The sequence below is a fragment of the uncultured Cedecea sp. genome (genome assembly GCF_947498825.1).
Classification (GTDB): domain Bacteria; phylum Pseudomonadota; class Gammaproteobacteria; order Enterobacterales; family Enterobacteriaceae; genus JGM124.
Window position 1 is genome coordinate 57672 of the sequence record NZ_CANMLV010000017.1, and the last position, 47573, is coordinate 105244.

Annotated in this window: 45 protein-coding genes and 1 pseudogene (1 of these 46 only partly in view); 18 read left to right on the top strand and 28 right to left on the bottom strand. The window is 48.5% G+C overall.

Annotated features, from left to right (window positions below; genetic code table 11):
- From Q1A40_RS16515 to clcA, 4 genes are all read right to left on the bottom strand, one after another.
- A protein-coding gene (locus Q1A40_RS16515; RefSeq protein WP_300002112.1) for a molecular chaperone crosses the window boundary here: on the bottom strand, window positions 1-206 show its 5' end (the start). 502 nt of this gene lie to the left of the window's left edge; the window shows 206 of its 708 coding nt (coding positions 1-206); the start codon lies at window positions 204-206; the stop codon falls past the left edge of the window.
- A 79-nt stretch (window positions 207-285) separates the two neighbouring features.
- The gene (locus Q1A40_RS16520) at window positions 286-882 is read right to left on the bottom strand and encodes a fimbrial protein (protein WP_300002114.1); all 597 of its coding nucleotides are present in this window, start codon (window positions 880-882) and stop codon (window positions 286-288) included.
- A gap of 2851 nt (window positions 883-3733) precedes the next feature.
- Window positions 3734-4078: an iron-sulfur cluster insertion protein ErpA gene (erpA, locus tag Q1A40_RS16525; RefSeq protein ID WP_300002117.1), complete on the bottom strand. Its 345-nt coding sequence runs from the start codon at window positions 4076-4078 to the stop codon at window positions 3734-3736.
- Window positions 4079-4159: 81 nt separating this feature from the next.
- Window positions 4160-5596: a H(+)/Cl(-) exchange transporter ClcA gene (gene clcA / locus Q1A40_RS16530; RefSeq protein WP_300002119.1), complete on the bottom strand. Its 1437-nt coding sequence runs from the start codon at window positions 5594-5596 to the stop codon at window positions 4160-4162.
- A gap of 162 nt (window positions 5597-5758) precedes the next feature.
- Between clcA and hemL the strand changes: the two genes are divergently transcribed.
- Complete coding sequence (gene hemL, locus Q1A40_RS16535; RefSeq protein ID WP_300002121.1) at window positions 5759-7039, top strand: glutamate-1-semialdehyde 2,1-aminomutase; 1281 nt, start codon at window positions 5759-5761, stop codon at window positions 7037-7039.
- 43 nt (window positions 7040-7082) lie between these two features.
- On the opposite strand, the gene fhuB is transcribed toward hemL, so the two are convergent.
- The 6 genes and pseudogenes from fhuB to hrpB form a co-directional block, all read right to left on the bottom strand.
- Window positions 7083-9062, bottom strand: coding sequence for a Fe(3+)-hydroxamate ABC transporter permease FhuB (gene fhuB, locus Q1A40_RS16540; RefSeq protein WP_300002124.1), 1980 nt, complete (start codon window positions 9060-9062; stop codon window positions 7083-7085).
- Window positions 9059-9958: a Fe(3+)-hydroxamate ABC transporter substrate-binding protein FhuD gene (gene fhuD, locus Q1A40_RS16545; protein WP_300002127.1), complete on the bottom strand. Its 900-nt coding sequence runs from the start codon at window positions 9956-9958 to the stop codon at window positions 9059-9061. Before fhuD ends, fhuB begins: the two co-directional genes overlap by 4 nt.
- On the bottom strand, window positions 9958-10755 hold the full coding sequence (fhuC, locus tag Q1A40_RS16550) for a Fe3+-hydroxamate ABC transporter ATP-binding protein FhuC (protein WP_300002130.1): 798 nt from the start codon (window positions 10753-10755) through the stop codon (window positions 9958-9960). The genes fhuD and fhuC overlap by 1 nt, the downstream gene beginning before the upstream one ends.
- 44 nt (window positions 10756-10799) lie before the next feature.
- Window positions 10800-10991, bottom strand: a pseudogene (locus Q1A40_RS16555) (hypothetical protein); the annotation flags it as partial.
- Between the two features lie 297 nt (window positions 10992-11288).
- On the bottom strand, window positions 11289-13817 hold the full coding sequence (gene mrcB, locus Q1A40_RS16560; RefSeq protein ID WP_300002133.1) for a bifunctional glycosyl transferase/transpeptidase: 2529 nt from the start codon (window positions 13815-13817) through the stop codon (window positions 11289-11291).
- Window positions 13818-13899: 82 nt separating this feature from the next.
- Window positions 13900-16335, bottom strand: a complete 2436-nt coding sequence (gene hrpB / locus Q1A40_RS16565) for an ATP-dependent helicase HrpB (RefSeq protein ID WP_300002135.1) — start codon at window positions 16333-16335, stop codon at window positions 13900-13902.
- A gap of 70 nt (window positions 16336-16405) precedes the next feature.
- Between hrpB and thpR the strand changes: the two genes are divergently transcribed.
- The 9 genes from thpR (at window position 16406) to panD (ending at window position 23545) form a co-directional block, all read left to right on the top strand.
- Window positions 16406-16939, top strand: coding sequence for an RNA 2',3'-cyclic phosphodiesterase (thpR, locus tag Q1A40_RS16570; RefSeq protein ID WP_300002137.1), 534 nt, complete (start codon window positions 16406-16408; stop codon window positions 16937-16939).
- A 101-nt stretch (window positions 16940-17040) separates the two neighbouring features.
- On the top strand, window positions 17041-17748 hold the full coding sequence (sfsA, locus tag Q1A40_RS16575) for a DNA/RNA nuclease SfsA (RefSeq protein WP_300002140.1): 708 nt from the start codon (window positions 17041-17043) through the stop codon (window positions 17746-17748).
- A gap of 183 nt (window positions 17749-17931) precedes the next feature.
- Complete coding sequence (gene dksA / locus Q1A40_RS16580; RefSeq protein ID WP_259051505.1) at window positions 17932-18387, top strand: RNA polymerase-binding protein DksA; 456 nt, start codon at window positions 17932-17934, stop codon at window positions 18385-18387.
- A 129-nt stretch (window positions 18388-18516) separates the two neighbouring features.
- Window positions 18517-19380, top strand: coding sequence for a tRNA glutamyl-Q(34) synthetase GluQRS (gluQRS, locus tag Q1A40_RS16585; RefSeq protein WP_300002145.1), 864 nt, complete (start codon window positions 18517-18519; stop codon window positions 19378-19380).
- A 77-nt stretch (window positions 19381-19457) separates the two neighbouring features.
- Window positions 19458-20858 (top strand): polynucleotide adenylyltransferase PcnB, encoded by a 1401-nt coding sequence (gene pcnB, locus Q1A40_RS16590; protein WP_300002226.1) that lies wholly within the window; start codon window positions 19458-19460, stop codon window positions 20856-20858.
- Window positions 20855-21334, top strand: a complete 480-nt coding sequence (gene folK, locus Q1A40_RS16595; protein WP_300002148.1) for a 2-amino-4-hydroxy-6-hydroxymethyldihydropteridine diphosphokinase — start codon at window positions 20855-20857, stop codon at window positions 21332-21334. Before pcnB ends, folK begins: the two co-directional genes overlap by 4 nt.
- 45 nt (window positions 21335-21379) lie before the next feature.
- Entirely contained in the window at window positions 21380-22174 is a 795-nt protein-coding gene (gene panB, locus Q1A40_RS16600; RefSeq protein ID WP_300002229.1) for a 3-methyl-2-oxobutanoate hydroxymethyltransferase, read from the top strand.
- 12 nt (window positions 22175-22186) lie between these two features.
- Window positions 22187-23041: a pantoate--beta-alanine ligase gene (gene panC, locus Q1A40_RS16605; RefSeq protein ID WP_300002151.1), complete on the top strand. Its 855-nt coding sequence runs from the start codon at window positions 22187-22189 to the stop codon at window positions 23039-23041.
- A 123-nt stretch (window positions 23042-23164) separates the two neighbouring features.
- Window positions 23165-23545: an aspartate 1-decarboxylase gene (panD, locus tag Q1A40_RS16610; RefSeq protein ID WP_300002232.1), complete on the top strand. Its 381-nt coding sequence runs from the start codon at window positions 23165-23167 to the stop codon at window positions 23543-23545.
- Window positions 23546-23591: 46 nt separating this feature from the next.
- Here panD and Q1A40_RS16615 read toward each other — a convergent pair whose 3' ends face one another.
- The 3 genes from Q1A40_RS16615 to Q1A40_RS16625 are packed head-to-tail and all read right to left on the bottom strand — an operon-like array spanning window position 23592 to window position 25767.
- On the bottom strand, window positions 23592-24029 hold the full coding sequence (locus Q1A40_RS16615) for a PTS sugar transporter subunit IIA (protein ID WP_300002154.1): 438 nt from the start codon (window positions 24027-24029) through the stop codon (window positions 23592-23594).
- A 53-nt stretch (window positions 24030-24082) separates the two neighbouring features.
- On the bottom strand, window positions 24083-24853 hold the full coding sequence (locus Q1A40_RS16620) for an ABC transporter permease (protein ID WP_300002157.1): 771 nt from the start codon (window positions 24851-24853) through the stop codon (window positions 24083-24085).
- A complete protein-coding gene (locus Q1A40_RS16625; RefSeq protein WP_300002160.1) occupies window positions 24850-25767 on the bottom strand; it encodes an ABC transporter ATP-binding protein in 918 nt (305 codons plus the stop codon). The genes Q1A40_RS16620 and Q1A40_RS16625 overlap by 4 nt, the downstream gene beginning before the upstream one ends.
- A 186-nt stretch (window positions 25768-25953) precedes the next feature.
- Here Q1A40_RS16625 and can point away from each other — a divergent pair, with 186 nt between their 5' ends.
- Window positions 25954-26634 (top strand): carbonate dehydratase, encoded by a 681-nt coding sequence (gene can / locus Q1A40_RS16630; RefSeq protein WP_300002163.1) that lies wholly within the window; start codon window positions 25954-25956, stop codon window positions 26632-26634.
- Between the two features lie 106 nt (window positions 26635-26740).
- Here the strand turns inward: can and hpt are convergent, their stop codons facing one another.
- Complete coding sequence (gene hpt, locus Q1A40_RS16635; protein ID WP_300002166.1) at window positions 26741-27277, bottom strand: hypoxanthine phosphoribosyltransferase; 537 nt, start codon at window positions 27275-27277, stop codon at window positions 26741-26743.
- A gap of 298 nt (window positions 27278-27575) precedes the next feature.
- Between hpt and Q1A40_RS16640 the strand changes: the two genes are divergently transcribed.
- On the top strand, window positions 27576-27785 hold the full coding sequence (locus Q1A40_RS16640) for a YdgH/BhsA/McbA-like domain containing protein (RefSeq protein ID WP_300002169.1): 210 nt from the start codon (window positions 27576-27578) through the stop codon (window positions 27783-27785).
- A 103-nt stretch (window positions 27786-27888) separates the two neighbouring features.
- On the opposite strand, the gene Q1A40_RS16645 is transcribed toward Q1A40_RS16640, so the two are convergent.
- Complete coding sequence (locus Q1A40_RS16645) at window positions 27889-28779, bottom strand: LysR family transcriptional regulator (RefSeq protein ID WP_300002172.1); 891 nt, start codon at window positions 28777-28779, stop codon at window positions 27889-27891.
- A 138-nt stretch (window positions 28780-28917) separates the two neighbouring features.
- Here Q1A40_RS16645 and Q1A40_RS16650 point away from each other — a divergent pair, with 138 nt between their 5' ends.
- Window positions 28918-30120 (top strand): MFS transporter, encoded by a 1203-nt coding sequence (locus Q1A40_RS16650; RefSeq protein ID WP_300002175.1) that lies wholly within the window; start codon window positions 28918-28920, stop codon window positions 30118-30120.
- Window positions 30121-30206: 86 nt separating this feature from the next.
- Here the strand turns inward: Q1A40_RS16650 and cueO are convergent, their stop codons facing one another.
- Window positions 30207-31847: a multicopper oxidase CueO gene (gene cueO, locus Q1A40_RS16655; RefSeq protein WP_300002177.1), complete on the bottom strand. Its 1641-nt coding sequence runs from the start codon at window positions 31845-31847 to the stop codon at window positions 30207-30209.
- Window positions 31848-31961: 114 nt separating this feature from the next.
- Here cueO and Q1A40_RS16660 point away from each other — a divergent pair, with 114 nt between their 5' ends.
- The 3 genes from Q1A40_RS16660 to speD all read left to right on the top strand — a co-directional run bounded on the left by Q1A40_RS16660 (window position 31962) and on the right by speD (window position 34096).
- Window positions 31962-32309: a YacC family pilotin-like protein gene (locus Q1A40_RS16660; protein WP_300002179.1), complete on the top strand. Its 348-nt coding sequence runs from the start codon at window positions 31962-31964 to the stop codon at window positions 32307-32309.
- A gap of 110 nt (window positions 32310-32419) precedes the next feature.
- Window positions 32420-33286 carry a polyamine aminopropyltransferase gene (gene speE, locus Q1A40_RS16665; protein ID WP_300002181.1) on the top strand — a complete coding sequence of 289 codons (867 nt, stop codon included), beginning with the start codon at window positions 32420-32422 and terminating at the stop codon, window positions 33284-33286.
- 15 nt (window positions 33287-33301) lie between these two features.
- Window positions 33302-34096 (top strand): adenosylmethionine decarboxylase, encoded by a 795-nt coding sequence (speD, locus tag Q1A40_RS16670; RefSeq protein ID WP_300002184.1) that lies wholly within the window; start codon window positions 33302-33304, stop codon window positions 34094-34096.
- 33 nt (window positions 34097-34129) lie between these two features.
- On the opposite strand, the gene yacL is transcribed toward speD, so the two are convergent.
- Window positions 34130-34492, bottom strand: a complete 363-nt coding sequence (yacL, locus tag Q1A40_RS16675) for a protein YacL (RefSeq protein WP_300002187.1) — start codon at window positions 34490-34492, stop codon at window positions 34130-34132.
- A 252-nt stretch (window positions 34493-34744) separates the two neighbouring features.
- Window positions 34745-35467, bottom strand: coding sequence for a hypothetical protein (locus Q1A40_RS16680; RefSeq protein WP_300002189.1), 723 nt, complete (start codon window positions 35465-35467; stop codon window positions 34745-34747).
- 1050 nt (window positions 35468-36517) lie between these two features.
- Between Q1A40_RS16680 and Q1A40_RS16685 the strand changes: the two genes are divergently transcribed.
- Entirely contained in the window at window positions 36518-36904 is a 387-nt protein-coding gene (locus Q1A40_RS16685) for a hypothetical protein (protein ID WP_300002192.1), read from the top strand.
- A 73-nt stretch (window positions 36905-36977) separates the two neighbouring features.
- Here the strand turns inward: Q1A40_RS16685 and Q1A40_RS16690 are convergent, their stop codons facing one another.
- The 10 genes from Q1A40_RS16690 to ltnD form a co-directional block, all read right to left on the bottom strand.
- Window positions 36978-37271 (bottom strand): hypothetical protein, encoded by a 294-nt coding sequence (locus Q1A40_RS16690; protein WP_300002195.1) that lies wholly within the window; start codon window positions 37269-37271, stop codon window positions 36978-36980.
- 54 nt (window positions 37272-37325) lie between these two features.
- Complete coding sequence (locus tag Q1A40_RS16695; RefSeq protein WP_300002198.1) at window positions 37326-37979, bottom strand: DUF2931 family protein; 654 nt, start codon at window positions 37977-37979, stop codon at window positions 37326-37328.
- Window positions 37970-38263 (bottom strand): hypothetical protein, encoded by a 294-nt coding sequence (locus tag Q1A40_RS16700; RefSeq protein WP_300002200.1) that lies wholly within the window; start codon window positions 38261-38263, stop codon window positions 37970-37972. The genes Q1A40_RS16695 and Q1A40_RS16700 overlap by 10 nt, the downstream gene beginning before the upstream one ends.
- A 54-nt stretch (window positions 38264-38317) precedes the next feature.
- Window positions 38318-38974 carry a DUF2931 family protein gene (locus Q1A40_RS16705; protein ID WP_300002203.1) on the bottom strand — a complete coding sequence of 219 codons (657 nt, stop codon included), beginning with the start codon at window positions 38972-38974 and terminating at the stop codon, window positions 38318-38320.
- The gene (locus Q1A40_RS16710) at window positions 38965-40839 is read right to left on the bottom strand and encodes a DUF2235 domain-containing protein (protein WP_300002206.1); all 1875 of its coding nucleotides are present in this window, start codon (window positions 40837-40839) and stop codon (window positions 38965-38967) included. Before Q1A40_RS16710 ends, Q1A40_RS16705 begins: the two co-directional genes overlap by 10 nt.
- Window positions 40840-41249: 410 nt before the next feature.
- Window positions 41250-42608, bottom strand: a complete 1359-nt coding sequence (locus tag Q1A40_RS16715) for a GntP family transporter (protein WP_300002209.1) — start codon at window positions 42606-42608, stop codon at window positions 41250-41252.
- 154 nt (window positions 42609-42762) lie between these two features.
- Window positions 42763-43539: a 2-oxo-tetronate isomerase gene (gene otnI, locus Q1A40_RS16720; protein WP_300002212.1), complete on the bottom strand. Its 777-nt coding sequence runs from the start codon at window positions 43537-43539 to the stop codon at window positions 42763-42765.
- A 16-nt stretch (window positions 43540-43555) separates the two neighbouring features.
- Window positions 43556-44212: a 3-oxo-tetronate 4-phosphate decarboxylase gene (gene otnC, locus Q1A40_RS16725; protein ID WP_300002235.1), complete on the bottom strand. Its 657-nt coding sequence runs from the start codon at window positions 44210-44212 to the stop codon at window positions 43556-43558.
- Window positions 44205-45482, bottom strand: coding sequence for a 3-oxo-tetronate kinase (otnK, locus tag Q1A40_RS16730; protein ID WP_300002237.1), 1278 nt, complete (start codon window positions 45480-45482; stop codon window positions 44205-44207). Before otnK ends, otnC begins: the two co-directional genes overlap by 8 nt.
- Window positions 45482-46393 carry an L-threonate dehydrogenase gene (gene ltnD / locus Q1A40_RS16735; RefSeq protein ID WP_300002214.1) on the bottom strand — a complete coding sequence of 304 codons (912 nt, stop codon included), beginning with the start codon at window positions 46391-46393 and terminating at the stop codon, window positions 45482-45484. The genes otnK and ltnD overlap by 1 nt, the downstream gene beginning before the upstream one ends.
- Before the next feature lie 319 nt (window positions 46394-46712).
- Here ltnD and ygbI point away from each other — a divergent pair, with 319 nt between their 5' ends.
- The gene (ygbI, locus tag Q1A40_RS16740; protein ID WP_300002217.1) at window positions 46713-47498 is read left to right on the top strand and encodes a DNA-binding transcriptional repressor YgbI; all 786 of its coding nucleotides are present in this window, start codon (window positions 46713-46715) and stop codon (window positions 47496-47498) included.
- The last annotated feature ends 75 nt before the right edge of the window (window positions 47499-47573 follow it).

Consider the following 47573-nt stretch of genomic DNA (forward strand, 5'->3'; position numbering starts at 1 on the left):
ATAAATCCTGTATTTTTAATTCTCTCATTAGAGTCATCTTGAGATAGCCAAACCTGTACTAATGCAGCTTTTTTTCCAACGTTGTTGACTTCAACTGTTTGTTCATTTTCTAATTCATCAAAAATAACTCTTGTAGTATTAACTTGTATTGCTCCTGAGACAGACAAAGGTATTAATAAAAACAAAACAGCGATTATCTTTTTCATTTTTTTCAGTTTAAAATATGAGGTGGAATGATTAATTATTGAAAGGACTTCACGATGTATAACATGAAGCCCTTATTTTTTAAGGGTAAACTACGCTATAGTAGATATTACCCTCGACTTCTCCAGGAGTGACACTGGCATCCGTAGAGACATATTGCACACCAAAATTAAACACTGTTTCGTCATCCGCTGTTTCACGGTTTTTAGTTGGTGATGTATCTTTACTGGTAGTGAAATCAAAATCATTTTTGTTTTCATCACTAATCACTAACTGGATATTTTTAGCACCATTTGGATTCATGTTTTTAAGATATCCGGTCTTAGGATCAATAAAATCACTGCTACTGATTTTCTCAAACTTAATGGCATAACCATCACCAGCGACACAGTTAGCACCTTTTAATTTAATAAAAAAGTCGGTGTCCCCTGCTCTGTCTCCCTGGGCTTTAAATGCCGTCGTAGATACAACAGGTAACCTTACAGAAAAATTGGGGTTCGTCGTTTCCGTGCCGTTAGTGTTGCCTCCGCTGATATCGCAGGTGGCGCTGTTTATTTTTCCGAGAAAGGTTATTTTTCCATCATATGCGTTTGCCATACTGAGGTTTGATAACATCCCTCCGCTAAGAACGAGCATTGATGCCAATATGTTTTTCTTCAGTTTAGAAAATTTGTTCATTTTGTCCTTCTGATAATCATGGATTAATAGTAAATTTAAAATCATTTGAAATGACAATAAGATGCCTTATTCATTATTGGTAATGAATGAATAAGGAATAATGCTCTTTTTTATTGTGATTTCAAAATACGCTATATTTATATATCTACAAATATATTTTTTGACAACCACTCTGGTTAAAATTACCTGATGTATTCTATAGTGAATTAAACCTCTCTAATAAATAGCATTTCATCCAAAAGAAGAATAGTCTGTTAATTTTTATGAATGCTGAATTGATATTTTAGAAAACATTAATTATTGCATTCTTTTAATAAATACCACTTTAACCTTATGATATTTATAGTTTTAAGATAAATAATTTTAGCTGGTTTATGTGTGTTTCTTTCTTTTTAAGTTCCGAAATAACTGATATTATTTCCGGTAATTCCTCCTTGAATAGATAAATATTGCTCTGTTAACCATCAATATACTGTGGTTTTATTTTTATATTCCGTCTCTTATTCTTCTTCAGGCTCTATGCATATGCGTACTATCCATACTCCATGGACAAATTTGTACTCAATGCTCCGGTCCACACATTTTATCAAATACTTCAAAACGTTTATTTGCTATTCGACTGACGTCAGAAAACCAAACTCGGGCAAATGAGATCCATGCATGATGTCAGGGTTCATTATCGCGGTTCCTGACATAGCGCCCGCTCTCTATTCAACCGTATTTTAACAGTTTTAATAGTTTTGCTGGCTAGCTTCAGATATTCCTTCTCTTTGAGGTATATCATCGGCAGTCATATGGTAGGGAAATAACAGTTCAGCCAGAATCCTGGCTTTCATTCGAGGAAATGCGCTGACTTATCACTCCATGCCCTCTGGTGAGGTTCAGAAGAGTGAAAATGCTTATTGTACTGAGGAATATGAACCAGCTTCGCTCTATGGCAGTTACTGCGAGAGTCGTGAAGTGATACTTATATCTACAGCTTTGGCTTTCCCTGCACATCTAAATAGAATTCCGTCATCCCTTACCTGCCGATGAAAAACATTTTGTTCATCGGCTGACAGCCTGGATTATACCGAAGTTCCACTGCGTGGCGCTTCATCCTTGGTATCCAGTCACTGCCCGTCTCTATTTATGCTGTTCCCTGATACCGTTAGTCATTGTGTATCTGAGTATCAGGTGACTTCTGTTGGTTGTAGCAAAAGTGTTACTTATTGCATGGATAAATGATTACACTTCCACCGGTATGTGTCAACACAGCTGCCAAACCGGTTATTTACAATCGCCTGCTTATTCTATTCCCGATCAAGGCTAATATTCAAACTCAAGATAAATGAGGTACAGACTGCCAAGTTATCGTATTATCTGTCCTGAATTTCGGACACTTCCCCTTATATTTACATGCTCAGGAATAATCAATTTACCATTATGCAATTTGTGCCTGATACTATTTATCGGGCACAGAAAGATAAATATCACGCAGGCAGGAATGGAACATTACAATAATAAGAAAGAACATTTGAATTTATTAATTTTATATCTGTTCTAAAAAACATTTAGCCATTCAATTCTTACGGCGTTTGTCTATTATATTATCAGAAATGCTATTTAAAATATTTTTGGCACCCAGAGATTTTCTCCGTTCAAAATCCTTTATTTATTAACATTGTTAATTATTTTATTTTTTCTCTGGACGGGTCTCTCTGAATCATTCTTAGGAAAACAGATAGTCACTTTTACTACAAAAATATTTCTAAGCTGCCCTCTGTGAAATATCGTCACCCCTTACTTTTTTTGATTAAAAATCAACAAGATAAAATAGTTATATGTAAAATTGACTTCATTTTCTTTTACCCTGTTTCGATGACAAGGGTACAAATTAGGTCAAAATTAAAGACATACGGATATGATAGTTAATTTCATCGTAGCGTCTGTTTCTGTCTTAATAATTTCACGTGATTTTAGTGCTAATCTTATCTCTCCCTCTCTCTCAAAATCACTGGCATCTTTCAAATCACCCGGAGGAACATAACCAAAATCACTTTCATTTTCATCTCCCACAGTGACCAGGAGATCAACTTATCAAATTTCAACCTGTTTATATTATTTCGTGGTCAATGAGTCAAAATCACTACTCGATCCATTTTTATTGGATGTACATTTTTCATACAAGAACAAAGCGCTTATTTTTCGATTAATATATTGAACATGATATTTTTACCCTCACTGATAAATCTGTCTGAACGCTCTAAAGGCAATAATATATTATTCACATGGCCTTTTTCTTCCTCTATTCCTGCGATAAGCGGCGGTCATTTCTACCCGTTTTCCTGGCATTCCCTGAGCCTGGCTCGCAGTAATCCTCTCACCTCAACTTCTGGCACAGATTACAATTGTCCAGACAATGAGAGGCCGCCATATCCCCCAGAGCAGAGTACTATGTGCGTTATATTTCAAATCGCGGAGAGTCTTTCTTCCAGTTTTAAATCATAAGGTTACATGATTGAGTATCAGAAATTCACCACATCGCCGTCCCACAGTAAACGCCACAATTTAGGCCATACACAAGGTCTGCCATTCCAGAATGCCATTGCATATCTCTTACATACAAAAATAAAAAATTTACCGGATATTACATATCTCTAAAATATTGGGGAAGGCTAAAAAGGGGCTGTATTGATTCTTAAGCAGGAGATAAAACGTTACTTATCAATAAAATATATCGATGGTTTGATGGAAAGCTCGGGCAGAGTTAAAGAGGGAGGGAGAGGACAGCCGTCGACTGTTTTTAATCGTTTTCCTGAGAAATCTCATAGAAAACGCGTATGTCCCCTCTCCCCTGACTGGACTCAGATTAGATACTGAATGAAGAACCACATCCGCAGGTGCTGGTCGCATTTGGGTTGGTGACAACGAAACGCGAGCCTTCAAGGCCTTCGCTATAGTCTACTGCACCGCCAACCAGATATTGCAGGCTCATAGGATCAACGACCAAGGCAACACCTTGTTTTTCAATGGTCATATCACCATCGTTGATCTGATCATCAAAGGTAAAGCCATACTGAAAGCCACTACATCCCCCACCGGTGATATAGACGCGCAATTTCAGATTCGGATTCTCTTCGTCTGAGATCAGGCTTTTTACTTTATTTGCCGCTGCTTCAGTAAACTGAAGGGGCAATACTACGTCATCACTCATGTTTTGCTCCAAACAATGAACAAGTCGGGCAGAACATCACCCGCACTCTGTTTAATATTATCCGACACCCTGGTAAATCGTTCAAGTATTCCGCTCTGCGGATGTCTGCTCCCCGGACATAGGGGATACAGCATTCGCTTTATCAGCTTCTTGTTTGGCCAGCGTTCTTGCCAGGATCTGTGAGTATAACGGTTTTCCTCCAAGGAGATTCGCTAATAATGTCGCACCAACACTGGTAACCAGCATGGGTAAAATAAGCTGATAATTACCAGTCATTTCCAATACTAACGCAATCGCGGTCAGAGGGGCACGCAAGGTTGCAGACAGCAGAGCCCCCATTCCCACCAAAGCAAAAACTCCCATCGGTAAATCATATTCTGGCAACCACAATGCACTGAACATACCGAATGACATTCCAAGCAAGGTGCCTAAGGCCAGGATCGGGGCAAAAATACCGCCGGGTGCACCAGAGGAAAAACACAGTAGGCTGATAGCAAGGCGCGCCAGGAACAGGTAGAGCAACATGCTTAAGCTATAATTCCCGGCAGTTGCGATAGGGATCATATTGAACCCACCGCCGACCAGCGAACTCTGCACCAGAGCCAGCACCCCACAGCCACCGCCAATCAGGCCACCGATCAAGACCCATTTGGTCGTATTACCGCCATGGATACGCTGAAACATATCCTGAACAGCCAACACCAGACGATTAAATATTACGCCAATAACACCGATAACCATACCCATAATCAGATAAAGCCACAGAGTATTCAGCGTAACATCGCCGACCATACCGAGATCAATCAAAATTAAACCGGGGTTAAAATATCGATAGACCACTGTCGACATAATGACACCAATAAATACCGCTTTGATTGAGATAAAATTATGATGAAACTGCTTACGCAGCTCTTCAATGACAAAAAAGATCCCCGCCAGCGGAGCGTTAAAGGCCGCCGCCAGTCCGGCACCTGCTCCGGTTGCCACAAGCGAATGACGGGTTTCTGGATTACGCAGACGAAAGATATCAAAAACCATCTGACCGAAACTTCCACCCAGTTGCACTGTCGGACCTTCGCGGCCCAAGACCATACCGGCGCCAAGGGTGCCCATACCACCGACGAATTTCACTGGAATAACACGCCACCAGCGTACTGGCCTGAGCCCTTCCAGAGCGCCTTCGATTTCAGGTATACCAGAACCACCGGCTTCGGGTGCAAAACGCCGCACTAAGAAATAACCAACCATCGCCAGTAAAGCGGAAGCCAGAAAAGCCATCGGCCAGACAACCCACGCATCATCAGCAACTTCAGCGAGCATACCAAGACGATATTGTTGTACCAGGTTCACCGCTTTGTCGAAACCAACGCCAGCGAGACCGGCAAGTATTCCAACCAGCGCTGCCAGCAGAAGCGTTGCGAGAGGCGTTTTATCTGCATCATATAAACGACGCAGAATCTTTTTTCTGCGCTTCGATACGTCAGACTGCTCTTGGGGGCTAGTGTTTCCTGAATTCATAGCTCTCAGTCATGTATAATGGCAAGGAATATATCTATATTACCTGCGGATTAACCCGACGTCCTGTGAATATCGTAGTTTATCTCGCAGGTTCATTTCATCCCGCCCATTGTTTCGCATAGACTATGCGTTAATATCTATTTCCGAGTCAGGAGCCGATTCATGAGTCAGTCTGAAAGTTTATATACCGCCGCCCGTCAGGTCATCCCTGGGGGCGTTAACTCACCGGTACGCGCCTTTACTGGTGTTGGCGGTGTGCCGCTATTTATTGAACGCGCAGATGGCGCTTACCTCTTTGACGTTGAAGGAAAGGCTTATATTGATTATGTCGGCTCCTGGGGTCCGATGATTCTGGGTCATAACCACCCGGCTATTCGTAATGCGGTGATTGAGGCTGTCAGCCGGGGATTAAGTTTCGGCGCGCCAACCGAAATGGAAGTCAAAATGGCCGCTCTGGTCACTGAACTGGTCCCCACCATGGATATGGTACGTATGGTTAACTCCGGTACTGAAGCGACCATGAGTGCTATTCGTCTGGCGCGTGGTTTTACCGGTCGCGATAAAATTATTAAATTTGAAGGCTGCTATCATGGCCATGCAGACTGTTTGCTGGTTAAAGCCGGTTCTGGCGCACTGACTCTGGGCCAGCCGAACTCGCCAGGTGTACCTGCTGACTTTGCAAAACATACCCTGACCTGTACCTATAATGATCTGGCCTCGGTGCGTGAAGCCTTTACCAGCTACCCGCAAGAGATAGCCTGTATTATCGTTGAACCGGTTGCCGGTAATATGAACTGTATTCCACCGAATGATGATTTCCTGCCAGGGCTACGTGCTCTGTGTGATGAATTCGGTGCTTTATTGATTATCGATGAAGTGATGACCGGTTTTCGTGTCGCCTTGGCGGGTGCACAGGACTATTACGGCGTGGAACCTGACCTGACCTGTCTGGGTAAAATTATCGGCGGCGGTATGCCAGTCGGTGCCTTTGGTGGCCGTCGTGAAATCATGGAAGCCCTTGCCCCCGTAGGTCCGGTCTATCAGGCAGGAACCCTTTCCGGCAACCCGATAGCTATGGCGGCAGGTTATGCTTGTCTGACTGAAATCACCCAGCCTGGAATTTATGAGACACTGACCGAACTGACCGAGATGCTGGCGGAAGGGTTACTGCATGCCGCCCAGGAAGAAGGCATTCCTCTGGTGATTAACAAAGTTGGCGGGATGTTTGGTCTGTTCTTTACCGATGCCCCGAGCGTCACCTGCTATAGCGATGTGATGGCCTGCGATGTGGAACGTTTCAAACGCTTCTTCCACTTAATGCTGGAACAAGGCGTTTATCTGGCACCTTCCGCCTTTGAAGCTGGCTTTATGTCCGTTGCCCACTCCCCGGAAGATATCCAAAAAACCATTGATGCCGCGCGTATAGCCTTCGCTGAGCTCTGAGTTATCACGCCCTCCCACTAAAACGTGAGAGGGCGAATATCACTTATCGGCTCTGCTTTCTCAGTAAGTAGATAAAGTAAGGTGCACCGATAAAGGTTGCCAACAGTCCAGCCGGAACCTGGTTAGGGAACAGAATCATACGGCCAAACCAGTCAGCGAGGATCATCAGTATCCCGCCCAGTATACCGGAGATAATCATCTGCGGCATTGCCCGACGGAATCCCAGCATACTGGTGATATGCGGTGCCATCAGACCGACAAAACTCAGAGGCCCAATAATCAGGGTGGCAGAGGCCGTCAAGGTTGCTGCAAGCAATAGCACCAGTAATTGTGCAGGGGTCACAGCCATCCCTACCGCGCGTGCCGTCGCCCGTCCAAGTGGCAAAATGACCAGCCAGCGCCGACAAAATGGCATAATCGCCAGTAATACCACCATAATGCCGAAACTTTGCAGCGCCTGGATGCCCGTCACATTATAGGTCGAACCTGAAATCCAGGTGAGTATGGAAGACATACGCGGATCGCCGCTGGCCATCATCAGCATCAGTAACATCATAAATGCAGTACTTAATGCCACCCCGGCCAGCAACATGCGCGGTGGCGAAAATCCGCCCCGTCCCGCTGAAATGATGATGATAAGCAAAGTGACTGCCGCCCCAAGACTGCCAGCAGGTAACATCCAGCCAAACGCATCCCCCGGGACGAAGAACAGCATCAGCACCACGCCAAAGGCAGCACCGGAGCTTATCCCCAATACCTCTGGACTCGCCATCGCATTCCCTGTCAGACGCTGAATCAGACACCCGGCTACCGCCAGCATCACCCCGGCAGTCATCGCAGCCAGCACCCGTGGCCAGCGCCAGGGAAGAACCTCATCAAACAGTGCACCACTTAACCAGCTTAAGCCCTGTTCGTTGCGTCCCAGCGATAAAGCAATGACCCCGGTGATAACCAACAGCAGTAACCCGACTGAGATCCACAGATAACGAGCCTGACGTTCGGCCGGAACGTTATCGCCGATACTCATGGAAGGCATACTGTAGGTACGCAGGCGTGGCAACAGCCATAATAAAATAGGCGCGCCAATTAAGGCGGTGATGGTTCCGGTGGAGATTTCACGCCAGAAGCTCGCCAGCCAGATAACAAGCTGGTCGGAAAGCCATAGGATCAGCGCGCCAATCAGTGGTGCAAGGAATAGCCGTGGTAACAAACGACGGGCACCGAGCATTTTTGCCAGCAATGGAGCAAACAGCCCGATAAAACCGACTATCCCCACCGCACTGACCAGCTGGGCACTGAGAATAATAGCCAGACTCAGAATAGCCAGTCGCGTCACCGAAAGCGCTAATCCTAAATTGCGGGCGACGCCATCATCCAGTCCCATTAAGGTCAGTGGACGCAATAGCAGCAGGGTTAATACCAGCCCACCTGACAGACGCGGCCATAGCGTCTGAACACTGCTCCAGTCTTGCTGATTAAGCGAGCCAGTACTCCACAGAAACATATTCTGTAGCTGGTCATAGTTAAAAATGGCCAGCAGTTGATTCACGGCACCGCAATACAGGCTGAGTACCAGTCCGGCAAGGATCAGTGTAACCGGTGACAAACGCCGTCCCCAGGCAACCCCGAAGACCACTAATCCCACCACTGCGGCACCGATTAAGGCCACATAAGGCTGAACGGCCACCGGCAGAGCCCAGAGAGTGGCAACGGTGATACCCAGTTGCGCCCCACTGGCCACTCCCAAGGTTGTGGGTTCAGCCAGTGGATTACGTAAAACTTGCTGGAATAATACGCCAACCAAGCCAAGTCCCGCCCCGACCAGCAACGCAATCATCACCCTGGGCAGTAAGCTGTAGTGAAACAGCATCTGATTAATGGCATCCGGGTCAGGCAAACTGAACGCATTCATCCACTGGTCTGAGGGTAGCAAAGCCTGCATATTGTGGAGCGTTAACCCGAAAGCCGCGATAAACAGCACCAGCAATAAGCTAACGGGCAGCAAAGAGCGATGTCGCATCATGCTTTGCCTCCGAGTGCATTATCCAGTACTCGGGTAAAATGCATTGACGACAATGTCGCGCCATAAAGCCAGACTGCGGGAACACGCTGGAAACGCCCCTCACGGATAAAAGGCATCGCACGCCATAACGGTGTCGAGGTAGCTTGTTCAATAGTGGCATTATCATTGTGTTCAAGACACAGTACATCAGCCCCTTTGATCTCTGCCAGTCGCTCAATACCGACAATCGCTGTTCCCCAAAAATTGGTTTCACCCAGCCATGCGTTTTCCAGTCCGAGCAAGTCCATTATCTGCTGAAACAGACTGTGTTTTCCCACCACCAGCACATGGCGATTATCAAGGAAAGACATCAGCAGCAGCGGACGGCTGCCGCGGTTAGCAAAGCGCGGTTTCATGCTCTCAATATAAGCATCAAACTCACTAAGATGCCGTCGGGCTTCGTGTTGCATTCCCAGTGCATCCCCCAACTCAGTAAGCGAGCGGCGAGCAACATCCAAGGGTTTACCCGAAGCATCATTGAAGGGAAATCCCATACCGGGGGCGATACGCTTAATTTTCTCTTCTGACGGACCATAACCGGCAGAATAGACAATCAGGGAGGGTTTTAGCTGTGCCATAAACTCCAGATTGGGTTCGGTGCGTAGCCCGATATCAATCACGGAATCCGGTAATTTGGGCTCGTTAACCCAAATCTGATAATTCGGTCTGTCAGCCACGGCCATCGGCGTGATACCCAGCGCCATAAGCAGCTCTATGGGTAACCACTCCAGGGCGATAATACGGCGACTGTCTGGCAGAGCGGCCAGAGCGGGGGGTAAATTAAACAAAACAGGTGATAAAGCTAACGCCGCCAGCAAGCGCCGGCGGGTTAAAAAGAGATCGGATGGATTATGCATTAGTAAACAAAACTCACCGGTGCGGCACCTGCCGGATGGGGCAGAATACCCATAGGGATGCCATAGATTTTTGCCAGCGTATCGCTTTGCATTATCTCGGCGGGCGTTCCTGAAGCGATCATTTCTCCACCGCGCAGAGCGACCAGATTATCGCAATAGCGGGCTGCCATATTGATATCGTGCAACACGGCAATCACTGTCAGACCGCGCTGCTGGCTCAGACGGTGAATCAAGGCCAACACATCAACCTGGTGGGCTATATCCAGTGCCGAAGTCGGTTCATCAAGTAACAGGCAACGGCTATTTTGTGCTACCAGCATGGCTATCCAGGCCCGCTGACGCTCTCCCCCAGACAAACTGTCCACCAGACGGTTTGCAAAAGGGCTTAATCCGACCAAGTGAATCGCCTCTTCCACCCGCTCGCGGTCATCTGCCCCAAAGCGTCCCAGAGCACCGTGCCAAGGATAACGGCCAATAGCGACCAGTTCGCGCACCGTCATCCCCTCGGCTGCAGGTAACTGTTGCGGCAAATACGCCACCTGGCGGGCAAATTCTTTACTGTTCCAGCTATCAAGAGCCTGGGCATTGAGCTGAATGTTCCCTTCTGACGCTTTCTGATGACGTCCGAGCATTTTTAACAGTGTCGACTTTCCGGAACCATTATGACCAATCAGGCCAGTGACTTTCCCCGCCGGGAAAGTCATCGACAGCGGAGCCAGTAAGGTACGACCCGGCACCCGAAAAGTCACATCAGTCAGGCTGAATGTTGTCTCAGGGTGAGCCTTTATGTCCTGCATAGTAACCATCCGATGAAAGGGCAGGAAACCTGCCCGAAAAGTATTCAGAAACGAAAAGTTGCGGTAGCGACGGCCTGACGTTCAGCCCCCCAGGAACAGCCGTAGGCCTGAAAGCAGCTGGCAACGTATTCACGGTTCAGTAACTTATTAATATTTAATGCAATACTGATATCATTGAGACCAAAACGGCCTGAGTCATATTTCACCACTTCATTCATCACCGCGGCACTGCCGACTATGGCTATCTTTCGCAAGGAAAGGTGGCCAAGTGAATCAGGGGTAAAACGAGCCATGGCAGTGTTCCTAATGAAGAGGTAAATGATAATGCAAAAGAGAATCATTCTTGCGAGGAGAAGATAATAGACGATACAAAACGTTTATAGCAAGCGCTTAGCCGAACCAGTTACGCCAAGCTATACCCCTGTTTTTCCAGGGTTATGTAACTGTAGGGTTTAGGATAAATAATGGTAATAGAATCATTAAAAAGGGCGAGTCGATACGCAGACTCGCCCTGAATGCTATATTTTTAACCGTTAATTGTTACCAAACATATCTTTAATCCAGCCTGCAACACCATCAGATTCAGGTTGTTCTGCCGGTGCCTGAGTAGGGGCTGCCTGCTGTGGTTGCGACTGACCCTGACTGAATGGATTGTTGTCAACTTGCTGACTTTGCTGGCATAAACCTTCCGGATTTTTTGTCCAGACTGGTAACACGCGATAGCCTACGGTACTGCACTGGAAGTTACCTATGCTGTCAACGCCCAGATCCACGATATTCTCAGGAACGGTTAAGTTCAGTGGGATCGGCGTCTGGTTAGCCAGGTAGCGCTGGTACAGTGACATTGCTCCGCTGGCACCATACAGCTTAGTCGGTTGGTTGTTATCACGACCGACCCAGGTAATTGCGACCTCTTTACCATCAATGCCGGCAAACCAAGTATCGACATTATTGTTGGTGGTACCGGTCTTACCTGCCAGATGCAGATTAGGGTATTTCCCCCCCAACGCACGGCCTGTTCCTTTGGCAATGACCTGCTGCATGGTATACAGCGTCAAATAGGCCGCTTGCGGCGCAACGGCCTGTTCAGCTTGCGGGAAGCTCTGGTATAACACTTTTCCGTCTTCAGCAATCACCGAGCGTAATGCCGACAAGGTGGCGCGATTACCGCCGCTGCCGATAGTCTGGAACGCCTGAGCGACTTCGATCGGCGTCAAGTTCAAGGCTCCTAATAGCATCGCAGGAACCGGATGAAGCTGATCTTTTGGTACTCCCAGTTTAGTCCAAGTCTCAGTCACTGCAGGCAAGCCAAGCGCCATTCCCAGATTAACGGTAGGCACGTTCATTGAACGCGTTAAGGCGTCTACCAGCATAACCTGACCGGTGAACTGTCGGTTATCGTTCTGTGGGGACCAAGTCTGCCCATTTGACATGGGGATCGACAGTGGCGCATCGGAAATCCAGGTATTCAAACGATATCGGTCAGGCTGACCTAACGCAGTCAGGTAGGTTGCAGGCTTCGCCAAAGAACCAATAGAGCGACGTGCCTGAAGCGCACGGTTAAAGCCCGCATACTGCGGCTCGGAGCCACCGACTAAAGCGCGAACTTCGCCGCTGACACGGTCAACAATCACCATTGCCGCTTCGAGATCGTTAAGCTTACGCGATTCACGTAGGGCCGGGATCCCCTCTGTCACCGCTTTTTCTGCTGCATCCTGTGAAACCGAATCGAAGGTGGTAAAAATTTTCACCCCGGACAAGTCCTTCACCTGATCGCCGAGTTTCGCCTGCAGCTCCTGGCGCACCATCTGCATAAAGGCAGGCTGAGGCGAAATAACACCGCCTCTAGGCTGAACGCCTAGCGGGCGCGCACTCAGCATCTGATAAAGTTCCTGATCGATAATCTTCTGTTCTTGCAGCAGGCGTAACACAATATTACGGCGCTCCAGAGCCAGTTTCGGATTACGCCATGGGTTATAAAGTGAAGCCCCTTTCACCATTCCAACCAGCAGCGCTTGTTGATCCAGACTCAGTTCATCAACCGGGCGACCAAAATAGTACAAACTGGCCAGAGGGAAACCGCGGATCTGCTCATCACCACTTTGCCCCAGATAGACTTCATTCAGATACAGCTCAAGAATTCGGTCCTTGCTATAACGGGCATCCATAATGATGGCCATATAGGCTTCGTTTGCTTTACGCCACAGCGTTCTCTGGTTGGTTAAAAACAGGTTTTTTACCAGTTGCTGTGTCAGGGTACTGCCGCCCTGCACTGCGCGTCCGGCAGTGAGGTTCGCCACTACAGCACGCCCAATGGAATACAGACTGATACCGTCATGTTGATAGAAATGACGATCTTCTGTCGCTATCAGAGTGTCGACCAGTAAGTCCGGGAAGTTTGCGCGCGGGACAAACAGCCGCTGCTCACCATTGGTTGAAGAGAGCATGGTTATCAGGCGAGGGTCCAACCGGAACAGACCGAAGTTGCGGTTGTTATCCATATTCTGGATAGATTCCAGGTGCCCGTCTTCAAATTTTAATCTGGCACGAATTTGCCCCTCTTTTCCGTCCGGGAAATCGAACGGACGGCGGATCATTTCAATAGAATTAGCCTGTACAGTAAACTCCCCCGGACGCGTCATACGCGTCACCTGGCGATACTGTGTCGCTTCCAGAAGCTTAACCATTTCTGCTTTGCTGTAAGGCATATCAGGCTCAAGGTTGACCATACGACCATAGACTGCCGCAGGTAACTGCCAGACTTCTCCGTCAATACGGCTACGAATTTTCTGATCGAGATAAATGCCGTAAATAGCCATGCCCACTAAAAACAGGACAAATAGCTTTAACAGAAACTTCAGCAGACGATGCTTTTTAGGTGAGCGCCCGCCCTTGCCTCTTTTTTTCTTTACCGGTGGCATAGGTTCTTCGTCTTCATAGTCATCATTATAATCATCATCTTTGTAATCATCGTCCGAGAGCCGTGAGTTTTTGCCCTTCGTTTTCGCAAAATGCGTAGATTTTCCTTTGCGACCAATTGGCTCGCGGTCATTCCCCGCCATTTTTTATCTCCACAAAATTTCAGGCGAAACGGCCTGATTTTCCACTCTTCCGCCCTGAGCGGAAGAAGAAATTTCTCAAAATTTACTGGTACTTTTTCGTTCGTCGCGTAGGTAATGCCGATGCCGGGTCGTCAGGCCAAACATGTTTGGGGTAACGCCCTTTCATCTCTTTTTGAACTTCGCGATACGACCCCTGCCAGAAAGCAGTGAGATCTTGCGTAACCTGGAGCGGACGCTGCGCCGGAGATAATAGCTCAAGCAGCAAGGGAATACGTCCTTCTGCAATACAAGGTGTCCGGGACTCGCCAAACATTTCCTGCATACGTACCGCCAGTATCGGTGGATTATCATCACTATAACGAATAACAATCTGGCTACCGGTAGGTACAGTGTAGTGAGTTGGTAACGCACTATCCAGCCGTTGACGCAGAGACCAGTCGAGCAAATGGGTGAGTGCTTTACTTAAATCTATTTTTTTCAAATCCTTAAGAGAATAGATACCGTTCATTTCCGGCAACAGCCAGTGCTCAAGATTTTCCAGTAACGCCGCATCATCTACCGTCGGCCATTCCCATTCAGGCAGCCAGCGTGCAGCACAGCTCAGGCGTAAACGTAATTGCTCAGCAGCCGATGACCAAGTCAGGCAGTTCAGTCCATTTGTGCGGATACCATTCAGAATGGCCTGCTGCATCTCTGCTTCCGAAGGTTTCTCCTGCGGCTGAACGCTGATAACCAGTTTATCAATTTTACGCCGACGCAATGCTTTTAATACGCCATGCTCGTCGTTCCACTCAACGGAATTATCGGTTTCGATAAGCCCAGGACACTTCGCCGTTAACGCTGCCAGTTCAATCGGCAAGGCAAGTAAAATACGGGCATCCGGTGAGGCATTACCTTGCAGCAATAAAGGGGTAATAAGCCATTCATAACGAGTCAGGGCATCATCATCATCAAGCATAGCGCCCATACCATTCGCTAACTGATAGCGTCCTCCACTTCCCCGACGCCGGGCAATCCTGTCGGGAAAGGCCTGGGCCAGCAGAGGCATAATCAGCGCGAGATCTGCTTTACCTCCGCGGCTATTCAGCCGCTGAAGTAGCTGACCGGCTCGCTGACGCACGGTACTTGACGCGTTATCAAAAGCTACGCGTAAATCCCCTGCGGAGGTAAAACGCGGAGGATCTTCAAGCAGTGCCACAAGTAAAGCAGCACTGGCTTGTTCATCTGCGGTTTTCGCAGCCACCAGCATACTGGCTGAACGGGGATCGCAACCAATCTGAGCCATCTTCTGACCGGAAGTCGTCAGAGACAGTTTGTCATCGATAGCGCCTATCCGCCGCAATATTTTCTGGGCCTGGGCAAGGTTTACTGCCGGGGGCATATCCAGCCAGGTAAGCTGGGTGATGTCATTGCATCCCCACTGCAGAATATCCAGTTGCAGGCTGGATAAATCACTGTTGAGAATTTCCGGGCTGCTTTGTGCGCTGGCTCTCTCGGCTTGTTCAGCACTGATGAGATGCAGGCAAATTCCCGGTTCCAGACGTCCGGCACGCCCTGCGCGCTGGCCCATTGAAGCCTGGCTAATACGCTGGGTCACCAGTCGCGTCAGCCCGGTCATTGGATCAAAACGCACCGCACGTTCCAGAGCGCTGTCAATCACCAGACGGATACCTTCAATAGTCAGGCTGGTTTCTGCAATATTGGTTGCCAGCACCACTTTACGTTGCCCCGCAGGCGCAGGAAGAATCGCCTGACGTTGCTCATTCAAGGAGAGTGCGCCATAAAGAGGACATAACAGAACGTCTTCAGCAACACGTTCGGTTAACAGTTCAAGTACGCGTTTAATTTCGCTGACACCGGGTAGAAATAACAGTAAAGAGCCTGGTTCATGCCGTAGTAAACCGGCAACTTCACTGGCAACCGCCTCATGAAAACGCTGATGTGTTGATAGCGAGCTATAGCGCCGCTCAACCGGAAAAGTACGCCCTTGTGAAGTGACCACGGGGGCGGCCGGAAGACGTTGCTGCAAGCGTGTATCATCCAGGGTCGCGGACATTATGAGTATTCTTAAATCATCTCGTAGCCCTTCCTGTACATCAAGGAGCAGAGCCAGAGCCAGATCGGCCTGTAAACTACGTTCATGGAACTCGTCGAGGATAACCAAATCGACACCATTCAGCTCCGGATCTTGCTGGATCTGACGGGTAAGTATCCCTTCAGTCACCACTTCGAGCCGTGTCTTGGCGCTGACACAGCTATCTGCCCTCATCCGATAGCCGACGGTTTGTCCAGGCTTCTCACCCAGTAGTTCTGCCATACGCTGTGCAACATTACGCGCCGCCAGACGGCGTGGTTCCAGCAATAATATACGACCGTTTCCGGTGCTTTGAGCAAGAATTTGCAGTGGCAGCCAGGTGGACTTTCCCGCACCTGTAGGCGCAATTAATAATACTTGCGGGGCAGAAGCGAGTGCAGCAAGCAGCTCAGGCAAAACGGTCGCAACCGGTAATGACGACACAAACAGCTCCAGGGGTTAACATCACAGGGCCGGTATTGTAGCATCAGTCCCCCATAACCGAGAGATACCCATGACCGAAACTCGCCGTCTGTTTTTTGCACTCGCGCTTCCCGACGAGATACAGTCCGGGCTTATCTCCTGGCGGGCAAGCCATTTTCCCTACTCGGCAGGCAAGCCGGTGGTTCAGGCTAATTTGCATCTGACACTCGCTTTTTTGGGTGATATCTCAGCCGAAAAGCAACGCGCGCTGTCTCAGTTAGCCGGGCGTATTCGACAACCGGCATTTAATGTATGTCTTAATAATGCCGGGCAATGGCTTCGTTCCGGCGTTATTTGGGTCGGGCCGCGGCAAGCCCCGAGAGGGTTGTTACAACTGGCTGACATGCTGCGCGCTCAGGCGGCGCGCAGTGGTTGTCATCAGCCCGCAATGCCATTTCATCCTCATATCACGCTGTATCGTCAGGCCACGCAAGCCGTCGCCCTGCCACCGCCGGGCTTTAGCTGGTCATTTCGTCCCACCGAGTTTGCACTCTACTCCTCAAACTTCAAACGGGGGCGGACACAATACCAGGTACTGGAAAAATGGCCGTTATCAGAGCAGTAAACTGACGCCTTCAGGGAAATCGGTCAGGCTGATTTCCGATTATTTATTACAACACGTCAACCAACCTTCTGGAACGTGTTGTCAGCAATCTGGAACCGAAGATGGAATTTACGCCCCCCCTACAATCGGCAACGCTGATTAAGCGCTATAAGCGGTTTCTGGCCGATGTCGTCACCCAGGAAGGTGAAGTTATCACACTGCATTGTCCCAATACGGGTGCCATGACCGGTTGTGCTACACCCGGCGATACGGTCTGGTATTCAACCTCAGATAATCTGAAACGTAAGTATCCCAATAGCTGGGAGCTAACCCAAACCCAGCATCAGGAAATGATTTGCGTAAATACGCTACGTGCCAATCAGCTGGTCAAGGAACGGCTGCTTAGCGATCCCCCTGCATTTTTAGCAGGTTACAGCCGCTGCCAAAGCGAAGTAACCTACGGTAGCGAAGGCAGCCGTATCGATTTCATGCTGAGTGCAGATGGCCTGGTAAACTGCTATATCGAAGTGAAATCAGTTACCTTATTTGAACAAGGTAAAGGTTTTTTTCCTGATGCGGTGAGTTTACGTGGACAAAAACATCTAAGAGAGTTAATTAATGTCGTTAAACAGGGAGAGCGTGCGGTGATGTTGTTTGCCGTATTGCATTCCGCTATTACCAGCGTTTCACCGGCGCGTCATATTGACGCAAAGTACGCGCAGTTGTTAACAGAAGCACAGCAGTGTGGCGTTGAAATTATTGCGCTAAAAGCAGAACTTTTTGCCACACATATCACTCTAACTACGCCGTTACCTGTCTATTTAACGTAATGTTTTATAATGAGTAGATAGCGTGACACTTTATTTATCGTTGTTTTCGCAGATACGCGTTTCTTCACATGATTGTCAATAGATGGGGTTATATAATTGCCATCGTGAAGCGGTTCTGCTATTTATAGCGGCCTGATTTTACCCCGACAGGGGATCGATAAGTGCGTGTCAAGGAGAAAAAACATGCAAGAAGGGCAAAAGCGTAAGACGTCGTCCCTGAGTATTCTCGCCATCGCTGGGGTGGAGCCATACCAAGAGAAGCCGGGTGAAGAGTATATGAACGAAGCTCAGCTGTCGCACTTCAAACGTATTCTTGAAGCATGGCGTTCTCAGCTCATGGACGAGGTTAACCGTACTGTTTCGCATATGCAGGATGAAGCTGCTAACTTCCCGGACCCGGTAGATCGTGCAGCCCAGGAAGAAGAGTTCAGTCTCGAATTACGTAACCGCGATCGCGAACGTAAATTGATCAAGAAGATTGAAAAGACGCTGAAAAAAGCAGAAGACGAAGATTTCGGTTACTGCGAATCTTGTGGTGTTGAAATCGGTATTCGCCGTCTTGAAGCACGTCCGACAGCTGATTTATGTATTGACTGTAAAACACTGGCAGAAATCCGTGAAAAGCAGATGACAGGCTAATAGCCCGTCTTAAGAGTAAGGATGGGTCCGCCATCCTTATTCTTCAATATCAACAGATGACCAGAGAAACGCTGGTTAGCCGAAATTCCAGAGATGTTTTTGTCATCCTGCCACAACATTACTTTGAACATGCCCACTCAAGATTATATCGGTCGCTTCGCTCCCTCACCTTCTGGCGCACTGCATTTTGGTTCACTGGTGACTGCTCTTGGCAGTTATCTCCAGGCGCGCTCCCGACAGGGACGCTGGCTGGTGCGTATCGAAGATATCGATCCCCCGCGTGAAATACCCGGTGCCGCCACGACGATTTTGCAGCAGCTGGAACACTACGGTTTATACTGGGATGGCAGCGTGTTATGGCAGTCACAGCGTCACGAAGCCTATCGGGCAGCCCTGGATACCCTGCGTGTAGCCGGCTTGAGCTATTTCTGTACCTGTACTCGCAGTCGAGTCCATCAGATGGGGGGCATCTACGATGGCTTTTGTCGCAAACGTAACAATGGCCCCGAGAATGCTGCGCTACGCTTTATCCAGCAGCATCCGGTGATGCAGTTCACTGACCAGTTATCCGGTACACTGTATGCCGATAGCGCACTGGCTCGAGAAGACTTTATCATTCACCGCCGCGATGGTTTATTTGCTTATAATCTCGCCGTGGTGGTGGACGATAACCATCAGGGAGTCACTGAAATTGTCCGTGGTGCTGATTTAATCGAGCCCACTGTACGGCAAATTTCGTTATACCAGCAATTTGGCTGGCAAACGCCCTCTTATATTCATTTGCCGCTGGTGCTGAATTTACAGGGAGAAAAACTGTCGAAGCAAAATCATGCCCCGGCGTTACCATCAGATGACCCTCGCCCTGTGATTGTTCAAGCATTACGCTTTTTAAATCAACCTGTTGAAAATAACTGGGCGGATTTATCCCTGGAAAAATTGCTGGTTAATGCTGTCGATAACTGGTCTCTATTACGGGTACCAGTGAATACATGATTCTCAAATGCTCTGCACCAGGCTATTATTAGCCGCTGTTTTTTTTGTACCCATGATTGACACTACTGAGGTGGACCATTTTTACCCGAGTCGCTAATTTTTGCCGCAAGGTGCTTAACCGCGATAATGAAAATATCGTGGCCGAGGAGAGTGAACCTTCCCCGCACATCACGGTTATTCCGCGTGACAAGCACGCTATTTCTCGCAAAGATATCAGTGAAAACGCCCTCAAGGTGCTCTATCGCCTGAATAAATCTGGATATGAAGCCTATCTGGTCGGTGGCGGTGTCCGTGATCTTCTGTTGGGTACAAAACCAAAAGATTTCGATGTGACCACCAATGCGACACCCGAACAGGTTCGTAAACTGTTCCGTAACTGTCGTCTGGTCGGCCGCCGCTTTCGTCTGGCTCATATTATGTTTGGACCAGAAATAATTGAGGTTGCGACTTTCCGTGGTCATCATGAAGAACAACCTTCTGAAGACCGGCAGATATCGCAACGTGGCGAAAACGGTATGCTATTGCGCGACAATATCTTCGGCTCGATCGAAGAAGATGCTCAGCGCCGTGATTTTACTATCAACAGCCTCTATTACAGTGTTGCTGACTTCACCGTACGTGATTATGTTGGCGGCCTGTCTGACCTTAACCAAGGTATTATTCGTCTGATTGGTACGCCGGAGACTCGCTATCGTGAGGATCCTGTACGCATGTTGCGTGCAGTGCGTTTTGCCGCCAAGCTCAATATGACGATAAGCCCGGAGACTGCTGAACCTATCTCCCGTCTCGCCACGCTGCTCAATGATGTACCACCAGCACGTCTGTATGAAGAGTCGCTTAAGCTGCTACAAGCGGGCTATGGTTATCAAACCTATTTGTTGTTGCGTCAGTATCATCTGTTCCAGCCTATGTTCCCGATAATTACACGTAACTTCACGGAACAGAATGACAGCTCAATGGAACATATGATTGAGCGGGTACTGAAAAATACCGATAACCGTATTCAGAATGATATGCGCGTTAATCCGGCATTTCTGTTCGCCACTATGCTCTGGTATCCACTGCTGGAAATGGCACAAAAAATCACCCAGGAAAGCGGGCTTGCCTATTACGATGCCTTTGCGATGGCCATGAATGATGTGCTGGATGAAGCCTGTCGTGCGCTGGCTATTCCTAAACGTATTACGACTTTGGTCCGTGATATGTGGGGGCTGCAATTACGTCTGTCACGTCGTCAGGGTAAGCGCGCCTGGAAGCTTATGGAGCATCCTAAGTTCCGTGCAGCTTATGATTTACTGGCCTTACGTGCTGAAGTGGAAAATAACCAGGAACTGTTACGCCTGACCAAGTGGTGGGGAGAGTTCCAGGTTGCGACACCTTCACTGCAAAAGGATATGCTACTTAATCTTGGTGATGAACCCGCCATTCGTCGTCGTCACCGTCGTCCGCGTAAACATACCCCGCGCGGCCAGGCATGACCCTCGCGTATATCGCTCTTGGCAGCAATCAGGCTTCCCCGCTGGAACAAGTCTCTTCAGCGCTGGAAGCGATTGCTACCATTAGAGACAGCCACATTGTGGCGGTCTCCTCGTTTTACCGTACCCCGCCTTTAGGTCCTCCCAATCAACCCGACTATCTTAATGCTGCTGTTGCTCTGGAAACCACTTTGTCAGCCGACGAACTGCTCACTCAGACACAACGCATCGAGCTGGAACAGGGTAGAGTACGCAAAGCGGAGCGCTGGGGACCACGGACTTTGGATCTCGATATTATGCTGTTTGGCAACGAAGTCATCACGACTTCGCGTCTGACAGTCCCCCATTATGACATGAAAAATCGGGCGTTCATGCTGCTGCCATTACTGGAAATTGCGCCTGAATGTCGTTTCCCTGATGGACATACTGTACGGGACACACTGGCAGCACTTTCCCTTGAGGGAATAACCGCCTGGTGATCGGTACATCAGTCCATTTGTCCGCTCTTTTCTCTGGAGAAGATGATGAAATCCACCACAATCTCAACACTGCGTCAGCTAAAGCAAGAAAAGAAAAAATTCGCCACACTGACGGCCTACGATTTTAGTTTCGCTAAATTATTTGCCGACGAAGGTATTGGCGTGGTTCTGGTTGGTGATTCACTGGGTATGACCATTCAGGGTCATGACTCCACTCTGCCTGTCACCGTTGACGATATTGCCTATCATACCCGTGCCGTGCGCCGCGGCATACCTGCCGGACTGGTTATCGCTGACCTGCCTTTTATGTCCTATGCTACGCCCGAACACACCTTTGTTAACGCAGCGACGCTGATGCGGGCAGGCGCAAATATGGTGAAAGTAGAAGGTGGACGTTGGTTGTCTGACACGGTTCGCCTGTTAACCGAGCGCGCTGTCCCCGTCTGCGGACATATTGGTCTGACGCCGCAGTCGGTCAATATTTTTGGCGGCTATAAAATTCAGGGACGAGACGCGGATGCGGCACAAACCCTGCTGGATGATGCCCTGGCGCTGGAAGCCGCAGGTGCACAACTACTGGTATTAGAGTGCGTCCCAGTCAAACTGGCGCAACGTATTACCGAAGCATTGATAATTCCGGTTATTGGTATTGGGGCCGGTAATGCGACCGATGGTCAGATCCTCGTCATGCATGATGCATTCGGTATTACCGGCGGCCATATTCCTAAGTTTGCAAAAAATTTCCTTGCTGAAACCGGTGATGCGCGTGCTGCGGTTCGTCAGTATATTGCCGAAGTCGAGTCCGGTCTGTATCCGGGTGATGAACACAGTTTCCAGTAGAAGAGAGTTGTCATGCTAATTATTGAGACATTGCCACTGCTGCGTCAGCAGATCCGTCGTTTTCGTCAGGAAGGTAAGCGTGTGGCTTTGGTGCCAACAATGGGTAACCTGCACGAAGGCCACCTGACGCTAGTTGAACAAGCTAAAGCACGTGCAGATATCGTAATAGTGAGTATCTTCGTTAACCCGATGCAGTTTGAACGTCAGGATGATTTGGCCCGTTATCCACGCACCCTGCAAGACGACTGCGAAAAACTGAACCGTCAAAAAGTCGATTTAGTTTTTACCCCAGCACCTAAAGATATCTATCCGCAGGGGTTGGATACCCAGACAACGGTTGATGTACCGGGTATATCGACCATTCTCGAAGGCGAAAGCCGCCCGGGTCATTTCCGTGGTGTGTCGACGATTGTCAGTAAATTGTTCAACCTGGTACAACCCGATATTGCCTGTTTTGGCGAGAAGGATTACCAGCAACTGGCTCTGATCCGCAAAATGGTCGCGGATATGGGTTATGACATTCAAATTATTGGTGTGCCGACCGTCAGAGCCAAAGATGGCCTGGCACTCAGCTCACGTAATGGTTACCTGAGCGCAAGTGAACGTAAAGTGGCTCCGGGACTCAATCAGGTCATCAATAGCCTGGCCCAGAGTCTGCTGAACGGACAGCGCGATTTGGAGTCGATGGTACAGCTTGCTAATCAGGAACTTGAGCAAAAAGGTTTCCGTCCCGATGCGCTGGATATTCGTGATGCCGATACTTTGCAACCGCTGAGTGAGAAAAGTCAAAGAGCGGTTATCCTGGCGGCAGCCTGGCTGGGCAACGCACGTTTAATCGACAATCAAGTGGTCATTTTAGCCCCGTAGACAACATGCTAAAAACGGGTAATACTGCGTCCATTCATTGATGATACCGACAAAGTCGGTTGAAAAGGATGACAAAACATGGGCGTTAATAGCCCAGAAGTCATCAACCAAAAAGGTTTAGTTATGATCCGCACCATGCTGCAAGGCAAGTTACACCGTGTCAAGGTGACTCAAGCCTGTCTCCACTACGAAGGTTCCTGTGCTATAGATCAGGACTTTTTAGATGCTGCCGGAATTCTGGAATACGAAGCGATTGATATCTATAACGTGACGAATGGTCAGCGTTTCTCTACTTACGCTATCGCCGGTGAACGTGGCTCAAAGATTATTTCTGTTAACGGCGCCGCGGCGCACTGTGCCGCAGTAGATGATATTTTAATCATCGCCAGCTATGTCACTATGCCGGATGAACAGGCGCGTACCTGGAAGCCTAAAGTAGCCTATTTTGAGGGTGCAAACGAGATGAAACGTCTTGCGAAAGCCGTTCCGGTACAGGTTGCCTGACTCCTTCCCCGTCTGTTTTTCAGGCGGGGAAATCACTTTTCTTGAGTTACGGATATGTGCGTTCGATAAGCACAAAAGGCGGATGCTTTTGCTGTTGATGCCAGAGGCTCGTCACTGACTCTCCCCCCATCGTCACAATCTGCTCCCGAAAAGCGTCGCTGGATAGCAAAGTACGGTATTCGTTCATCGCACACAGCAATGATAAACTGGCACCTGAAATCACTTCGCAGAAATCATGTTTATTGCTGAGCAATGCCGCTGCGCGATAAGGTTCCTCGCCGGTAACATCGGTCAGAAAAATAACGCCCTCCCCCGAATCACAGACATGAAGTGCATCGCACATCATTCGCGACAGCATATGGGTACTCATGCCTTTTTCAAAATTCACGCCACAGCACTGAGGCAAGGGCCCCAGGCATTTTTCAAGTGTATCCAGCATGTCTCGTGCATAAGAGTCATGTCCGGCGATGATCCAGCCTAGCATAGAAGTCGTTCTCCGCTCAGTCCTCCTGTCACCAGGAGGACATAACAAAGGTATCAGGAACGTAATCCGGTACCACGTTCAATCAGATACCAGCACAGCAAATAAAAACCGACAATAAAGCTAATCAGCACGCCAACTGTCGTTGCCAGAGACACGTCGGCTATCCCTAAGAAGCCGAAACGAAAACCACTTATCATATAGACGACAGGGTTTAGCTGCGACAGCGTCTGCCAAAATGGCGGTAACAGTGTCAGAGAGTAAAATACACCGCCCAGATAGGTCAGAGGGGTTAAGACAAAAGTTGGGATCAGACTGATATCATCAAAAGATTTCGCAAATACCGCATTCAATAATCCCGCCAAAGAAAACAGTATCGCAGTTAATATCAGGGTCAGAGCGATAAACAGCCAGGAGTGTACCTGGAAGGGAACAAAAAATAATGACACCACGGTGACCAGAATACCCACACACAAACCACGCGCCACACCACCGCCAACATAACCGGCAATAATAATATGGGTCGGAACCGGGGCGACGAGCAGTTCTTCAATATTATACTGGAATTTGGCGCTATAAAACGATGAGGCCACATTGGTATAAGCGTTAGTGATAACCGACATCATAATCAGGCCGGGAACAATAAACTGCATATAACTGAAGCCATGCATCTCGCCAATACGTGAGCCAATCAGGTTACCGAAGATGACAAAATACAGTGACATGGTAATCACAGGCGGCACCAGAGTTTGTATCCAGATTCGGGCAAAACGATGAATTTCTTTAACCCAGATACTTTTCAGCGCGACCCAATATAAATGCATCATGAGGACTCTCCATTCACCAAGGTCACAAATAATTCTTCAAGGCGGTTAGCCTTGTTACGCATGCTCAGCACCTGTACCCCTTGTGCGCTAAGCTGACTGAAAATACTATTAATCCCCTGCTCACGCAGCACTTCGACTTCCAGCGTTGAAGTATCCACTAAACGATAGCGGTAACCATCCAGTACCGGCAGCGGGCATTTTGGCGCTAAATCGAGGATAAATGTCTCGGACTCTAATTTTGCCAGCAAAGACTTCATTGAGGTATTTTCTACCAGCTCACCATGCTGAATAATGCCGATATTACGACACAGCATTTCCGCCTCCTCGAGATAGTGAGTGGTAAGAATAATGGTAGTGCCTTTGTCGTTGAGGTCTTTAAGAAAGCCCCACATCGAACGGCGTAGCTCGATATCGACGCCTGCGGTAGGTTCATCGAGGATCAGCAGCTTCGGCTCATGCATTAAGGCACGGGCTATCATTAAACGGCGTTTCATGCCACCTGATAACATGCGCGCACGTTCATTGCGCTTTTCCCATAAATCGAGCTGTTTTAAATACTTTTCACTACGTTTAATCGCTTCAGGACGCTCTACACCATAATAGCCCGCCTGGTGGACCACTATCTGTTGTACCGTCTCAAATGGGTTAAAGTTAAACTCCTGGGGAACCAGCCCAAGCTGACGCTTGGCATTGACCACATCTTTTTGCAGGTCATAGCCAAAAACGCGTACATTACCGGAGGTTTTATTAACCAGTGAACTGATAATTCCGATAGTCGTTGATTTACCAGCACCATTAGGGCCCAGTAAAGCGTAAAAATCGCCCGCTTCCACACGCAAGTCAATGCCGCGTAAAGCCCGGACACCACCAGGATAGGTTTTGGTTAACTGTTCCAGTTCCAATGCAATTGTCATGGGGACTCACTTACCTTTTCGCTACTGTATACAAAATAGTTTGGACTACAGGAGAAGAATGCTCTTCAGTGGCCAGGATAAATGACATAGACCAGAGCCTGTAGCTTTAAGTATGACGTGTATAATAATTTAAGTTGCCCTATATTAGCTGAACGCAATCATCCAGTTACAGGCAGTTCACCTTTTATGTCCGATATCGATACGATAATTCGTAACAATGAACAATGGTCCTCTTTGATAGTCGATGAAGACCCCGGTTTTTTTGAGCGACTCGCGCAAACCCAAAAACCCCGTTTTTTGTGGATTGGCTGTTCTGACAGTCGTGTTCCCGCAGAGCGTCTCACGGGGCTTGAACCTGGTGAGCTTTTTGTTCATCGCAATGTCGCTAACCTGGTTATTCATACCGACCTGAATTGTTTGTCCGTCGTCCAGTACGCAGTGGATGTACTTGAAGTTGAGCATATTATTATCTGTGGCCACTACGGTTGTGGTGGTGTTCAGGCCGCAGTGGATAATTCTGAACTCGGTCTTATCGATAACTGGTTGCTGCATATTCGTGATTTGTGGTTTAAGCACAGTTCGCTGCTGGGGCAATTACCCTCAGAAGAACGAATGGATGCTTTATGTGAACTCAATGTTATGGAGCAAGTCTACAATATTGGTCACTCAACCATCCTGCAGTCAGCCTGGAAACGCAGCCAGAAAGTGACCGTTCATGGCTGGGTTTATGGTATCCATGACGGACGCTTACGGGATCTGGAAGTCACATCAACCAGCCGTGAATCACTGGAACGAGGTTATCGCTGTGGCATCGCAAATTTTAAGCAAACCAATCGCGGTCATCGCGATCTCACATCTTCTCAATAAATTCAACGAATGTAGTTAGCGATAACGGCCTTTAAAGAGGCTCCGGATAGCTGTGGAGTATCAGAAAACGATGACGGGCCCGTTCAGGCCCTGTTACTAAGAGTTTCTACTCGTCCAGCATCACAACTTTACCGACATATGGCAGGTGACGATAACGCTGCGCGTAGTCAATGCCATAGCCGACGACAAATTCATCGGGAATGGAAAAACCGACAAACTCAACCGGAACCTGAACTTCACGACGGGTAGGTTTATCAAGCAGTGTGCAGATAGCCAACGATTTTGGCCCACGCAAGCTGAGGATTTCACGCACTTTGCTCAGTGTATTACCGGAGTCGATAATATCTTCGACAATCAGCACATCCTTACCGCGAATATCTTCATCAAGATCTTTCAGAATTTTCACATCACGTGTCGTAGACATGCCGCTGCCGTAGCTGGAAGCAGTCATAAAATCGACTTCGTGAGATACCTGAACTTCACGGCATAAGTCAGCCATAAACATAAATGACCCACGCAGTAATCCCACCAGCACCATATCACTACCACTATCGCGATAGTGTTCGGTTATCTGACGTCCTAGTTCTGCAATACGGGCTTTAAGTTCCGTTTCCGGGATCATGACTTCAACGGTATGTTTCATAAATGTAACCAATTGATTTTAAGATAAATAAATTTAAGCAGAGGCAATTGATGTCTGCATTAAATATTAAGGCCGGAAGTATACCAGTAATTTACCCTGACATCTGCAATCGAGGCTGTTTCAATGCTGAGCAGTAAAACAAAATGGCATTATTGCTCTTAGCCTGCACTTAACATCAATTATTTTGACAAAGAAAAGCAAATAGTTCTGATTTCATTCAATCATCCTGTCCTCTATTATTTACCACATCAGGCCGACAGCGCCTTCCAATGAATAATGAAGCTTAAGGAATATGACCATGAATACAATCAAAACTTTTGTTGCAGTTACTGCTCTTTCTCTGATGTCTGTGGGTGCCTTCGCACAAAGTATCAGTACTACCGCCTCTACGCTGGATGCAGCAGAAGCTAAAATCGCAGCCAAAGCCGCTGAGCAAGGTGCTAACTACTCCATCACCAGCGCCATTGTTAATAACCGGGTGCATATGACTGCCCAGCTGGATAAATAAGCCAGACGTTATTTTCACCTGACTGATAAAGAAAACAAAAGGCCTCTTAGTTGAGGCTTTTGGTTTTCTGAATACCGGTATCACTATCAAAAACAGAGCTCAGTTAACCCCCCTCTCCATTCTGTGCAAGATGCTGCTCCAAAGCTTCGATAAACTTTCTCACTTTCAAGGGAACCAGCCGGGAAGTAGGATAGACCGCCCAAATATTCAGCGTCTCCGACTTCGCATCTTCTAAGACAATTTCGTTTACCGCGCCTGTCTCAAGGAAGGGAGCAACATACCATCGGGAAAGATTGGCTATTCCCAACCCCCCTGCACAAGCTTCAAATATCGCGTCGATCGAACTCGCAGCAAAACGGCCAGAGACCTTCTGCCGAATACGCTTTTCTCCGCATTCAAAAAACCAGTGTGATGTGCCGATATTGACCAAACAGCTATGAGTCAGCAAGTCGGTGACTGACTCTGGGGAACCATAGGAATTCAGATAAGAGGGGGCCGCACACAGTACCCGTGGATTATTCGCCAGTCGCCGGGCAACTAACCGGTTGTCCCGCAGAGGCGCAATACGTATCGCCACATCAATGCCTTTATCCACAATATCCAGCTGTTCATCGGTACTCACCAAATCAACACGTAGCAAGGGATGTTGCAGCATAAATGCGGGTAACATAGGCGCGACAACTTTTCGACTAAAGGCTGCCGATGCTGTGATCCTGAGGTGTCCGGTAAGAGCACTTCCTGCCGGACGCAAATCTGCCAGCGCATTCGCCTGCCCCTCCAGTAAAGAGACGGCATGGGGATAAAACATCTCCCCGTCACTGGTAGGTGAAAGTGACCGAGTCGTGCGATGGACCAACCTGACACCGAGTTCCGATTCAAGATTATTCAAGCTTCTTGATGCCGCCATGGCGCTGACAGAGAGCCGTCGGGCAGCACCCGCCAGGCTACCGGTTTGCACTGCTTCAACAAAAACTTCGATATCCTCAAACTTCATTATCTCGATTTCCGTTATATTGACGTAACGAATTACACATCTACACTATTTTTCGTGATAGAGCCATAGTTAACCTCAAGTCGCGCTCCCCCTCATCTCAACGTCTGAGATGTGTGGAAGGAGGCCAGAGGGATAATCATGGGTAATATCAGTGTGCTGGAAAAAGAGTTAAGCAGTTCACCACAATTAAGCACCGGCATGACATTTGCGATGGCCGTTTCCGCCGGGCTCGCCGTTGCCAATATCTACTATAACCAGCCGATGCTGGGGATCCTGGAACAAGAGCTTCCAGGTTCACTGACAGCGATGGTACCCACTGCCACCCAGCTCGGCTATGCCATTGGCTTGTTCGCCCTGGTCCCTTTGGGCGATCTTGTTGAACGCCGTCGAATCATTATTACGCAGTTCGCCATACTGACTGTCATGCTGGTCGCGGCGGCCCTTGCCCCCTCAGCAGCGATATTACTGATCGCCTCGTTTTTCCTCGGGATGGCATCAACAGTTGCCCAACAGATAGTACCGTTTGCGGCACAACTTGCAGAGCCGGGCAGAAGAGGGGCCGTTGTCGGGACAGTCATGTCAGGCGTACTCTGCGGTATTTTACTCAGTCGTACCCTTTCAGGATTTGTTGCCAGTCACTATGGCTGGCGGGCCATGTTCTGGCTGGGCGTTCCTTTGGCACTGATTGCCGGGGGGCTTATGGCTTGTTCACTGCCAAAGAGTGCCCCCTCAGCAAAGACCTCATACGTTCGCCTGATGGGTTCCATCATCCATCTCTGGCGTGAGTTTAGCGAATTGCGTACTGCCGCGGTAACTCAGGCACTATTATTCGGCTCGTTTACCGTCTTCTGGACAGTGCTGGCTCTGCGTCTCGAAGAGCCAATGTTTGGGTTGAATGCACAAACTGCAGGTCTGTTTGGCATTATCGGCGCAACGGGGGTGCTGGCAGCACCTTTTGCAGGCCGTATCGCCGATAGCCAGGGACCTTATAAAATTATTTTAGGCGGAACGCTATTAACCCTGATCTCCTGGGTCTTATTCGGTTTCTGGACTTCCGTTGCAGGTCTGGTGGTGGGATGTATTCTGCTCGATTTTGCGGTACAAAGTGTACTGGTATCCAATCAACATATTGTCTATGCACTCAGGCCTGAGGCCCGTTCACGATTGAATACGGTCTTTATGGGCGCGATGTTTCTCGGTGGAGCACTCGGTTCAGCGGCAGCGACCCTGGTCTGGGGTCTGGCGGGCTGGACCGGCGTATCGCTGCTTGGGGGGATAATGGCCATCGTAGCTTGCGCCGTGCAATGGTTAACGGCACAACACCGCCGCAAAGAACGCTAAATCAAAGAGGTTCAGCTTAAGATAAGGGAGAGGATGCCTCGATGATATCAAGGCATCGGCTCCCTGAAATGCAGCATTTATGGCAACTAAGCCACGCTAAAGCCAAGCATCATACCGGTATCTTCATGTTCCAGCAGATGGCAGTGCGCCATATAAGCATGTTCCTTAGCCGCATGATGATCAAAGCGCACCAGCACCTCACTCACCGCTCCTTCCACTTTTACGGTATCTTTCCAGCCCTGACGATGTGCAGCAACCGGTTTGCCATTCTCACTCAGAATACGGAACTGAGTACCATGAATATGGAAGGGATGCAGCATCATATCGCCGACCCCCGAAATCACCCATTTCTCAAGTTGCCCTTTCGGTACAGTAAAGGCTGCAGTATTCATCTCAAAAGGCTTACCGTTAATGCTATTGGCATTATGAAAGTCAAAAGCGGATTTATCGTTACCATGTGCCATCCCTCCATGCTGTCCCTTGCCATGTTGCATATGCCCCATTGAGCTGCCGCTGTTATTCCCCTTAGCATTCTGCCCCATTGCCATTCCAGAATGATCCATTCCAGAGTGGCCCATTGCCCCATGTCCCATGCCCGCCATCGCTTGCATCCCGTATTTCGCCATCAAGGCCTGCATGCCAAGCATATCAAGCTTAGGATCCATCATCAGATGGAAATGACGTTCAGCCAGTCCACTGGATACAGGTAAGGCAGGAACATCTACCAGCTTATCAGGGAGTTCGCCGGAGCCCGGAATAGTCAGCGGCTGAATACGAACAACCGGCACCGCATGGTCGAATGGCGCAACGGTCATGCCCATCTGTTGAACCGGCAGAGTGACGATATCAAAAGGCTGGCCATCAGAGGTATCCACCAGCACTTCAAAACGTTCCCCCATCAATAATTCCAGTTCATTGAGCTTCACCGGTTCAGCTAAAAATCCACCATCGCTGGCAACAACATAGAGTGGACGATTATCGCTGGCAGCAATTTTTAACGATCGGGCATTGCAGCCATTTAACAGACGTAAGCGTAACCAGCCGCGCGGGTTGGCGTGCTGCGGATAAACTGCGCCATTACACAACAAGGTATCACCAAACCAGCCAACCGCTGCCGTCATCACATCCAGCTGGTAATCGATTTGTCCCTGAGGTGTAAAGCGTTTATCCTGAATTATCAGCGGCACATCATCAATGCCCCAAAGGGAAGGAAGGCGGAGCTGACCGCTTTCATTATCATCAATCAGTACCAGACCTGACAGCCCCATCGCGACCTGACGCCCGGTTTGTCCGTGCTGGTGGGGGTGAAACCAACAGGTTGCCGCCCGCTGTTGTGGCGTAAAAGTCACACTCCGGCTGGCGCCGATACCAATGACTCCCTGCGGCCCGCCATCAACTTCGCCCGGAACTTCAAGACCATGCCAGTGAACCGTAGTTTCTTCTGGCAGATTATTGGTGATATCAACGGTGACGGTTTTACCTTGACGTAGTTTTAATGCTGGTCCCAGCAGAGAACCGTTATAACCGTAAGTGGTAGCAAGCTTATCGGCGAACTGTGTCGTTCCGGCATTAATATTTAAACGAATATGATTTTTAGCGTCAGCAGTCAACAATGCCGGGATCGGTAATGCAGGGCGTGTCGCTGCCAAGGCCGTACGACTCCAAAGTGGCAGTGCGCTGAAAGCGCCAATAGCCATAGAATACTTAATAAAATCACGACGATGCACATTCAACTCCTTTTGTCAGTCAAGAGAAAGACGATGATAATGCGAATAATAAATATCGTCTCGTCCGGTTTAACTGTGTTAACGTTTATTACCTGATACGAGATGGTGGATGTGATGAACATCAGAGTAAAGACATTATTACTGGGTGCATTGCTGAGCTACTCTGCCAGCAGTATGGCATTGAGTGAATCTGAAGCTGAAGATCTGGCTGATTTAACGGCCGTTTTTGTCTTTTTGAAAAATGACTGTGGTTACCAGAATCTGCCCAATGAACAGATACGGCGTGCGCTAGTTTTTTTTGCCCGGCAGAACAGATGGGATCTGAGTAATTACGATCAGGTGAATATGAAGGCACTGGGTGAAGAAAGTTACAACGATCTGAGCGGTATAAAAATTGCCACTGATAAAAAATGTAAAGCACTGGCGCAGGACTCCCTTAATCTGCTGGCTTATGTGAAATAAGCCTCCCCTCTCCTTTTTTTCTGTTGAAACAATGACCGTGCATCCCTGCTCATTGTTAGCTATGATATTTTGCTTTCTTTTCAATAGAGTCAATAGAGGAGGTGTCAGCGATGACCCAAAAATCGGTGTGGCAAGAAACGCTGCATGATAAGTTTGGCCAGTACTTTGCCATCGATAATGTGCTCTATCATGAAAAGACCTGTCATCAGGATCTGATTATTTTCGAAAATGCGGCTTTTGGTCGCGTTATGGCGCTGGATGGTGTAGTACAAACGACGGAGCGTGACGAATTTATCTATCATGAAATGATGGCACATGTCCCCTTGTTTGCCCATGGTCAGGCAAAACACGTGTTGATCATCGGCGGCGGTGACGGCGGTATGCTCCGCGAAGTTGCGCGTCATAAAACGGTTGAAACCATTACGATGGTAGAGATTGATGCAGGAGTGGTCTCTTTTTGCCGTCAGTATCTGCCCAATCACAGTGCCGGAAGCTACGACGATCCCCGCTTTAAACTGGTTATCGATGATGGTGTCAATTTCGTTAATCAGACATCACAAACCTTTGATGTCATTATTTCCGACTGTACTGACCCTATCGGACCCGGAGAATCACTTTTCACTTCGGCATTTTATGAAGGGTGCCATCGCTGCCTGAACCCTAACGGTATTTTTGTTGCTCAAAACGGGGTCTGCTTTTTACAGCAGGATGAGGCAATTGATAGCCATCGTAAACTCAGCCACTCATTTCAGGATGTCAGTTTCTACCAGGCCGCTATTCCTACCTATTTTGGCGGTATCATGACTTTTGCATGGGCCAGTGATAATCCAGGTATGCGCCATCTGTCGAGTGAACTGATTCAGGCACGCTTCCATAAAGCGGGTATAACGTGTCGCTATTATAATCCAGCCATTCATACAGCAGCATTTGCATTGCCACAATATTTGCAAAATGCCTTATCCCTATCGTCCGCCTGAGGAGATCCTCATAAATTGAAAAAGCTTAAACTTCATGGCTTTAACAATCTGACCAAAAGCCTCAGTTTTTGTATCTACGATATTTGCTATGCGAAAACCGCCGATCAGCGTGATGGCTATATCGCTTATATTGACGAGCTGTATAACGCTAATCGCCTGACAGAGATCCTGAGCGAGACTTGTTCTATTATCGGCGCTAATATTTTAAATATTGCCCGCCAGGACTATGAGCCTCAGGGAGCCAGTGTCACTATTTTGGTTAGCGAAGAACCCATCGATCCGCAGAGTATCGATCAGTCTGAACATCCCGGCCCACTACCCGATGCGATTGTCGCGCACCTTGATAAAAGCCATATCTGTGTTCATACCTATCCGGAAAGCCACCCGGAAGGTGGAATTTGTACCTTCAGAGCCGATATTGAAGTCTCGACCTGTGGGGTTATTTCGCCGCTGAACGCCCTGAATTATCTGATCCACCAGCTGGAAAGCGATATTGTCACCATCGACTATCGGGTACGTGGTTTCACCCGCGATGTGAACGGCATGAAACATTTTATCGATCATGAAATTAATTCAATTCAGAATTTTATGTCTGAAGATATGAAAGCGCTGTACGACATGGTGGATGTGAACGTCTATCAGGAAAATATCTTCCATACCAAGATGTTACTGAAGGAGTTTGACCTTAAACACTACCTGTTTAATATCAATCCTGATGACCTCAGCCCACAGGAACGTAAAACAATAACCGACCTGTTGTGGAAAGAGATGCGTGAAATCTACTACGCGCGTAATATTCCGACAGTATGATGACAAGCGTGGAGCGGTAATGCTCCACGTTATTTACCTACCCTGCAAAAATTCCCGGTAGGCATCCACCACCTGCAGAAAGTCTTCCACGCCACAGAAAGAAAGACTCTCTTCATCGTAATAGCTCATTCCCTCTTCCATTTCGTCCCCGGAGATGGCTAATTGATTAGCGCGGATCATGACCTCTTCTTCATCGAGCCACAGCGTATATTCATGTCCGACATGCTGCCACTGGCGCTCACTCCCTTTGACGGACAACGCCGCTTGCTCAACTTCATCCAACAAGGTTAAGTCACCTTTTACTTCTTCATTAAACCAGTGTCCGACGACTTCATGGCCCATCGACATCCGGACACGAACCTGGCCGGTGATATCTCGTAAAAATTCATATTCCATGATGTATTCCTGTTTCGGGTTTATACCCAAAATAATTCGAGTTGCTTGTAGGCACCCAATTCAGCCCGTCGATGAGCATAGATAAACTCTGTGATTCGGCGGGCTGGATGCAGGTAACACCCAGGCAACTTGAAGTATGACGGGTATATACCCTGCATTACTGGTATTAATACGCTTATTATGACAAGAAAACCGTGCCGCTATGTCATTTTTAACCATCAAGCGCAAAACATAAAACCTGAAACCGATTGCCTAAGGAACAGCATTTTCAGAAACCGTTGCCTCTGGCTGTTTTGGCTTCTCAGCGACCGATGATTCAGCATTGCCCCTTGGCTCTGCAGCCACAGAGGAAGGATCAGATGCCTCGGATGTGACAGCCGTTTCGCTATCTGCAGAAGTTGACTCTGTTTCAGCTTCGTTCTGTAGCGCTGTAGGGGGGCTTTCCGGGTTTACTGAGGTCATTGCCTCAGGTGACTGCTGTGGCGTACTTTCAGGTGGGCTTTCAGGTTCTTGTGGAGTAAGTTGCACCCTCGCTGGCAGGGGTTCGGACTCTGCCACTTGTTTTTCCGGAAGAGGTGCCGACTTGGGTAGAGGATCTATCCCACGCACGCTAAACAACGGCGTGTTTCGCGCAACCCGGTAGGCAACAAAGCGTGGCTGGTCTGCTACGGTTGTGACTTTTAAGCCAGGAATAGTCACTCGGCCTACCAGGGATCGGGCATAGCCTGCGACCTCATGTTCACCCGCAGGAACCTGAAGCAGCATGGCTTCTCCCGTCGGGAGCAGGCCCGCTTCTTTGCCATCGACAGTGATAAACAAATCAGAACCATCAGCTATTGGTGAAGGAAGGTGTGCGACCTTTAGTAAGGTTGCCCCCATACTAAAGCTGGCACTCTCCTGATTTTCTTGTTTTTTTGCGCATCCGCTTATTAGAAGAGCTATCCCAATTACAGCCGGGAGAATACGCTGAATCATAGTATTTGAATTTCCTGTTAGTGAATTGTTGCTTTCAGCTCAATATAGCTAAGGCGGTAGTAAATATTAATGGTATCAGGCCAATCTAAGACAATTCCGTGTGCTGTCAAAGACGTTTTATCCTACAAATATCGGGCAACGATTGTGCCTGCCGATAAGACCCGTGGCAACTACTCAACACGTTCCTTCATGTAATCTTGCTACATTGTGTTGCCATTTAATGTATCAGCGGCGAAGCGGGAACTGAACTGACAGAAGGTGTTGCCGGGGTCTGAAGTCCAGCCGTACGAAATTGTACGCCAAGTGCATTTTTTGAGCGTATTTAGCGGGTAAAGAAAACTTGGTTTATATTCACTCTTTTCGTTGACGTCAGTAACCATGCTACTTGCAGCATTCTGAGTGTTAAAAATTCAGTCATCAAATCAACGTAAATCTGTCCGATGCTGCCACGCGACTTATAGACTTAAAATCATATAGTTACGTTCTTAACGTACGTTTTCGTTCCATCAGGCTTTAAACCCCTTATTGGCCGCGTTTTCTTATACCACGCCTGACACTCGGTTCCGCTCAGGCAGTTCGCTCCAAGCTGGACTATATGCACGAACTCCCCGTTTAGTCCGACTACCGCGCCCGTTCAGGTAACTGTTCTCCTGAGTCCACCCCTGAAAGGCACAACGAATCTCCAGTGGCGGTAGCCATTGGTAACTGGGGAATCAGAGGGAGGTTACTTACGCATATATCTTCATATAAATATATACGACTACTTGAAGGCATCAGCCTTTAGAGGCTAAACTGACCGTACAGATTTGGTGACTGTTCCCGCTAAAGTCCAGTTACCGTCCGGTTCCGAGAGTTGCAAGCTCAAAGAACCCGAACCAACCCGCCTCTGGCGGGTTTTTTCGTTTCTGAGCAGGAGATTACGCCCAGATAAAAAGGATCTCAAGAAGATCCTTTGATACTTGTATCGCCAGCATCCCCAAAAAAACATATTATCTGAACATAAGGCTGTACTGACACCGCACTACGCCAAGAACAAACGGGAAGATCATCATGCCAAGGAATGCCTTCTACACAATATTTATACCTATGATGTTCATATTATCTGGATGCTATCCACATATAGGGCCAGATGGTAATGCAGCCATACCAGCTCCCTCCAGTATCCAAAAACAAAATAACCAGACATTAAATACAGGAAGCTACATCAACCAATGCTACGAAAAGGGGTTTTACGATAAAGAAACTCATGACGACATGTTGAAAGGATGGGTTAAATTACAGATTAAACAGACAGGTAAAAAACCGGTTATAACCTCGGTTGAGCAATCTGTTGACTACCACGGTTGCGAATATTTCATGATGAATTTCGATAATTACGGACTCATACCTCATTTAGATAGCAAAGGTAAGACCCGAGAAATAAGAGAAAAAAGATAAATCCAGTAAGTAGTTTGGCCTGCATTGCAGACAGGCCATTATTTCTATGATTAGGAAAACTGATCAGACGAACTCACTTCCATGTTTTATTTCCGTCCATATCATAGACCGTCCGCTGCCAGCGCTCATCCGGTCGATTGGTGAAGGTCACCAGTTTAGCCGGTTTGACCGCCCCGGTGACAATCCCCTGGCCGTCTCTGACCACGCTGTTCCAGTTGGCCGAGCAGTGCAGATACTTTTCTGCCAGCGCATGGATTTCCGGGGTGGTAAAGCCGATAGCAGATTGCCCATTTCGGGCAGCACGCCCCATCACAATAGTTTTTTCACACAGGCTGTTGAGTTCCGAGCGCAGTGCAAAATCTGGCACAGATTCAAGAATCCTTTTATAACTTAGCCCCTGACCTTCCGAAATCGGTTAGGTCTACCAGACACCATACGGATACACCTTCCCCTTAATAAAATCTTTTATGTCTTTGTCATACCCATAAGAAAAATCGCTCTTGGTTATCCCTTTACAAATGTCTAATTTATCCCCGGAGACAGTTTTTAGAACTGACGGTGTGATGCGATAATTAGGCTCAAATCCTATGCCCTGCAGCCAGACAGCCACCTTTCCTTCCGGTGCCAGACCAATTAGCACGGTGTCATAGGTATTATGGTACGGATCACTTTTCCCGCTGGCACTACGCATCTTTTCCACAACGTCATCAGGCAGGGTCAGGTAGGTTTCATACACCTTTTTATCTATTACCGAATCCCAGCAGAAAAAAAACTGCTTTGGCGGGTACTGGACGTGATTCCAGTGGCCCCCCGGCGCCCGATCTCGATCGTTCCATTCCCCGATAACGCCGGGCATATCTGGAGTACTGTTCAACGTAACAAACCGCGATACCCCACCGTCAGCATCAAAAATAACGGCGAACGTCACCAATGCGGGCAGCGCCTTCGGCGTGAAAAAGTTAAAATACCACTCTGTCGGCACATCGCTTTTGACAACAGTATTGGACTGGCCTGCACTGTGACAGGCCGTCAGAACAAGCACCGGGAGCAGTCCGGCCAGACGAATTATTTCCATGTTTTATTCCCGTCCATATCGTAGACCGTCCGCTGCCAGAGCTCGTCCGGTCGGTTGGTGAAGGCCATCAATTTCGCCAGTTTGACCGCCCCGGTGACCATTCCCTGCCCGTCTCTGACCACGCTGTTCCAGTTGGCCGAGCAGTGCAGATACTTTTCTGCCAGCGCATGGATTTCCGGGGTGGTAAAGCCGATAGCAGACTGACCGTTTCGGACGGCACGCCCCATCACAATGGCTTTTTCACACAGACTGTTGAGTTCCGAGCGCAGTGCAAAATCTGGCACAGATTCAAGAATCCTTTTATAATTTAGCCCCTGATCTTCCGAAATAGGCTAGGTCTACCAGGCACCATACGGATACACCTTCCCCTTAATAAAATCTTTTATGTCTTTGTCATACCCATAAGAAAAATCGCTCTTGGTTATCCCTTTGCATATATCTAATTTATCCCCGGACACGGTATTCAGGATTGACGGCGTTACGCGATAATTAGGCTCAAATCCTATGCCCTGTATCCAAACAGCTACCTTGCCTTCCGGAGCCAGACCAATTAGCACAGTGTCATAAGTATTATTGTACGGATCGCTTTTCCCGCTGGGACTGCGCATTTTTTCCACAACGGCGGCTGATAAAGTGAGATGTGTTTCATACACCTTTTTATCAATAATGGAATCCCAGCAAAAAAGAATATGTTTAGGAGGACGTTCAACGTGATTCCAGTAGCCTCCGGGAGCGCGATCTTTATCATTCCACTCACCGATAACTTTAGGCAGATCGGGTGTGCTGTTCAGCGTATTAAACCGGTAAATCGTTCCGTCAGCATCCTGAACAATGGCAAACGTCACCAGCGCAGGCAGCGCCTTCGGCGTGAAAAAATCAAATTTCCACTCGGTGGGCACATCGTTTTTGGCGGCGACGGCGTTGCGCTGACTGGCCCCGTTGCAGGCCGTCAACGTCAGTACAGAAAGCAGTCCGGCCAGACGAATTATTTCCATGTTTTATTCCCGTCCATATCGTAGACCGTCCGCTGCCAGCGCTCGTCCGGTCGGTTGGTGAAGGTCATCAATTTCGCCGGTTTGACCGCCCCGGTAACCATTCCCTGCCCGTCTCTGACCACGCTGTTCCAGTTGGCCGAGCAGTGCAGATACTTTTCTGCCAGTGCATGGATTTCCGGGGTGGTAAAGCCGATAGCAGACTGACCGTTTCGGGCGGCACGCCCCATCACTATCGCTTTTTCACATAAACGAATAAGTTCTGGCCGAAGTTTTAATTCTATATTCGAGTCTCGGATAGGATGGAATACCACACCCGCATCCTGTGCCGCATCGAGCATCACCCGCAGCACCACTTTCGACCAGTCGTTACGTGTCGGCCGGTCAATGATCAACGCCGCACCGCTACGCTTTTGCAGCATGCCGTAGCGGTCAGCGGGCATCCTGTCGTCATGCCAGGTATCTGCGTTCACCTCCACCGCATTCAGCAGCGGTGATATCGCCGGATAGCTGTCCATCACGTTAAGTTGCTCGCAGGTCTGCCGGTAAATCCGCGTTTCCGTATCGGAAGTGGGAAGGGGTACAGTTTCAAACTGCGGCCGGGTCAGAAAATAGGCTTCGTGTTCGACGGGGTTATAACCACCGCCAATGTCGGAATGCACACCCGGCAGAGCCAGCTCCGGCCACGCCGGTTTTACGCTGTTCAGCGCAAAGTTAAACCGGCATTCGTGCTGCGCGGTGATATGAAAAACCTTCTCCGCCACACCCGGACGCAGCACGATATTCACGTCCCCGGTATCGGCGCTATGAGGATTAAGGCCATTCGTAGGTGTACCAATGGCTGCTACGGTATCAAATATCCCCAGAAAACGGGTTTTACCGCCGGGGATACCTGAGAACTCAACGTCACCCAGCCCTGACCTGATGGCCGCAATAATGGCGCTGTCCTGACTGAATACCCGGTTGGCAAAATGCCGCGCTGTTGCCGCCCCGCGGCTGAACCCGAAAATATCAAAATGCAGTTCTTTGATGACACAGGAACGCGCATCGGAATATTTAACTAAATAACCGCCAACAGCTGCAGCCAGTGCAGCAACCGCCTTATCAGTTTTTCTGACTACGCCGGTTTCACCCCGGCCAGTCGCCATCCCGTAACCGCTGTCGCCTTCCCCGCTTTCCGTACCAATTCCCTCGATATAAATAGCATATTGCCCATACCCTTCATCGGGGGTGATATCTTGGTTATACAGCGTTTTCAGCCAGTGCACATTGGTGTAATAACCAAGATGGCTCCCGGCAGCGGTGCCGCTGTAACCCCGTTTCAGTCGGGTACACTGAATTAAAGCAGAATGGGTATCGGCATCATTCAGCCCAACATGATCACCATTGCAGGCCTTTTGACGCGCTGCACTGTTATCCGCATTATTGCCGGTGCCGTCAAAAAACACCCCAATCGTCAGCGTGATTTCCCGCTTCTTCTTCGCCGCCTGTGCACGCTGTTCAGGCTCTGACGCCTGCGCTTTTTTCCTCGCGGTCTCAGCCCGTTCTGCCACACGACCGACGTTAGAGTCGCTCTCATAAGTGTCTGTCTGGACTGACGGGATAAACCGGGCGCTACACGGGCAGGAGCTGTAGCTGTCCAGCGAACCCGCCCACTCTTTCAGCTCTCCGCCCACCTCGTAGGTGTCCCCCATGCCACCGCAGACGCGGAAGCGCCCCTCATGCTTCCCGCAGGTCACCGGGTCTCCAGACCTGGCTTTCTGTCGCTCAATGCCGCCTATTTCGTAGGTATCGTCAGACGCTCCGGAAAGAATGCGCCCCCCGCAGGTGGTCTTGTCCAGGTGATACAAAAAAAATCCCGTTGCCATAATCCCTCATGACATAAATGGTTATAAACCAAGCACATCATACTCCCTCGGGGTCTGAAGTCCAACCGTACGAAATTGTACGCCAAGTGCATTTTTTGAGCGTATTTAGCGGGTAAAGAAAACTTGGTTTGTATTTACTCTTTTCGTTGACGTCAGTAACCATGCTACTTGCGGTATTCTGAGTGTTGAAAATCCAGTCATCAAATCAACGTAAATCTGGCCGATGCTGCCATGGGATCTATAGACTTAAAATCATATAGTTACGTTCTTAACGTACGTTTTCGTTCCATCAGGCTTTAAACCCCTATAGGGACGTGTATCAGAACTGGCTTCACTATGCGCGGTACGAGAATCTCATTACATTAAGTGGCTCACATAGTGCCTGTGAGCCACCCTTTTTAGTCAGAACATTAAACAAATGACCATATTAGCCAGGTGAAGACAAAGCCGGAGAAGCCAAGAATCGTTGTCAGAACCGTCCAGGTCCGTAGGCCGTCAGCCACCGAGAGCCCGAGATACTTAGTAACAATCCAGAAACCGGAGTCATTGACGTGGGAAAGACCAAGCCCACCAAAACAAGCCGCCAGAGTAACCAGCACCAGTTCCAGTTGATTGAGACCAGTAGCCGCTTCACTGAGCAGACCACAGGTGGTAAGAATAGCCACTGTTGCAGACCCCTGAGAAGCGCGTAATGCCAGGGACAACAGATAGGCAGCAGGTACCAGAGGCAAATGGATATCGGTTAAGGTATCAGCCAGCGCTTTACCAATTCCCGATTCCACCAGTACTTTACCAAATACGCCACCGGCGCCGGTCACCATAATAACCATCGCGGCGGTAGGCAGGGCATCCCCCATCACTCCGCTGGCTTTTTCCAGCGACCAGCCACGACGCAGGCCGATAAGCCACATTGCCAAGGCTAAAGCAATCAGCAAGGCAACCGTTGGTGAGCCAATCAATGCCATGGTATTGCGAATAGTATTACCTTCAGGCAGTACGGTAGCAGAGACGGTACCCAACATAATAATAGCAATAGGTATCACAATCAGCGCAGCAATCAGCCCGGCCGAAGGTGCAGAGACCGGTGCAGTTCCAGGTGTCGTATCTTCAGGTTTAGAAAGCTGTAACTGCTCAACCACGTCAACTGACAGCAAGTACTGACGGCGGTTCATGCGCTTGGCTACCCAGTAGCCAATCACGCCGACCGGAATAGAAACCAGCAATCCAAGAATGGTTAACCAGCCAATATCCGCATTTAAAATACCTGCCGCCGCGACCGGGCCTGGATGAGGAGGCATGGCAACGTGAACCGTCAGCATCACACCAGCAACGGGCAGACCAAATTTGATCGGTGAAACTTTAGCAACCTTGGCAAAACCGTAGATAATCGGTGCAAGAATAATAAAACCAACGTCGAAAAAGACCGGAATACCGAGAATAAACGCCGCAATAGTCAGTGCCGCAGCCACCAGGGTTGGCCCCATAATTTCGGCAAAACGGTGTGCCAGTGATTCAGCCCCGCCAGAAACTTCAATCATTCTGCCCAGCATTGCGCCAAGGCCGATAATAATTGCTACCGATCCGAGTACCCCCCCCATTCCGCTGGTGACAACCTTCATAACATCCTGGGTTGGAATACCCGTCGCCAAGGCGACCAGCAAACTGACCACCAGTAGAGCAATAAACGGCTGTACTTTAAATTTAATCACCATCAACAGCAGCAGCAACACGCCTGCCAGTGCAATACAGAGTAAGAGCGAGGTGGCCATATTTCTATCCTCAAGAATATTTTTATTATTCGCTTAGGCAAGCGATGTATATATTTTAACGCAGGTGTTAAACTACCCCTTTTATAATAAAAGGGGATATAACTCTCTTCAGATAATTACAATTTCACACTTGGCATAATGAAATAATTAATATTCACTGCCACTTATTAAGCCATTCAAGTCCATCGGTTGTTTTTCCACGTGGATTATACTCACAGCCAATCCAGCCTGAATAATTAACCCGGTCTAACTCTTCAAAAATATAATCATAATTGATCTCACCTTCATCTGGCTCATGACGTTCAGGGACGGATGCAACCTGAATATGTCCAACATGCCCGGCTAAATCGTGAATAATTTTCGTCAGATTACCATCGACAATTTGTGCATGGAAAAAATCGAGTTGAATAAACACATTTGGTTTATCAATTTTTTTCAGTAATGCCAGAGTCTGATATTGGCTCGCCATTAAATAACCTGGTTTCACTTTCGGACTCAATGCTTCCAGCATGATATTAATGCCATAAGGGGCAAATTTATCCGCTGCATAACGAATATTTTCGATAAAAGCCTGTTCGCAGGTTGCAACCTCTTCTCCCTCAGGAACGACTGCCGCCATAATATGTACCGAAGGACAACCCAATACGCGGGCATATTCCAGCGCATTATCAATATCAGCATGTGCCTCAGCACTACGACCCGGCAGAGCACTACGTCCCCATTCCCCAGCAGCAATATTTCCAGGCGCAGTATTAAACAACACTTGTCTGAGACCATTCTCGGTTAATTTCTCCGCCAATAACTCAGCGGGATATTCATAAGGAAACAAATATTCGACGGCAGTAAAACCAGCATCCTTTGCTGCCTTAAAACGTTCAAGAAAAGGCACATCGGTAAATTGCATCGAAAGGTTGGCAGCAAATTTAGGCATGATTAACTCCGTTAAATCAGGAAAGTTCAGCTATTTCAGATTCGGTGAGATAGCGGATTTTTCTTTCACCAAGAATAAAGATTAATTTGGCCGTCTCCTCCAGCTCTTCCATATTATCAGCCGCTGCACGCAGGTTTTTTCCTGTTACAACCGGACCATGGTTAGCCAGCAAAAATGCTTTATAGCTGGAAGCCAGTTTGCCTAGATCTTCACCGAGACGCGCATCACCTGGACGATAATAAGGAACCACAGGGACTTTACCCACTCGCATCACTACATAAGGGGTAAACGGCCTGATAGCATCTTCAGTATTCAGACCCTCCAGGCAAGAGAGTGCCGTCAAGTAGGTACTATGCAAATGGACAATGGCCTTACACTCAGGGTCATTCTGATAGATAGCCCGATGAAAACTCACCTCTTTTGAGGGTTTATCACCTGACAACCACTCACCACTCATCGTCACCTTTGAAAGCGTATCGACACTTAGCTCCCCCAGACAAGAGCCGGTCGGTGTAGCCAGCAGGTTGCCGTCTTCCAGTAGCAGAGAAAGATTCCCGGCGGACCCCGTGGCATAACCACGCTGGAAAAAAGAGGCCCCGAGTTTCACCATATCCAGACGAGCCTGTAACTCGCTGGCAGAATATTTTTCCGGATTTGGCATTGCGTCACGCATCATGAAACTCCTTTTGCGCCCGGGCGAAGAAATCTTCATCGCCAAAGTTACCTGACTTTAATGCCAGTGAAAGTGTGTTATCGGTTGAACGCACCCAAGGTACGCCCGGAGAAATCGTCGGGCCAATATGAAACGACTGAATACCTAAAGTTTGAGCAACAATGCTGGAAGTCTCTCCCCCGGCGATAATAAAGCGCTCAAAACCTGACTGTTGAAGTTTGGCTGCAACACTGGCAAAGAGTTTTTCCACTGCATGACTACTGGCCTCAGAACCAAAACGTTGTTGTATCTGCGCTAATGTTTCTGGCGAAGAGGTTGCATAAAGCAGGGGGGCCAGTGCATCCTGACGGTGGGCTTCTATCCAGTTAGTGAGTTCCTGTACATAAGCCTGCAGTTCCACCTCTCCCTGCAAAGCGCGCGCAACATCAATCGCCTGACCGGCAGCCTGTTGCAGATAGCGGGTAACTTGTTTATTGGTCATCACAGAACATGAACCGGACAGCACAACCGCCGCACCCGAATGAGGTTTACCCGCATCGGTCGCTGACAAACGGTCCTGCTTTTCACTCGCCCACTGACGCGCCAGACCGATCGCCAGGCCTGATCCCCCAGTGACCAGCTTCATATCACGCAGTGCTTCACCCTGAGTCAGCAAGTGCTGTTCGTTCAGCGCGTCCAGTACCACATAGCGTTTACCTTCATTTTTCAGTGCCTGAAGGCGTTGCCGAACGGCATCAGCCCCCTGCTCCATTACAGAGTAAGCCACTAAACCACATTCACCCTGAGCCTGTTTTTCCATCACGCGTAACAGATTACTGTCAGTCATTGGCGTAACCGGATGATGACGCATACCCGAATCACTCAGCAGTTGCTCCATCACAAACAGGTGTCCCTGATACACCGTACGGCCATTAACCGGCAGCGAAGGCGAAATAATCGTCTGGGTTTCTCCCAGTTTATCCAGCAGGGCATCAGTTACCGGACCAATATTGCCTTTCTCCGTGCTATCAAAGGTTGAGCAGTATTTAAAATAGAATTGCTGGCACCCTTGCTCTCGTAACCATTCCAGAGCGCGCAGTGAATCTGCAACCGCCTGACTTGCCGGGCAGGAACGAGATTTCAGACTGATGACCACCGCTTCAGCAGTCACCTGAAAATCTGCACTCGGTACGCCATTCAGCTGAACCGTAGCCAGGCCATTATTGACCAGAAAGCTGGCAATATCCGTAGCCCCGGTAAAATCATCGGCAATAACACCTAGCTTAATCATCATGCCTCCGATTTTCCTGGCAGCGTAATACCACTGAAGATTTTGATAACAGCGCTGTCGTCCTCTTTGCCATAGCCGGCATTGCTGGCGCTGGTAAACATATTGAATGCCGTCGATGCCAGCGGCAGAGGGAAATGCAGGGCTTTAGCGGTGTCCGTCACCAGGCCTAAATCTTTCACAAAAATATCGACCGCAGATTTAGGCGTATAGTCGCCATCAACCACATGCTTCATGCGGTTCTCAAACATCCAGGAATTACCAGCTGCATTGGTGACCACTTCATACATAATATCCAGTGGGATATCTGCCCGGGCTGCCAGCGCCATCGCTTCTGCACCCGCGGCAATATGCACACCTGCCAGTAACTGGTGAATAATCTTGACCGTTGCTCCCAGACCAATCTCTTCGCCAATGCGATACACTTTACCGGCGACGGCATCCAGTACTGGAGCCAGCTTTTCAAAAGCCAGATCAGATCCAGAAGCCATTACCGTCATATCTCCATTAGCGGCTTTCGCTGCGCCACCTGATACCGGGGCATCCAGCATAATAAGTTGGTGTTCACCCAGACGTTGCTCAATCTGTTTTGCGTCCTGGGCTGAGATAGTTGAAGAAACCATCACGACAGTCCCCGGCTTTAATTTGCTCGCAACCTGTGATTCACCGAATAAAATAGCATTCACCTGGGCGGCGTTGACCACCAGCAGCAACACGGCATCCAGCTTATCGGCAAAAGTATCTATCCTGGTTTCCGCCTGGATTGCACCTGCCTGCTGAAGGCGTGACAGAGCATCAGGATTAAGATCAACACCATAAGTCGCCAGCCCCGCTTTGATGCAAGATGACGCAGCACCAAACCCCATGGAACCTAAGCCGATTACGGCAACAGCATAGTCAGAATTGTTCTTCATGATGGCAGCCTTGTTAAAATTAGTGATTATTTGTTCTCTGATGTTAAATGTAAGGGATCTGAATGTGTTTTACGGTGATATATATCACATATTTTAACACTCCAGAACCCCACACATCCACAAGGGAGCAACCTGTATAACAACCCCAACAACACCCATTAATATCAATAAGTTAACAAAACAAGACAACGAAAGGGATTGTTAAAAATCACGGCGTCCCGGGTAGTAGGATACGTGAATTTATGATAATAATGATGTACTAACAGACATTAATCACAATATTTACCATGAGGTTTATCTTGAACAGAGGACAGATACTGTGATCCCGATAGAACGCCATCAACAGATTCTGGCGCTGATCTCCTCCCGGGGCGTCGTGAGCATTAATGAACTAACTGAGCGTCTTAACGTCTCGCATATGACGGTACGTCGCGATGTGCAAAAGCTGGAACAAGACGGTTTACTGCTTTCAGTTTCAGGGGGAGTACGCTCACCTGAACGTCTGGCCAGCGAACCTTCCCATCAGGATAAATCTGTGATGTTCAGCCAGCAGAAAGCCGCTATCGGTAAACTGGCCGCCCAACATATTCCCTTGAATAGCTGTATCTATCTCGATGCGGGAACCACAACACTTTCCCTGGCCCGCGAGCTGGCCGAACGCAGTGACTTGCTGATAGTCACCAACGATTTTGCTATTACGGGTTTTCTTATTGATAACAGCGAATGTCGGGTTATCCATACTGGCGGTACGCTATGTCGCGAAAACCGTTCTTCGGTCGGTGAGGCCGCTGCGCAGTCGTTACGCAATTTATTTATTGATATTGCGTTTATCTCCGCGTCATCCTGGAGTCTGCGTGGTATTTCAACGCCAAATGAAGATAAAGTCGCGGTAAAACGTGCGGCGATTGAGGCCAGCAGTCATCATGTTTTACTCTGTGATACCTCAAAATATGGTCGAATTGCCACTCATCTTGTCACACCACTAACGGTGTTTAATTGCCTGATTACTGATGGTGGATTGCCGATCACTGCACAGGAAACGCTGAGCAGTATGAAAATTGAAGTACTCACTGCGGGTGAAACAATGGCGAATGACGCCCTCTGAATCGAGTAGGAGGCGGGATCACTCCCGCCGTCCTCTCACACCACCGTACGTACGGTTCCGTATACGGCGGTTCAT

What these genes read in the sequence shown, in the direction of transcription:
- gluQRS (WP_300002145.1), top strand. Translation starts at nt 18,517, where the DNA reads ATGCCCACTCAAGATTATATCGGTCGCTTCGCTCCCTCACCTTCTGGC.
- Q1A40_RS16520 (WP_300002114.1), bottom strand. Translation starts at nt 882, where the DNA reads ATGAACAAATTTTCTAAACTGAAGAAAAACATATTGGCATCAATGCTC.
- otnC (WP_300002235.1), bottom strand. Translation starts at nt 44,212, where the DNA reads ATGCGTGACGCAATGCCAAATCCGGAAAAATATTCTGCCAGCGAGTTA.
- Q1A40_RS16695 (WP_300002198.1), bottom strand. Translation starts at nt 37,979, where the DNA reads ATGGAAATAATTCGTCTGGCCGGACTGCTCCCGGTGCTTGTTCTGACG.
- hpt (WP_300002166.1), bottom strand. Translation starts at nt 27,277, where the DNA reads ATGAAACATACCGTTGAAGTCATGATCCCGGAAACGGAACTTAAAGCC.
- Q1A40_RS16625 (WP_300002160.1), bottom strand. Translation starts at nt 25,767, where the DNA reads ATGACAATTGCATTGGAACTGGAACAGTTAACCAAAACCTATCCTGGT.
- fhuC (WP_300002130.1), bottom strand. Translation starts at nt 10,755, where the DNA reads ATGCAGGACATAAAGGCTCACCCTGAGACAACATTCAGCCTGACTGAT.
- sfsA (WP_300002140.1), top strand. Translation starts at nt 17,041, where the DNA reads ATGGAATTTACGCCCCCCCTACAATCGGCAACGCTGATTAAGCGCTAT.
- Q1A40_RS16715 (WP_300002209.1), bottom strand. Translation starts at nt 42,608, where the DNA reads ATGGCCACCTCGCTCTTACTCTGTATTGCACTGGCAGGCGTGTTGCTG.
- panB (WP_300002229.1), top strand. Translation starts at nt 21,380, where the DNA reads ATGAAATCCACCACAATCTCAACACTGCGTCAGCTAAAGCAAGAAAAG.
- Q1A40_RS16615 (WP_300002154.1), bottom strand. Translation starts at nt 24,029, where the DNA reads ATGCTAGGCTGGATCATCGCCGGACATGACTCTTATGCACGAGACATG.
- Q1A40_RS16650 (WP_300002175.1), top strand. Translation starts at nt 28,918, where the DNA reads ATGGGTAATATCAGTGTGCTGGAAAAAGAGTTAAGCAGTTCACCACAA.
- thpR (WP_300002137.1), top strand. Translation starts at nt 16,406, where the DNA reads ATGACCGAAACTCGCCGTCTGTTTTTTGCACTCGCGCTTCCCGACGAG.
- dksA (WP_259051505.1), top strand. Translation starts at nt 17,932, where the DNA reads ATGCAAGAAGGGCAAAAGCGTAAGACGTCGTCCCTGAGTATTCTCGCC.
- speE (WP_300002181.1), top strand. Translation starts at nt 32,420, where the DNA reads ATGACCCAAAAATCGGTGTGGCAAGAAACGCTGCATGATAAGTTTGGC.
- panC (WP_300002151.1), top strand. Translation starts at nt 22,187, where the DNA reads ATGCTAATTATTGAGACATTGCCACTGCTGCGTCAGCAGATCCGTCGT.
- fhuD (WP_300002127.1), bottom strand. Translation starts at nt 9,958, where the DNA reads ATGCATAATCCATCCGATCTCTTTTTAACCCGCCGGCGCTTGCTGGCG.
- erpA (WP_300002117.1), bottom strand. Translation starts at nt 4,078, where the DNA reads ATGAGTGATGACGTAGTATTGCCCCTTCAGTTTACTGAAGCAGCGGCA.
- panD (WP_300002232.1), top strand. Translation starts at nt 23,165, where the DNA reads ATGATCCGCACCATGCTGCAAGGCAAGTTACACCGTGTCAAGGTGACT.
- Q1A40_RS16705 (WP_300002203.1), bottom strand. Translation starts at nt 38,974, where the DNA reads ATGGAAATAATTCGTCTGGCCGGACTGCTTTCTGTACTGACGTTGACG.
- otnK (WP_300002237.1), bottom strand. Translation starts at nt 45,482, where the DNA reads ATGATTAAGCTAGGTGTTATTGCCGATGATTTTACCGGGGCTACGGAT.
- mrcB (WP_300002133.1), bottom strand. Translation starts at nt 13,817, where the DNA reads ATGGCGGGGAATGACCGCGAGCCAATTGGTCGCAAAGGAAAATCTACG.
- folK (WP_300002148.1), top strand. Translation starts at nt 20,855, where the DNA reads ATGACCCTCGCGTATATCGCTCTTGGCAGCAATCAGGCTTCCCCGCTG.
- hemL (WP_300002121.1), top strand. Translation starts at nt 5,759, where the DNA reads ATGAGTCAGTCTGAAAGTTTATATACCGCCGCCCGTCAGGTCATCCCT.
- otnI (WP_300002212.1), bottom strand. Translation starts at nt 43,539, where the DNA reads ATGCCTAAATTTGCTGCCAACCTTTCGATGCAATTTACCGATGTGCCT.
- Q1A40_RS16620 (WP_300002157.1), bottom strand. Translation starts at nt 24,853, where the DNA reads ATGATGCATTTATATTGGGTCGCGCTGAAAAGTATCTGGGTTAAAGAA.
- yacL (WP_300002187.1), bottom strand. Translation starts at nt 34,492, where the DNA reads ATGGAATATGAATTTTTACGAGATATCACCGGCCAGGTTCGTGTCCGG.
- Q1A40_RS16640 (WP_300002169.1), top strand. Translation starts at nt 27,576, where the DNA reads ATGAATACAATCAAAACTTTTGTTGCAGTTACTGCTCTTTCTCTGATG.
- ltnD (WP_300002214.1), bottom strand. Translation starts at nt 46,393, where the DNA reads ATGAAGAACAATTCTGACTATGCTGTTGCCGTAATCGGCTTAGGTTCC.
- fhuB (WP_300002124.1), bottom strand. Translation starts at nt 9,062, where the DNA reads ATGATGCGACATCGCTCTTTGCTGCCCGTTAGCTTATTGCTGGTGCTG.
- clcA (WP_300002119.1), bottom strand. Translation starts at nt 5,596, where the DNA reads ATGAATTCAGGAAACACTAGCCCCCAAGAGCAGTCTGACGTATCGAAG.
- Q1A40_RS16685 (WP_300002192.1), top strand. Translation starts at nt 36,518, where the DNA reads ATGCCAAGGAATGCCTTCTACACAATATTTATACCTATGATGTTCATA.
- can (WP_300002163.1), top strand. Translation starts at nt 25,954, where the DNA reads ATGTCCGATATCGATACGATAATTCGTAACAATGAACAATGGTCCTCT.
- Q1A40_RS16645 (WP_300002172.1), bottom strand. Translation starts at nt 28,779, where the DNA reads ATGAAGTTTGAGGATATCGAAGTTTTTGTTGAAGCAGTGCAAACCGGT.
- Q1A40_RS16660 (WP_300002179.1), top strand. Translation starts at nt 31,962, where the DNA reads ATGAACATCAGAGTAAAGACATTATTACTGGGTGCATTGCTGAGCTAC.
- Q1A40_RS16680 (WP_300002189.1), bottom strand. Translation starts at nt 35,467, where the DNA reads ATGATTCAGCGTATTCTCCCGGCTGTAATTGGGATAGCTCTTCTAATA.
- Q1A40_RS16710 (WP_300002206.1), bottom strand. Translation starts at nt 40,839, where the DNA reads ATGGCAACGGGATTTTTTTTGTATCACCTGGACAAGACCACCTGCGGG.